Here is a 56335-nt window from a genome sequence, read left to right as displayed (position 1 = left end):
GTCCTGCGCCATCGCCTTCTGCTCGGGCGTGCCCTGCGCCATCTTCATCACGAGGTCGTAGCCCTGACGCTGATGGAAGCTTTCTTCCTTGCAGATGCGGATCATCGCGCGGCTGTAAGGACCGTACGAGGTTTTCTGCAACTGCACCTGGTTCATGATGGCCGCGCCATCGACCAGCCAGCCAACGGTGCCGATATCGGCCCAGTTCAGCGTCGGATAATTGAAGATCGACGAATATTTCATCTTGCCGGCATGAAGCAGGTCAAGAAGATCGTCGCGGCTGACGCCCAGCGTTTCGACGGCCGAATAGAGGTAAAGGCCGTGGCCCGCCTCGTCCTGCACCTTGGCAAGAAGGATCGCCTTGCGCTCAAGCGTTGGCGCGCGCGTGATCCAGTTGCCTTCGGGAAGCTGGCCGACGATTTCGGAATGCGCATGCTGGCCGATCTGGCGGATCAGCGTCTTGCGATAGCTTTCCGGCATCCATTCCTTCGGCTCGATCTTTTCACCACGATCGATACGGGCCTGAAAGGCCAGCTCTTCGGGGGTCATTTGGTCCGCAGATTTCGCGTTTTCAGATTTTAGCACCTGTGCATACATGATTGCCTCCTCTCCTACCCGATCAAATACGTTCGATAATCATTGCAATGCCCTGACCGACGCCGATGCACATGGTGCAAAGCGCATAGCGTCCGCCCGTGCGCTGCAACTGGTACAAGGCCGTGGTGACCAGACGCGCGCCGGACATGCCGAGCGGATGACCGAGCGCAATTGCGCCGCCGTTCGGATTCACATGCGCGGCATTATCGGGCAAACCAAGCTCGCGCAGAACCGCCAGCGACTGGGCGGCGAAAGCTTCGTTGAGCTCGATAACATCCATCTGATCGAGCGAAAGACCCGCCTTGGCGAGCACCTTGCGCACGGCCGGAACCGGGCCGATGCCCATGATGCGCGGCTCGACACCGGCAGCGGCCATGGCCACGACGCGGGCCTTTGGCGAAAAGCCGTGCTTTTTGGCGGCATCGCCGGAGCAGATGGCAAGCGCTGCTGCGCCATCATTGACGCCCGACGCATTGCCCGCCGTCACGGAAAGATCCGGGCCGTTGACGCCCTTGAGGCGCGCCAGCATATCAGCCGTCGTGCCCGGACGCGGATGTTCGTCAACCGAGACGACCACCGGATCGCCCTTGCGCTGCGGAATGGTCACAGGCACGATCTCGTCGGCAAACAGACCGGCGGCCTGCGCCTTTTCCCAGCGCGCCTGGCTCTCGGCGGCAAATGCATCCTGATCGGCGCGGCTGATGTTGAAATCGGCAGCCACATTGTCCGCCGTCTGCGGCATGGTATCGACGCCGAACTGCTTCTTCATCAGCGGATTGACGAAGCGCCAGCCAATCGTCGTGTCATAAACGGCATTGCTGCGGGAGAATGCGCTTTCGGCCTTGGGCATTACGAAAGGCGCGCGGCTCATGCTTTCAACGCCACCGGCGATCATGAAATCGCAATCACCGGCGCGGATGGCGCGTGCGGCCATGCCAATTGCATCCATGCCGGAACCGCAAAGGCGGTTGACCGTGGTGGCCGGGACGCAAACCGGAAGACCTGCGAGCAGGACGGCCATGCGTCCGACATTGCGATTGTCTTCGCCTGCCTGGTTGGCGCAGCCATAAATCACGTCATCGACAGCCGACCAGTCTGCTGACGGGGTACGCTCGCTCAGCGCCCGGATCGGCAAGGCTGCCAGATCGTCGGCGCGAACCGATGCAAGGGCACCGCCATAGCGCCCGGCCGGCGTACGAACCGCATCAACAATAAAGGCATCGGACATAAATCATTCCTCCCCGACATTTCCTCTCGGCCGGTCCCGGGATGGGTTCATTGGCCGACCGATCGGTTAATGTATAATCCATCATGTCACAGTTTTCAATATTTATTCTAAAAACTGTGCTGCTTTTACGCTAAGAAAAATTGCCGCGACGGTAACCGGCGAACACATTGGAATTATTATTATTTTAAGAATACGTCGATTTTCCGGTCGGTCCGACGCGGTATTTCCCGTCAGGAAAATGTGGACAGGCGCAATTCTGTCGCAGGTGTTTTTTGCGGCAGGAACCCTTCGGCATTCTCATAATGCGCCGCAATATGTGTATCCGCCTTCAGCGTCAGTTCGCGATAAAGACGCACAAACAACGCCCGCGCTTTCGCCGCTGGCCAGTCCGATGGTAGCGCTTCGACGGGCAAGCGCGGATCGCGCAGCAGCACGGCGCGATAGAGATGCACCAGCAACAGACGCACCGCCACGGCGCTGCGTGGATCAAGGCCCGCCTGCGGCAGCTTTTCGATTGCCGCAAAATGATCGATGAAACGACGATAGCCGCTGGCCAGACTGTCGAGATCCCACAATGTGGCGACATAATCGGGCAGCAAATCCAGCCCCGCCGTCACATCGGCGGTAAAGCACAGGCCGGGAATGGCAATCGTCTCATCGCGATGGCGCGGGCGCAGGTAAAGATCCGGGCCTATCCGCGCCATGGCCGATTTTAAAATGATATCGGTCGGTAATTCGCAGCGATGGATAGCCCAGCCATCCGCCGGTTGCTCGCGCCCGTAAAGCAGCTCCGCCGCTTCGGCAAATTCCGCTACCGCAGAGTCGGCAAGCTGATAATAGCTGCGCCGACCTTCACGGACCCCGCTCAGCTGACCGGCTGCGACCAGACGCGAGACAGCGGTGCGAACCAGCGTTTCGCTCAATCCCAGATCGGCGCAGATCTGGATCAGCGTTCCCATCCACAGCGTGCCGCCACGCGGAACGACAATATCACCATATATTGTCACGATTACCGAGGTCGCGCGCAGCGTCAGCCCGTCAAGGAGCCGCTTCAGGACAATGGATTCTTCGCGCACGCTTTACTTCCTTGCTGGTCGATACCGGCACGGGGCCAGACAAAGCGGCATGGATAGGACGGAATCAATGTCAATTCAACTCCATCGCAATGATGGTGAAGTATGCGCGCAGAGCCATGCTTGCGGTTAAGACATCCCCACCAGCGCACGCACTCATAAAGCGGCAGGCAACGAAAAATGGTAATGTCGGGTAGTGGAACGCATGAAATTGCCATTTATACCAAGGTGCTGAGATGATAACGCATCACGCCTTGCAATGCTCAATCGCCGCATGGGTTTAACCAAAGCTTGATGAGTTCTAATCATTGAGCTTTGGTATTACAGACCGGAATGGCAACTTTCGGGACAGACATCAGGAAGACCCCGGGCCTCAACAATGGAAACAATTGAACTTTTCGAACGTCTGGGGCTCGCAATCGCAATCGGCGCGATTGTTGGCGTTGAACGCCACTGGCGTGAACGTGATGAAAAACCGGGGAGGCGTACGGCGGGTCTTCGAACCTTTACCTTGTGCGGTATGCTTGGCGGGCTTTCCGGCGCCATTGAATCATATTTGGGAACCTCGGGAATTCACGTTGGTCTGGTCATTACCGGCTTCTTCGCAGTCTTTTCCGTGGTCTTTGCACTTTTTGAATTCAGGGAGGCCGTATCATTCAATCAGTATAGCGTGACGTCCGTGATCGCGGCCATGGCCACTTTCGCGCTCGGCGTGCTGGCCGTTCTGGGCAACCAGACATTTGCTGCCGCGGGTGGGGTCGCGCTGGTTTCACTGCTGGCGAGCCGACACGTGCTACATGCGTTCATGCGGGCCCTGACATGGGAAGAACTGCGTTCGGCGATTATTTTCCTCGCCATGATATATGTTGTCTGGCCCGTTATTCCCGCGCAGAAGCTGAACTATTTTGGCGGATTGTCTCTTTCGGACATCTGGACACTGGTGATGCTGCTTGCCGGGATTTCCTTTGCAGGTTATGTGGCCCTGCGGTTATTGGGAGGGAAGCTGGGGCAGATTCTGGCTGGCGGCCTTGGCGGTCTGGTTTCTTCGACAGCGGTCACATTGACGAATGCTCGCCTTAGCGGAAAATCCTCGGCACCCGATGCATTGGTCGCCGGTGCCCTCGCGGCCAATAGCGTCTCATTGCTGAAAACCCTGTTATTATCGGCGCTTCTCTCCAACTCTTTGGCACTACGCCTCGCGCCCGCCCTTCTTGTCACGATTTTGGTGCTGGCAGCCGGTGCCTGGCTAATGGTTCGCAACGCTGGCGAGGAACCTGCATTTCAATTGAAACGCAACCCTTTCCAACTCACCGAAGTCCTTAAATTGGCTGCACTGATCACTGTGGTGACGGTTGCGGCACGCATTGCATCCGACTGGTTCGGCCATGTCGGTCTGGTCAGTGTCTCGGCATTGTCCGGAATAGCGGATACGGACGCCGTGATCGTAAGTATCGCCGGTCTCATCCACCAGATCACTCCCGATCTGGCCGCGACCAGCATTGGTGGCGCATTGGTCACGAACACTATTGCCAAAAGCAGTTATGCCGTCCTTCTGGGATCAAGGATGTTCAGCCGACGCTTCCTGCTCTTCAGCATAATCAGCCTGATGGCCGGGGTGTCCATTTTCTATGCCGTGCCCATCGGCGGCGGAGCCGCTACGCAGTAGGGTCTAAACCCTAGAGCTGTTCCAGTTAAAACGGAGCCATGGGAACCGCTCTAACTATTTGTTTTCACGCACGTCTTATCCGAAAAACGCTTCGCGCTTTTCGGGACGTTCTCCAAAATCCCGACCTATCGATGCTGAATACGCATCGATTCCGCCATCTTCCGTGAACGACTTCTTAAGGCGATGCTTCCGGGCAGAACGTGGCATGGAGCGCACCAACGACAGTCAGAACTTCCGGTCGGACAATTGAATAATAAACCGTCGTACCGTCACGCCGCGCTTCGACAAGTCCGTCCGCTCTCAGCCGCATGAGCTGCTGAGACATCGGCACCTGCTCAATGTCGAGTTCCTCGCGTAATTCCGCTACCGATTTTTCACCATCCACGAGACAGCACATCACCAGCAGCCGCTGCGGGTGCGAGAGGCTGCGCATCAGCTCAGCCGCTGCCTTGGCGGCAGGAATCATATTTGAAACATTCATAGTATTGAATTTATAATTTTTGAATGTTATATGCAAGTCCAGAGAACAGGAAAGATTCTGAAATTGGATTCGGGGCCTTGCTTGGAGCGATTCGATCCGGGCTGCGGGAAAAAGCGAATAACCACTCACCTCGCAGAGCGGGAAGCATTACGGAGGGAATGCCATGTCTCACATCGTTATTATCGGAGCAGGCCTCGGTGGCATCATCATGGCTTACGAGATGCAAGCCAAATTGGGGCGTGAAGACCGTCTCACCATCATCAATCATGGATCGACCTATTCATTCGTGCCGTCCAACCCCTGGGTTGCTGTCGGCTGGCGGCAACCCGAGGATATAACCGTCGATCTCATCCCGGTGTTGAAGGAGCGAGGCATCGATCTGCGCCCGGAAGGCGCGGAACGCGTCGAGCCGGCCTCGAACCAGATACGGCTTAACGGTGGTGACGTTCTGGACTACGACTATCTGATCATCGCAACCGGACCGGACCTCGCCTTCGACGAAGTGCCTGGACTCGGACCCGAGGCTTACACTCAATCCGTCTGCCAGACCGATCATGCGGTACAGGCGAAAGCCGCCTTCGACAAGCTCGTCAAGGCGCCCGGGCCAGTCGTCATCGGCGCGGTTCAGGGCGCCTCCTGTTACGGCCCGGCCTATGAATTCGCCTTTATCCTCGACACAGCCCTTCGTAATGCGCGTGTTCGCGATCAGGTGCCGATGACCTTCGTGACGCCGGAGCCTTATATCGGCCATTTGGGGCTGGATGGCGTCGGCGACACCAAGGGGCTGATCGAAAAGGCCATGCGCGAGCGCCACATCAAGTGGATCACAAATGCGCGTACGTCGAAGGTGGATTCAGACACGCTTTTTGTCGAAGAGGTCAATGACGACGGTTCGGTCAAGACAACGCACGAACTGCCTTTTGCCTTCTCCATGCTTCTGCCAGCCTTCCGGGGAGTCCCGGCGGTTTATGGTATCGAAGGACTTACCAATCCACGCGGTTTCATCGCTATCGACAAATATCAGCGCAGTCCGGTCTTCCAGAATATCTTCGCGGTCGGCGTCTGTGTTGCCATTCCCCCGGTCGGCAAGACCCCGCTTGCGGTCGGCGTCCCGAAGACGGGTTTCATGATCGAATCCATGGTGACGGCCGCTGCCGAAAATATCGCCGCGCTGCTCAGGGGGCAGGAGCCAAAGGCCGTCGCAAGCGGGAACGCGGTCTGTCTTGCCGATTTCGGCGACGAAGGCATCGCTTTCATCGCACAACCGCAAATTCCGCCGCGCAATGTGAACTGGTCCTCGCAAGGCAAATGGGTTCATACCGCCAAGATCGGGTTCGAAAAGTATTTTTTGCGCAAGGTCCGGCAGGGCAAGGCGGAAACCTCTTACGAGAGCTTTGTTCTCGACATGCTCGGCATCAAAAAACTGAAGGAAATCCAAACCGAGGACGCCGATTAACGGCAGCCCAAACAGGAAAAGGAATAAAAGAATGACAATCGATCGCGCCGTAATGATGTTCGCCGGCCTGATGGTTCTGCTTTCGCTGGCGCTCGGCTTCTACGTGTCGCCCTGGTGGTATCTGCTGAACGCCTTCGTTGGATTGAATCTTATGCAGGCTTCGGTAACCGGTTTCTGCCCGGCGGCCATTTTCTTCCGCAAACTGGGCTGCAAGGCGGGATGCGCCTTCAAATAACCGATACGCATCCGGCCGCCTCTCATTTGTCTTCAACGCAACAGGTCAAAGTTGCCGTCTGAAAGAGCCTGTAATCCATGCCTCGACCTGCCTTACGTCTTATTGCCATCGTCCTTGCCGTATCGACCGCGTTCGCCGCCCCCCAATCGCGGGCGGCCGAATTCGTCGTGCAGCCTCTGACGATTCCTGAAATGAAGGCCGTTTTCGGCCAGGTCGAAAGCCGTATCGTCCTGCCTGCGCGCGCGCGCATCGGCGGTTCGATCAGCGAACTGCGCGTCAGTCAGGGCGATGGCGTCAAGGAAGGCGACATCATCGCCACCATCGTCGATGACAAGCTCGCGCTTCAGCTCCGCGCCGCTGACGCCAGGATCGAGGCCCTTAATTCGCAGCTTGAGAATGCGCGTGTGCAGCTTGAGCGCGCGCAGCGGCTCAGAACCTCGGGGACGGGTTCCCAGGCCAGCCTCGACACGGCCCGGACGCAGTTCGAAATAGCCACCAATCAGGTCGCCGCCGCCGTCGCGGAAAAATCCGTTATCGAACAGAGTGCAAGGGAGGGCGATGTGCTCGCCCCCGCGACGGGCCGTGTACTGACCGTGCCGGTCACGCCCGGCTCCGTAATTCTTGCAGGCGAGGAAATCGCACGCATTGCGCCGGGTCCGTATTATCTGCGGCTTTCTTTGCCGGAGCGCCACGCCGCCGAAATTACGCAGGGCGCGCAGGTTCTTGTTGGAAAACGCGGCCTGAGCCAGACACAGGGCGACCTCGTCTCGGCCCATCAGGGGAAGATCGTCAAGGTCTATCCCGAAATCACCGACGGTCGGGTGATCGCGGATGTCGAAGTCGCCGACATTGGAGATTATTTCGTCAACGAACGGACATTGGTGTCGATCCCGGTCGGCAAGCGCACGGTTCTCGCCGTGCCCGCCGAGGCGATCAAGACGATCCACGGCATCGATTATGTAAGGGTCGCCATTGCGGACGGCGGACAGGACGTTGCGGTCATCCTAGGCGAATCCATCGAATATGACGGAAAATCCTTGGTCGAAGTCCTGACGGGCCTGCATGAGGGAGACCGGGTGATACTACCATGAAGCTTGGAATCGCAGGCGGTCTCACCCGCACCTTCATCACTTCGCCACTCACCCCGCTGTTCCTGCTGGCCGCGCTCGCGCTCGGGCTAATCGCGCTGGTTACGCTACCGCGTGAAGAGGAACCGCAAATATCGGTGCCAATGGTTGACATCCGCGTCGCCGCCAACGGGTTGAAGGCGGAAGAAGCAGTCAAGCTCGTCACCGAGCCGCTTGAGACCATCGTCAAGAGCATCGATGGCGTCGAACATATTTATTCCCAGACCGAAGATGACGGCACTCTCATTACGGCGCGCTTCGACGTCGGCACCGACTTCGATACGGCGGTTCTGCGCGTTCATGAAAAGATCCGCGCCAATATGGACCGCATTCCCATAGGGATTCCCGAACCGCTCATCGTCGGGCGCGGTATCGACGATGTGGCTATCGTCGTTGTCACATTGCGGCCAACGCCCGAAGCGGCGTCCCGATGGACGGCGAACGGGCTAACGCGGCTGGCGCGCGAACTTCAGGTCGAAGTCTCCAAACTGTCCAACATCGGCCTCACCTATATCGTCGGCGAACAGCCGGAGCAGTTCCGCGTCGAACCCGATCCCGAAAAGCTCTCGCTTTATGGCATCACCCTGCAACAGCTTGCCGCCAAGATCGAGGGCGCCAACCGGTCGTTCCGCATCGGCACCGTGCGCGAAGACACGCAACAGCGCGCCATCGTCGCCGGCCAGACGCTTCAGTCCCTGCCCGAGATCGGCAATATCCTGCTCACCGCCCGCGACGGTCGCCCCGTTTATGTGCGCGACGTCGCAAAAGTCGTGCTCGCGACGGCGCCATCGGAGAACCGGGTTACCGATATCCGCAAGACTGCCGAGGGACTCCAGCGCGCGCCTGCCGTTTCGCTGGCCATCGCCAAGCGTCCGGGTACCAATGCCGTCGTCATCGCGGAGGAGATCGTCCAACGCCTCGAACAGGTGCAGGGGCAGATTTTCCCGACCGATGTCGAAATGACGGTCACCCGCAATTACGGCGAGACCGCCAACGAAAAGGCGAACGAGCTTCTGCTCCACCTCGGTCTGGCGACGGTCTCCATCGTGGTGCTGGTGGCTGTCGCCATCGGCTGGCGCGAGGCGCTCGTCGTGGCAGTCGTCATTCCGACGACCATCCTGCTCACGCTGTTCGCCTCATGGATCATGGGCTATACGCTCAACCGCGTTTCCCTGTTCGCGCTCATCTTCTCAATCGGCATTCTGGTCGATGACGCCATTGTCGTTATCGAGAACATTGCCCGCCATTGGGGCATGCACGACGGCCGCTCGCGCATTCAGGGCGCTGTCGATGCGGTTGCGGAGGTCGGCAATCCCACGATTGTCGCCACGCTGACCGTGGTGGCGGCCCTGCTCCCCATGCTGTTCGTCTCTGGCATGATGGGACCCTATATGAGCCCTATTCCGGCAAACGCGTCTGCCGCGATGCTGTTTTCCTTCTTCGTCGCCGTTGTGCTAACGCCCTGGCTGATGATGAAGACCGGCGGCTCTCACGACGGTTCCCGGAATGGCGGCAATCATGGGGAGGATGCGAGCGGCGGGCGGCTCGGTCGCCTGTATGTCGCCGTTGCGCGCCCTATCCTGAAAACCCGTGCGCGTGCCTGGGCTTTCCTCCTCCTTGTCGGCGTTGCCACACTGGCCTCGCTCAGCCTGTTTTATACCCAGCACGTTACCGTCAAGCTGTTGCCTTTCGATAACAAAGCCAACCTTCAGGTCGTCGTCGATCTGCCGAAGGGCGCTTCGGTAGAGGACACTGATCGGGCGTTGCAGGCAATGGTTGACCGTCTGGACCCCGTACCGGAGATTGTCTCGTTCCAGACCTATGCGGGCACTGCCGCTCCCTTCGATTTCAACGGTCTGGTGCGCCATTATGGCCAGCGTTCCGGCCCCGAACAGGGCGATATCGCCGTCAACCTGCTAGGCAAGGGAGATCGGGACCGGGCGAGCCATGCAATCGCTCTCGACATCCGCGAGCGCCTGAAAGACATCGGGTTGCCGAAGGGCTCCATCGTGAAAGTGGTTGAACCGCCGCCAGGCCCGCCGGTCATGGGCACATTGCTTGCCGAAATCTACGGCCCCGACGCCGATGCCCGACGCGCCGTGGCGCAAAAGGTGCGGCAGGCTTTTGAAAGCGTCCCGTTCATTGTTGACGTCGATGACAGCTATCACAATCAGGCCGAACGCGTGCGCGTGGCTATCGATCAGGACAATCTCGAATACTACAAGGTCGAACAGTCCGACGTTTACGATACGCTGAGCTATCTTTATGGTGGCAAGACTGTCGGCTATTCGCACCGCGGTGGCGGACGCCAACCCATTGCCATCCGCCTCGCGCTTCCCAAGGCCGATGCCGTGGTGGATGAGCGGGCGCTCACCACACCGGTCCCGGCCAACGCCGTTCCGGGCGGACGCGGCGTTGTCGAGCTCGGCGATATGGTTTCGGTTTCGCGCGAACCCGCATCCTATCCGATATTCCGTCATAATGGCCGGGCTGCGGAAATGGTGATGGCCGAGCTTGCCGGGGCCTACGAAGCGCCAATCTACGGCATGCTCGCAGTGAATGACGCCATAAGCAAAGCGGATTGGGGCAATCTGCCCAAGCCGGAGATTTCGCTGCATGGCCAGCCGGAAGACGAGGCTCATCCGACACTTCTATGGGACGGAGAATGGGAAGTGACCTGGGTGACTTTCCGCGACATGGGCGCCGCCTTCATGGTCGCGATCCTGGGCATCTATATTCTGGTTGTCGCCCAGTTTGGCTCCTTCAAGCTGCCACTGGTCATCCTCACGCCAATTCCGCTCACTTTCATCGGGATATTGGGAGGACACTGGCTGTTCGATGCCCCCTTCACGGCAACATCAATGATCGGCTTTATCGCGCTCGCTGGCATCATCGTGCGCAACTCGATCCTGCTTGTCGATTTCGTTCGCCATGCCCGCCGCCCCGACAGGCCCCTCCTCGATGTTCTGCTGGAAGCCGGCGCGATCCGGTTCAAGCCTATCCTGCTCACAGCCTTAGCGGCAATGATCGGGGCCGCAGTCATCCTCACCGATCCCATTTTCCAGGGATTGGCGATCTCGCTACTCTTTGGGCTTGCCTCTTCCACGGTGCTTACGGTGCTTGTTATTCCGGCCATCTACGTCGTTTTAAGAGGACGCCGAAACCTTACATCGAAGCGCTGAAATACCAACCCGGTGAAAGCTCAATGCGTTCCGCGCATCGCGCTTTCACCGCGATAACGATCAATATGGCTGGCGGAACACGATGATGGAGGCCAGTATTGCCAACAGCAGGCTCCAGACAACGACACTGACGAGCACGGACTGTCTTGCTGCGCGCTGTTCGAGCCATGTGCGTGGTTTGATACCGCTGGTCTGGAACACCACGACTGCGGCGAGATTGACGCTGGCAATATTCACCACAAGCAAAAGCAGGGCGCCCGAAGCCTCCACAAAATGATATGCGCCGAACATCAGGCCCGCCGTTGCGGTTGGCGGCAGCAGCGCCACGGCGACCATCACCCCCACAAGCGCCGTCGGCAGACCGGTAGTGATCGACAGAGCTGCCGCCGCGCCGGACGCCAAAGCCAGGGCAATACCGTCGAGGCCGACGCCGGTTCGTGCGAGGAGTTCGGGGCCATCCAGAGGGAAAGCCCCGGTCATCCCGATCGCGCTGCCCAACACGACAGCGGTGGTGATCCCTGCCAGCCCGGTTTTCAGGGCGCGCAGCATCAGTCGCCCATCACCCAGAGCCACCCCGAAGGCGAAGGCAAGGTTCGGTCCCAACAATGGCGCGATCACCATGGCGCCAATGACGACGGCAACATTGTTCTCGATTAACCCGATCGCGGCCACCACGGTCGATAGAACGGTTTGCAGCAAATAGGTTCTGTCGAGATCGGCGCCATGCTGCACCTGATTGTATATCTCTTCACGGGTGGCGTTGAGCGTCTTGCGCCAGCGTTCGGCGGCTTCCTCCTCACTCTCCGTCTCCTCGGACGGGATCGTCGCCTCGACCTCCATCACAACGATGCGCGCATCGGCATCGCCGCCCAATATGGTTTGCAACGTATCGAGCAATTCCTGTCGCTTGCCTCGCCCGATCAGGAGTTGATATAGGTGCCGACCGTCTTCAGCCAACGGCCAGGCCCGATAGTCGAGAGCGTCAAACTCCCGGGCAATCGCTTGAATGCGGTCGGCATAGCGCTCGTCGGCCACAACCTCGATGCGGCGCAAGGACATCGGCGTCCTCCTCCTTCATTTTGTGCTGACTCAAGTTGATAACTGACTCGGCGGTTCATTCGGAATGCCTTCCGACGACTTCAACTTTCATCCGCGGCATGGATCAGTTCCGTCGCCAGTTCGCGCGCAGCTTCGGAAATGTCGGGATTGAACACCAGCCAATAACCCTTGTCGCTGCTCAGCGCCATATCGCACGCCGGGACAAGTTGCCCGCGCCACACCGCCCCGTCAATCAGACCGTCCCAGCCGAGTGCCACCCCCTGATCGGCGATGGCCGCCTCGATCACCAGATTGTAGGTGTTGAACACAAGGCCATGATTGCCCTCCTCAATATCTTCTCCGATCTGATCGAGCCAGGAGCGCCAGGTAAACCAGCGATCCCCCTGCAAGGCGTCGAGATGCAGAAGCGAGGTTGAGCCCAGCCCCTTACCTTCGGGAAACGGCCCATGCGCGGCCAGAAAGGCTGAAGAACAGACCGGTGTCACCTTTTCCCCGATGAACAGAGCCGCATCTTTCGGAAAATCCTCCCGGCCACCGAACAGGATCGAAATATCGGCCTCGCGACGATCCAGCGGCTGGAGCATCGAGGATGCGGTGATGCGGACGTCCACTTCCGGGTATTTCGAGCGGAACCGCGCCACTCGCGGCATGAGCCAGAAAGCGGCAAAACCGTAATCCGTCGCCACACGCAACCCCGGCGCCCGTTGCAGCCGCCTGATTTGCTGCATGGCCTCCTCGATTCCGTCGAGCCCCGAACGCACAGCACGACAGAGAATCTGACCTTCCGGCAATATTTCGACACCTCGGGCGCGGCGCGCAAAAAGTGCGACGCCCAGTCGATCTTCAATACGTTTTATCTGGTAACTCACGGCTGGCTGGGTCATGCCCAGTTCGCGCGCTGCAAGGGTCAGATTTTCCAATCGCCCCACAGCTTCGAGAACGCCTAGACTGCCAAGATCCCAAGATGGAGAAGCCATAAATATTCTCTATCATACCGATAAAAAATGAATGGGTTTTTCCATAGCGTAAATGATGTTTTTCTGAAACACCAAATCCAAGGTATAATATATTTTGATCGAAGAGGTGCGAAACGCATCCACTACAGAGGGGTCTCGAAATGCGCCACGTGAAGATTGCAGCATTGTTTTTTACGACTTTCACCGGATTTGCGGGCACGGCCCTGGCCGCCGATCCCGCCTCTTGCGAGACTGTCCGCCTGTCCGATCCCGGCTGGACCGACATTACATCCACGAATTCCATTGCAAGCGTATTGCTGGAAGGGCTGGGCTACAAGCCGGACGTGAAGACCATGTCCGTGCCGATCGGTTATGAAGCTTTGAAAACCGGCAATCTGGATGTCTTTCTCGGCAACTGGATGCCCGCGCAGCAAAAATTCCGCGACGATCTCGACAAGGCCAAGGCTGCTGAAGTGATCGTGGAAAATCTGGAGGGAGCGAAATTCACGCTGGCCGTTCCGGATTACGTGGCGAATGAAGGCGTGAAGGATTTTGCCGATCTGTCGGCCCATGCAGACAAATTCAGCAAGGAAATCTACGGTATCGAACCCGGTGCGCCCGCCAATCAGAATATTCAGAAAATCATTGGAGACAGCAAGTTCAAGCTGGATGGCTGGAAGCTTGTGGAATCCAGCGAGCAGGCGATGCTTGCCCAGGTGGACCGCAAGAACAAGGATAAGGCCTGGGTCGTATTCCTTGCCTGGGCGCCGCATCCGATGAATACCAAACTCAATATCGAATATCTGTCGGGTGGCGACGATTACTTCGGCCCGAATTTCGGCGGCGCGGAAGTCTATACGCTTGGGCGGACCGGCTGGGCGGCGCAGTGCCCCAACGCGGCGACCTTCTTCAAGAATCTCGTCTTCACCGTGGATATCGAGAACGAACTGATGGGCAAGATTCTGGACGAAGGCGCCGAAGGTCCCGCCGCGGCCAAGGACTGGCTGAAGGCGCATCCCGAGCAGATCGACGAATGGCTGGACGGCGTCACCACCTTGAAGGGGGAACCGGGAGCGGAAGCGGTCAAGGCCAGCCTCGACCTTTAAGCATCGGGAAAACAAACCCTAGACAGCGGGCATATCAGCGCCCGCTATTTGCGCTTCTCACACTCCGATAGCGATCCAGCAAATGAAAAAGCCGAATATCCTCATTCTCATGGTCGACCAGTTGAACGGCACGTTCTTCCCTGACGGTCCCGCACCATTTCTGCATGTCCCCCATTTGCGCAAACTTGCCGAACGTTCCACACGGTTTGCCAATTGCTACACCGCGAGCCCGCTTTGCGCTCCGGCCCGCGCTTCGTTCATGTCCGGGCAACTACCATTCCGGACGGGCGTTTTCGACAATGCCGCAGAGTTCTCGTCGGAAATTCCGACCTATGCGCATCATCTGCGCAATGCAGGCTACCAGACCACTCTTTCCGGCAAGATGCACTTCGTCGGACCCGATCAGCTGCACGGCTTCGAACAGCGCCTCACGACCGACATCTATCCCGCCGATTTCGGCTGGACGCCCGACTACCGCAAGCCCGGTGAGCGCATCGACTGGTGGTATCACAATCTCGGTTCGATTACCGACGCAGGTTCCGCCGAGATCACCAACCAGCTCGAATATGACGACGAGGTTGCCTATCAGGCGGAGGCGAAGCTTTACGATCTGGCGCGCGGTCATGACGACCGTCCATGGTGCCTGACTGTCAGCTTTACCCATCCGCACGATCCCTATGTGGCGCGTAAACGCTTTTTCGATCTCTATGCCGATATTCCCGAACTCGATCCCACGGTCGGAGAATTGTCCGAGGAGGAAATCGATCCGCATACGAAACGCCTGCTTCATGCCTGCAAAGCCGAAGATTACAATCTCTCCCCCGCGCAGATCAGGACAGCGCGTCAGGCCTACTTCGCCAATATTTCCTATATCGACGAAAAGATCGGCAAACTACTCGATGTAATCGAGCGTTGCGGGATGACGGAAGACACGATCATTGTCTTTACGTCCGACCACGGCGACATGCTGGGCGAACGAGGCTTGTGGTTCAAGATGAGCTTCTTTGAAGGATCCGCACGCGTCCCGTTGATGATCTCCGCTCCTCGATTGGCTCCTATGCTGATAGAACAACCGGTATCGACCCTCGACGTGTTGCCAACATTGGCGGACCTCGCGGGTATCGATCTGAACGGCATCATGCCGTGGACCGATGGCGTATCGCTCATAGGCCTGGTGTCAGGAACAACGATACGTGGTCCCGTGCCTGTCGAATACGCCGCCGAAGGTACCGTTTCGCCCATGGTTTCGCTGCGTGACGGTATGTGGAAACTGAACCTCTGCCGAGCCGACCCACCGCAACTGTTCAATCTTGCCGACGATCCGCACGAGTTGCGCAATCTGGCTGATGCGCCGGACTGCAAAACTGTTTTCGCGGAACTTCTTGGGAAAGCGCAAGCGCGCTGGGATTTCGAACATTACGACGCGACGGTTCGCGCAAGTCAGGCGCGAAGGCATGTCGTCTATCCGGCTTTGCGTAATGGCGCTTATTATCCCTGGGATTATCAACCCCTGCAAAAGGCCTCGGAACGGTACATGCGCAATCACATGGACCTGAACGTGCTGGAAGAAAACCAACGCTTCCCCTGAATAGCCCCGATTTTCGGCTGGAGGCGTTTGACTCAACACCAGAAACGTTTGGTATGGACAACCCTATCATACGCCTTTGCAGCATCGTGCAGAAGCCTCGTCTTGTCGCCTGCGCCGACGAGATCTTCCGCCCCCGCCACGTCCAGAAGTTCGAGCGCCGATAACCTGTCGAGAGCGGTGGCAAGATCATTCAGGACACCGAGCTGATCCTGAAGCCCCGCCACCGCCGTAATGAAACGGCGGTGGCGTTTGGCTTCCGCCTTGCTCTTGAAGAGCGGCTCGAAGAACTCCGCCGCATAACGCAGCTTCTTTGCGGCTATTCGCAGCCTGTGCCGGGTCCCGTCGTCGGCATCGACAAGATTGCTGCCACTCTTCGCGACTTTCTTCCAGAGTTTGTCGAGCACTGTAGTGGCGAAATCTCTTGACGGTTGCCCGCATAAAGCCTCTTGAGATCCGCCACTTCGCCGCTCGTCGGATATGAATTCCGCGACATCGATCACCAGCGAACGGGTGCGAGCGGAGGAAAGAGATATCTGAAGCGTCGCGTAGGCACCGTCGCGCGCCCTCTGTAAGCGCTCGGAGAGGTCTTCGTTCGTTACACGCGCAATCATGACGTCGATATTGCGCACCTGCCCCGTTTCGCCAGCAAGCCAGCGCAATTCCTCGCGAAGCTGGTCGAACCGGCTGTCCTCGAACAGCGACTTGCAGATCGAGAACAACGAGCGCAGGCGCCGCAGCGCCACGCGAAGCTGATGCACGGCATCCGGGTCGCGGGACCAGTCCAATGCCATTTGATTGAGACGGAACTGCCTGAGACAGCCAGACGCGATGCGCGCGAAGGCCGACGCGGCGTTCATCTCGACCGAGAGTGGCACCGTACCAGCCTTCACAGGACCGGGCACTGCACCGAGCAGGCGATAGCCGCGTTCCGCCTTGCTCAGGACGCCGAGACGGACCGGTACGATCCGGCCGATTCTTCGCGCGAGGTCAAACAGCGCCATTGCAGAACCGGCCTTCATTTCCAGCTCGACCTCGCAGAACGGCGTTTCGCGGTCGGCAGCGACAACCCTTCCTACATCCAGGACGACTTCCACCGTGCTGTCGCCTTCCGTCACATTCCAGCGGTGCCGTTTGACGTGAACCTCGAACAGGGGCGCCAGGCCGGGACCGACCCCGACAAGCAGCGCCTGGACCTGTGGATCGTCCAGCTCCGGCTCATCACCTGCGACCGCCCGTTCCCATTCTTCACGGTCGAAAAGCCCGGCCATGACGCCGCTGCCGGCTTTGACCGTCTGTATCCGTTCATTTCCCGATTGCCGGATGCGCAACGACACGCCGCGCTTGGACAAATCCCGGCGGGGCGTGTCGAAATAGATGGATTTCAGCTGCAAGACCGTGGGGGCGGATTCGAACGGATTTTTCTTCAGGAGCGCCACCGCACCCGCTTGTGACAGCTCAAGCTTCAGTTCAGTTTCCTGCATGGTATCGTCGCTACAGTTCGCCTGATGGCAAGCGGGAAGGTTGAAACCATCATAAACAAGCCGATGCAATTATAAAACCATATTGCAGGCTCATGCTTCGGCTGGCTTTTGAACCGCCCTCGTTTCGCCCCAAAATTCAAAGACCGCCATTTTGATAAACCATGGTCCTCATATGGCCTTGCTGAATTGCCTTGGGGCGTCATCGATATAGGCGTCGAAACTTGCCGCGACCGAGCGGATCAGGAAGCGATGTTCGCGGTCGACTTCGACCTTGTTGTCGTTCAGCGCTACGATGCCGTCATCCAGAAGCTGTTTCAGCCTTCTGTTGTCGCTCAAGAGCGGCTCCGCATCCAGACCGTAGAGATTTGCGATCTCACCGAGATTGACGCGAAAATCACACATGATCCGCTCGATGATATGCGCGCGCGCACGATCCTCGACCGTCATCTGATAGCCCTTGACTGTCGCAAGCGACCCTGCGGCGATGCGCTGGGCATATTGGCCCGGAGCGACTTCATTCTGGATATAGCCTTGCCTGACGCGACCGATGGAAGACGCGCCAAGACCGATCAGCGTATCGCAGCTATCCGTGGTGTAGCCCTGAAAATTGCGCCGCAACCGGCCATTTTTCGATGCAATCGCCATGTCGTCTTCCGGCAGCGCATAATGGTCAAGCCCGATGCGCACATAACCGGCCGTGCATAACACACCGGATATTGCCTCGGCCTGTTCGTTGCGGGCCGCAGTATCAGGCAGGGTATTCGCATCGATCATCCTCTGGTGCTTCTTGAATGTCGGAATATGGGCATATCCGAATACGGAGAAGCGCTGCGGATGCATCGTGATAGCCGCTTTTGCGGTATCGATGCAGGACTGTACCGTCTGGCGCGGCAGACCGTAGATGAGATCGAAATTGATATCCCGGACACCGGCATCGCGCAGTTCGGCCACGGCCTTTGCCGTCTGTTCTTCGGTCTGAATGCGATTGATCGCTCTCTGCACCACGGGATCAAAGCTCTGGACGCCCAGACTGGCGCGTGTAACCCCCGCCTCTCCCAAGGCCAGCGCCATATCGGCCTTGAGCGTGCGCGGATCGATTTCCACCGCAATCGCGGCATCGGCCAGAAAATCGAACCGCTGCCGGAGAAGCCAGATCAGATCTCGGAATTCCTGCGGCTGCATGATGGTGGGTGTACCGCCGCCGAAATGGAGATGCCGGATTTTTAATTTTCCTGACGTTCTGGCGGAAACGAGTTCGATCTCGCGGCGCAGAATATCGATATAGTCATGGATCGGCTCGTCGCGCTTGGTGATCGTGGTGTGGCAACCGCAATACCAGCACATGGAACGGCAGAACGGGATATGGGCATAAATCGACGCTTCCATTCCCGGTTCGATGTCGTCCAGCCACTGACCATAGGTGTCGGCGGTGACGGCAGGGGAAAATTTCGGAGCAGTTGGATAGCTCGTATAGCGCGGCAACCGTGCTTCGCCGTATTTTTCGATTAAAAGCTCATTCATCGCTCGTTCCTTACCTATACCGACCGGCACAGGATAAGCGTTCGTGAAAGCGGCTTCTTTGCGAAAGATTAAATATAAAAAGGCAACGAACCGAAATATCGGATCAGACTTCCCCCTCGGCAAGCTTTTTAATGCCCCGGCTATCGATGACCGTCAGTTTCTGGCGTCCGCCCAGAACCATGCCTTTTGCTTCCCAACTGCTCAGAATGCGCGAAACCGTGTGAAGCGTGGTGCCGGTCATCTCGGCGATATCCTGCCGGGTGATCGGGAAATCGATGCGAATGCCGCTCTCGTCTTTCTTTCCTGCCTTGTGCGCCAGACGCAGCACGACATGCGCGACGCGGCGTTCGACTTCCTCGGTCGACATTTCCCGGATGCGCGTATGCGCTTCCTCCAGCCGCTGGCCGATGGTCTGGATCGCGTTCATCGCGAGGCCCGGATTCTGCTCGACAAAATAATCCCACAGTTCCGTCGGCCAGCCGAACACGATGCTTTCGGTGAGCGCAGTCGCCGTTCCGGGATAATCCTTGCGTTGAAGCGCGCGCGCGAAACCGAACAGGTCGCCCGGATGCACCATGCGCACGATGATCTGCTGGCCGTCCGGCGTCACCTGATTGACCTTCAGACGTCCATGCACCAGAAGATAAAAGGAAACGGCTTCATCGCCCTGCCCAAAGACGGATTCGCCTTGCAGGATACGTCGCAACGTCGCGTAGGAGATGAGCTTGTCCAGCTCATCGTCACGCATCTTGGCGAACAGCGACAGCTTTCTGACCATTCCACGATCTATCATCGCCATCGCGCTTCCCCTGTTCCGAAATCCTGCGATTGCTTTAGCATGATCTTACAGGATCGGAACAGTTTTTGCGCATCGAGCATTCAAGCAAAACCCCTCATGCAATGAAATCCTTCAGCTGTTTGACCATGGGCGCATACCAGCCCTTGTCGCGAACCAGTCGAAATCCGAGATTGTCCGGTGGAAGGCCGACACTGCAACCACCCGATTTCGGGTCACGGATAAAGGAACTCATCGCCGCGCGGTGCTTGCCATTGGTTACATAGACACCGCAAACCGGCGTTTCGTTCATGATCCTGCCCTCGTCATCCACATTGACCCGACGATGGCATGTCTGGGTCCATTCCCACACATTGCCGCCAATATCGGCAACGCCCAACTCGTTTTCGCCGAAAGCCCCCGACTGCCTCACCGCCGGTTCGCTGCTCCTTTTGCGCGCGCTCTGTTGTTCATAATCCCGCAGCCAGCGCAGGGCCGGATTGGAACCATCGTCACCGGTAAGCCCCAACTGATCGTCCGCGAAACGCGAACCCGCCGCAAAGGCCCATTGCTCGTCAGTCGGCAAAGACCATCTTTCGCCGGTCTTTCGCGACAACCACACCGCATAATCCTGCGCATCCGTATAGCTGACGCCGACAATCGGCTGTTCTTGTTCCGGCGCGTGCTCACTACGGGCTTCTGCCGGCTGACAGCCTCCTTCATCGATGCAGCGCTGATAATCACCGGCCGTGACCTGATATTTCATGATATCGAACGGCCGCGCGAGCACCCGCTCGATCATGGGGGCATCGACTGGATAATTGTTGTTCTGGAAATCGCCATCTGCGCGATAAGTCATGCTGCGCGGCTCGATGCGAACGGTCTGCGGACCGTCAATCGCATCGCCCGTTGCAGGACCGTTTATTCTGCCAGCGGCATCAACGACCGCCAGCCCGGCCACCACCGCCAGAAACACCGCCGGAACGGCTACCGCCAGATCACGTAATCGGTTTTTTCCTGTGCTCTTTGCCATTTCGCTTCAGTGCGTTGCCAGATCGTGAGCGATCGGCAAGACACAGCCCTTCCATGGTTCGAAGACCGTTTTTCCGTTGCGCGGGAGCATTTCGCATTTGCGAAATGCTCCTCGCCCACCGCCCGAATGCCTATGCTCCCGAAGGTTGCAGCACCGAGGTCATCAGGTCGTCGTTCCAGTCCCCCGTCACCTTGAAGTGGGCCGCCGCGCCCAGTTCGAAGGCTTCGATGAGGTTGTGGTTCACATAAGCGTAGATGCCCGGTTGCTGGAATGTGTAGTAAGCCGCAGCCGCAGCCCCACCCGGAATGAACCAGGTTTCCTGATCGACATCGGGCGGCGTGTTGAACTTGCCGCCGGCCCAGACATAGTCGCCATGGCCGCCGATCAGATGGGGTCTGGTATCCCGGTTAGCCTGCGAGTGGACGATCAGCACATGCTCGCCAACCTCCGCAGTCATGGCCTTGTCGCCGGTCAGGGCACCCACCGCGCCGTTGAAGACCACATGGGTCGGCGTCAGGGTCCGCATCACCTGCACGGTATCCGCATAGGCGTCGCCGGGCGCATCATACTTCTTGTACTTGCCGGTTTCGTCGCGCGGAACGTAGAAGTCCTGTTCGCCGACATAGTAAATCTTGTCATAGGTCAGGCGCTTGCCCTTGCCGTCGGTCAGCCCCTCACGCGGCAGCACCATCACGGCGCCGTTCATGCCCGAGACTACATGCCATGGAACCATTCCGGGAGGCGCGCAGTGATAAACGAACACGCCTGGCTTGGTGGCCTTGAAGCGCAGGATCGTCTTTTCCCCGGGATTGATCTCGGTCAGCGCACCGCCACCCAGGGCGCCGGTCGCGGCATGGAAATCGATATTATGCGAAAGCGTATTGGTTTCGCGATTGATCAGCGTCAGTTCGAGGTAATCGTCCTGATGCACTACCATCAACGGGCCGGGAACCGTGCCGTTGAAGGTCATCGCCTGAACTTCGGTGCCCTCGTCATCAATGACGATCTTCTTCTCTTCGATCTCCATGGTGAACTCGACCACCTTGGGACCGCCTTCCGCGACCTGGGCGTGAGCATGGACGAAGGGAGGATCGACCAGCTTCACTTTCTGTCGCGGCAACGCTGCAATTTCCGCAGCGCTTGCCTTTCTGACAGCCCCCTGCCCCAGAGCCGACGTTGCCGATAAAATCGGCCCCAGAGCCCCAGCCAAGGCTGCGCCCGCCAGCATTGTGCGGCGGCTGATCTGCATCTGGTCTACCATCATTCTCTCCTATGCGATAGGACCGAGCGCCTTTCGCTCTGTCGCTATATTTATAGGAGAGGCCGCATCCGCCTTCATTGTTCGCGGTCAATGTCCGGGCAATAATGCAAGAAAAATAACCATTTTATTTCAATTGCTTATAGCTAAGTTTCGGATCTCATCGAAGCTATTTGCGGCAGAACAACCAATACCGGAGAATGCCTACGGCTATCTGAAATCTGGCGCTGCAAAAAGTGCCTGCGCTTCCGGTATCGCCATTTCCGGCTTCCATGCCGGTTCATAAGTCAGGTCCACGACGGCCTGACTGACGCCCGGCACACTCTCTACACAGGCCTGAACGGCCTGCGTCAGGAATCCGGCCGCGGGGCAGCCCCGCACGGTCGTTGTCATCTCGATATGAACATGACCGCCATCGCTGACCTCGACGGCATAGATCATGCCCAGATCGACCACATTGACGGAAAGTTCCGGATCCAGAATGACGCGCAATGCTTCGCGGATTGCAGCTTCAATCCGGCTTGCCTGTTCGTTCTCCATGACCATTCACCTCTACCCGGCTTCCCCGACGCGGATCATGATGCGATAGGTCTTGCCGGTATCATCGAAATTCCCGACCCATTGATGCCCGCGCTTTTCCAGCTCCGGGAACAGAAACAGCGGCTCACGATGCAGGAGCGCAAAAAGAACCTCACCAACCTGCATGTCTTCGACTTCAGCCAGAATGCGAACCATCGGTTCGGGAGGCAGCATGTCGGTGCAATCGATATAGTTGGAAGGTTCGGGCCAGATATCGGGAAATCCGGCATTGTCCGAAACCTGCACGACGGGCGACGAACTATCGATCGGCGAAAAGAGAACCTGCCAGTCACCGCCGCCGATCTCTTCCGCATTGGCGGCAAAGCCCTTTTTCTCCATTACGGAGAAAAGCGGCACCGGTTTGAACGGGGCGATCAGCAGCAGGCTTTGTCCAGGTAGAAGGCTCTCTACTGCGGTCATGATGGCCTGAAAAGGCTCTTGTCCCTTTGCCAGAAGCGGACGTACATCGAGCTCACTGGGAGTAATTTGTTGTTGAGACGCGGTCATTTCGATCTCCTGAGTGCCGGTCCTCCGGCATAGATCAGATGGGGTATAACAGTGCCCTTGGGCAGGCGTACGGCCAGTGGAACATCCATCAGTCGCCGCGCGCGGAAGAGATAGAAGGCGATAGCCAGAATTGCACATAGATTTACGGCTGATGCCAACTGAAAAACAATCGGATATCCGGTGCCGAGCGCCAGTGTGGCTATCGCGACGCCGGTAAAATAGATGGAGAACCAGCGCCGGGCCTGTTTTTCGCTGACAATATCCTGCACGCGCGGGGTTGGCACCCGCCCCATCACCGGGCCATAGCATTCAAGCCAGGTCAGGAATGGCACGATCTTGTAGAGCTGCGCCAGGCTGAGGCCGGTTAGCCAGCCGAATGTAAAAAGATAAACTAACGCGGCAACGATTCCATCTGTCGTTCCAATCCACGGCAGGATCAGCGCAAGAACGATTGCCAGCGTCATGGATGCGAAGGCGGGAATGCTGGCAGCGCTGTTGAGTTCGATCGCCTTGCGTCTGCGTTGCCGATAAATCGCACGCATGTCATAGACATAAAGAGCGACGGCAACCGCGCCCGGTATGAGGGCGGCCAGAAGCACAACGCCCATCTGGCCGCGACCGAAAGCGAAGAGCACAACCCCGGCTCCGAGAACCGTCAGCGCCAAAGTGCCTGCCCACCAGAGAATACGGGTCGATTTACGCGCGTCATCCGGCGAAAGCAGAAACATGGTGAGAAGGCGATAGCTCACGCCCATGGCCGTGAAACTCATCCAGCCCCCAAGCCCCAGAGCACCGTGAAGCGGCGTGGACATGCCGGCTATATTCAAAAGGACGTCGTTGTCGGTCAGCCCCGAGAATACGAAAGCGAAGATACCGCCCAGAACCGCGACCACCATCAGGCTGGCGAGACCTACCGCGACAAAGCGGGCGGGAAGCGTTATCGGTCGCGCCTGCCAGATGGTCATGGCAAGCATCAGCACGATAACGGCAAAACCGGAGATAAGCAGGAGAGCGGATGCCGGCAACAACCAGACTGGTGTTTCCATGAGTCCCGCCATACCCGCAAAGCCGCACAGGAGACCGAGAAGTCCTGCCAGCAACAGGACAAGAGTGGGCAAGCTCGCCTCACTTTTCCAAAGCGGACCGGCAACCAACACCGGCACGAATTGCAGAAGCGCGCCGCACATGAGCAAAGCAAGCCAGCCGATCGCGATGACATGCACCACGATCAGGGTTTCGGGCGCGCGGATATCGTGAAAGGGATAACCGTAGCCATCCACCATCAAGCCAACGCCGACAATCAGAAAAATGAGGGAGGCGGCAAAATAGGACAGGGTCCAACGGGAAAGCGCAGCACCGATCATTGCAGCCTCCTCAAGAGAAAGCGACGACAGAAGCTGTCAGTGATTGCCGCAGGTGCATTGATGGCCTGCATTGTGAACCTTGCGCCGACCGATTTCCACGCGCCAGACGGGACCGGTTTCTTTATAGACCCAGGAAAAGGCGCCCGGATTGCGCTGATCGAGCTGATGGTGCAGCGGCGCCGGGTCGTGGTCGTTGACGATCTCCAGCACATCGCCCGGCTCCAGCGTATCGATCATGGAAAAGATCGTCGCATGCCGTGCAATGGGCGGGATGGTGCGAACATCAATGACAGGGGTAGTTGAAACGGGTTCTACAGACATTTTATCTTCCTGGGGCCATCGGGTATCGAGTGATGATGACGACAGCCTGCATCATCATGAGAACCATTCTAGAGCGACCCGAAGGAAGGCGCTTTGATGCATCTCAAACAAGAGTCCCGTTTGAGATGCAAAGAAGCGGATCACGATTTTTTTATCCGGCCAGCATGCGGTAGATTGCCGGCAGGGCAGCCGGGAGCTTGGCGAGTTTGCCGATCAGCGCATAGCCGCCGTGACCGAACAAGGCCGGAAGATAGGCATTGGCTTCGCGATCGACCGTGACCGCAAAGACGTTGACGCCCTTGGCGCGCGCTTCGCTGACGGCGCGGCGCGTATCTTCCAGCGCAAAACGCCCTTCATAATGATCGACGTCGTTCGGCTTGCCGTCGGTCAGAAGAAGCAGGAGTTTTTTGCGGTTGGGCTGGTCTGCGAGCTTCGACGCGCCATGGCGGATGGCGGCTCCCATGCGGGTATAAAAACCGGGTTTGAGAGCGGCGATACGACGCTCAACGGAGGGACCGAAAGATTCGTCAAAATCTTTCAGCGTTTCCACCCGTACCCACGAACGGCAGCGCGACGTGAATGTGAGGATGGAACAGCGGTCGCCGCAGGCCGCAATACCGTTGCCCAGAACCAGCAGCGCTTCTTTTTCCACGTCCAGCACGCGGCGGTTATCCACCCAGGCATCGGTTGAAAGCGAGACATCGACCAGAATGGTAACGGCCAGATCGTTGGCCTGCGGACGGCTCATCAGATGCACGCGCTCGCTGCCCTGCCCGCCCGCCGCGAAATCGCAGCGCGACCGCACGACGGCATCGAGATCGAGATCGTTGCCATCGAGTTGCGCCCGCATCATTTCGCGTCCCGGCCGCAGAATTTCAAACTGACGCCGCACACGACGGATAAGGCTTTTTGCCTCGTCGTCCAGTTCGGGCGCTTCCTCGCTATCGGACGCAGGCGTTGCAATGACGCTGCAATGATCCCGCAGGTAAGTGGCCTTCCGGTAATCCCATTCCGGATAGGTCAGCTTCGCGGACAGCATCGTCTCATCCACCGCTTCGGGCGGCAGGTCGAGATCGAACCGAAATCGCGCGGCAGGCCGGCCCTTGCGTTCGCCGAGCGTCAGGTCGTCCAGCTCGTCGGCGGATTTTGCGTTCTGCTCGTCGCTGTCATCCGAAGGACGGTCCACGCTCACCATCTCCGCCATAGCGAGAATTTTCTCGAAACGGTTGAGAATGAAAGGGCTGCGTTCCGTCTGTCGCGGATCCTGCTTTTCGCGCTGCGCAATCTGGCGTTTCGTCTCCATGCCTTGCGCCTGACTGTTGCGGGCGGGTTCATCCTCGCCTTCACGCGGAGCGGTTTCCTCGCGCCGGATGAAGCCTGGCCACAGCGGCACCGGCAATGCAGGCAGATAGCCCGCAGGCGCACGATGCGGGAATATCGCCGCAAGACCGGAATCGGGTAGTCCCGCTCCCTGTGTCAGTTGGGACAGGATCCGGCTCTCGACCAGCTGTTCCACACGATTGAGCGGGCGTTTCGGACGCGCCTTCAACACGGCCTCGCAAAGCCGCGCATAGCGCTTCTGCAAGCCCGGCAACGCTGCGCAGGCTTTCGCGGCGGTCTGCGCTGCGATCTCAAGTGCCGCAATATCGCGCCGCAGCGGATCGTCGGCCAACACCTGCTCGCCGGGCTGCATCGCGGCCATATAGCCCGCCAGCCAGACATAAAGATCGTAATTGAGGGCACGATCCGGGAAAAGCGCGATTTCGACCGGCAGCATCAGGGTTGCTTCATCGCGAAGCGGCTGGGCCAGTTTTTCCTCGCCCAAGGCCATGCGCTGGCGCAATCCCAATCTGTGTGCCGAACTACGCGCACGCGCTGGCGCGATCTGGACGGTGACATCGCCGCCAAAGCCGCGGAAGCAGATGGCAAGCCTCTGGCGAATATCGGCAAGCTTTACCGCCTGTTCGGGATATTGCGGCCACGATCCGGTCCTGCCGATCAGGCGGTGCCAGGCGCGGCCAACCGTTTCCTCAAGCTCAAGAAAATCCAACATGACATGGGCCTATTTCAGCATCGCATCGGCAATTTCAAGCAAGGCGGCCTTCACGTCCGGCTCGTCCGTCAAAGGCTCGATCATCGCGGCCCGTGCAGCCTCGCGCTGCGACATGCCCGCATCGATCAGCGAGGCGCAATAGACCAGAAGACGCGTCGAGACGCCCTCCTCAAGATCATGGCCTTTAAGACCACGCAGGCGATGGGCCAGCGCCACCAGCGGCGCGACCTTGTGCGCCTCAAGCCCGCTTTCCGAAGCGACCACCGCGATTTCCGCTTCCTTCGGCAGGAAGTCGAATTCGATGGCAACGAAGCGCTGACGCGTGCTGGGCTTCAGCGATTTCAGGAGATTTTGATAGCCCGGATTATAGGACACGACGAGCATGAACCCGTCCGGCGCTTCCAGAAGCTCGCCGGTTCGCTCTAGCGGCAGAACCCGGCGGTCGTCGGTCAGCGGATGCAAAACCACTGCCACGTCCTTACGCGCCTCGACAATCTCATCGAGATAGCAGATGCCGCCGTCGCGCACCGCGCGCGTCAGGGGGCCATCCACCCATACCGTATCGCCGCCCTTGAGCAGATAGCGTCCGGTCAGATCGGCGGCGGCCAGATCGTCATGGCAGGAGACGGTTGACAACGGCAGGCCGAGCTTTGCCGCCATATGGCTGACAAAACGCGTCTTGCCGCAGCCGGTCGGCCCTTTGAGTAGCAAAGGCAATTTGCGTGTCCATGCCATTTCAAACAGGGCGCATTCATGCCCCGAGGGACTGTAAGCAGGGATGGATGGTTCGATCGTCCCGATATTTCTCAAGACTGAATTCATGTCGTTCATGGCCGTCTTCCTTTTCATTGGAGGATAAAGCCCCGCCCTGCGGCGGGGCTTGTCTGGCAATTGTCATTCGGCGGGCTGAATGAGACCGGATGCCTTTTCGCTGCGTTCCTTGCCCGGAACGAACACGGCCCAGATGAACATGCAGGCCGAGATCACCACCACGATGCCGGAGCCGAGACGGATCCAGTAGAACAAGGCAAGCTGATCCTGCACTTCCATGAAGCTCTCGCCGAGCACACGCTGGAGATGGGTCTGAACCACACCGGCAAAAGTCAGTGCGAAGGTCATCACCGACATAGCCGTGCACATACCCCAGAAGCTCACCATGGACAGCATCTGGTTATAGGGCGCGCGCCTGCGCATTTCCGGTATCGCATAGGCCATCATGGCAAGGTTGAGCATGACGTAGGCGCCGAAGAAAGCGAGGTGACCATGCGCTGCCGTCAGCTGGGTACCATGGGTGTAGTAGTTGACCGAGGAGAGTGTATGCAGGAACCCCCAGACGCCCGCGCCGAAGAACGCCATCACCGAGCACCCGATGGACCAGAGCAGTGCGGCGCGGTTCGGATGCTTGCGCCCTGCCTTCCAGGTCATCGTGAAGGTGAAAATGACCATGGTGAAGAACGGAGCCACTTCCAGCGTCGAGAAGAGCGAGCCGATCCACTGCCAGTAACCGGGAGCGCCGATCCAGTAATAGTGGTGACCAGTGCCCAGAATGCCGGAGAACAGCGCCAGCCCAACGATCACATAAAGCCATTTTTCAACGACCTCACGGTCGATGCCGTTCAGCTTGATCATCAGGAAGGCGAGGATCGAAGCCATGATTAGTTCCCATACGCCTTCAACCCACAGATGGATGACATACCACCAGTAAAGCTTGTCCAGCGCCAGATTGATCGGGTTGTAGAACGCGAAGAGGAAGAACAGCGCCAGTCCCCAGAGACCGAACAGCAGGATATTGGTCACGGTCGTCTTGCGGCCCTTGAGGGCCGTCAACGTGATGTTGAAGAGGAACATCAGGCAGACGACGACAATGCCGACCTTGATTATGAAGGGCTGTTCGAGGAATTCGCGTCCCTCATGGATCTTGAACAGATAACCCACCACGGCAATGCCTGCCGCCACAAAGAACATCCAGAATTGAATGACGGCAAGCCTGGTGCTGTAGAGTTCCGTTTCCGTTTCTTCCGGAAGCAGATAGTAGGTGGACCCCATGAAACCCATCAGCAGCCAGACCACCAATGCGTTGGTATGGATCATGCGAACAATGTTGAAGGGCAACAGTTCGGATAGTGTATTGGGCAGGACGTAGATCGTTCCGGCGAGAACGCCGAACGCAACCTGCGCGAGAAACAGGACAAGCGCTCCCTGGAAATAGAGCATTGCCACTTTTTGGCTTTCATATTTCATATCTTATAACTCCATTTCATCCGCGCTCAGCCTGCATCGTTCGGCGGCCAGTTCTGCGTCTTGATGTGGCTCGTCCATTCGAGGAAATCCGCCAGATCGTTAAGCTCCTGATCGTTCAGATGAAATTGCGGCATCTGCCGCCGCCCCTCGATGCCCGACGGTTGCGCGGCCATCCATGCTTTCAATGTTTCGCGCGCGCTTTCGGGATCGGCATCGCCGCCCCAGCGTTTCCACACATTGCCGAGTTCCGGCGCGTAATAAGCGCCTTCGCCCAGAAGCGTGTGGCAATTGATGCAGGCATTCTTTTCCCAGACATGCTTGCCGCGTGCGACCGCTTCCGTCAGCTTCGTTTCATCCGTGGAGGTCGTTCGCATGTAGTAGTGACTGTGCGCCGTCAGACCCACGAAGATCGCAAAAAAGAAAATAGATCCACCATAGAAAACGTTGCGGGCACCGGTCTTGGTTAGACGTTCCGCCATCCCTTCGTCCTTTCACTGGCCGGAGACAGAGCCCGGCATCGCATCCCCCGTCGATGTTGAGGCCGGTCGATCCCCTCGCCAGCATCACGGGTCGGAACTGTTCTATCTGGAGAACGAAACTCTTCTTTGCGATTAGGCAAAGACCGAAGCGGTTACCCGCCGTTCAAAGGAAGATGTGCGCCACGACGGAGCGCGCGAACGCGAGCGAGAGGAGAATGGCGAGCCAAACCAGCAGTGCCGGCTTGAGCGGTCCCCTCGTCCCGCGCATTTCCATGAAATCAAGAATGACAAACCATCCCTTCGCAAAGGCGAAGACCAGAATCACCGCAACCGCCACAGGCAAGCCGCCGCTGAAACCCGCAATGGCCGCGCTGCCCAGTGCGAGAGCAAGCAGGAGGACGAGCGTTCGGGTGAGCGGGGTATGGGAGCAGGGAAGCATCTAAACACTCACGCCAGATAGAGAATGGGAAACATCACCAGCCAGACGAGATCGATCGCGTGCCACAGGGTCGTGATCAGCACGACATTCGACCGCGAAGGTCGCCATGCGACCAATGCCAGAACGATGGAGCCGAAAAAGACATGCAGGAGATGGAAGCCGGTAACGAGGAAATAGAGTTCGAAGAACGAACCGATCGTTTCGTCGCTGGCGAATGACACTTCCCGCGAATATTCGACAAGTTTGACAAGCACGAAGCCGAGACCGAACAGGGCTGCAAACAGAAGCGGCCTGCGGGCCTTGCTCATATCATGGCGCTCGCGCACCGCGATTGCCGCCTGCCAGCCGCTCATCAGCAGGATAATCGTATTGGCTGCCGCCAGACCCGGACTTAGATGCGCGCGCAACTGGGCCACGCCTGCGGAATCAACTGTCGCCATCACCATGAAGGCAATCAACAGAGCCGCAAAGGTGACAAGTTCGCTCCAGACGAGAATCCAGAGCAGGAGATTGTCCTCCTGCTCGCCTTCCGTAATCGTCGCCGCAAAGGCGGTATCTTCCGTTCCAAGCATGACCGATGCTTAGCCCTGGCGAGCTTCGTCTTCTTTGCGTTTTGGCAAAGAAAAATCATGCCCGCCTGTGCATTGTCGTCCATGGCAAAGGAAGATTTCAATGACAGACGCACAGGTCGGGCTGGCAATTGTCACGCCTGCAATTATCGGTTTTTCGCTGGTTCTCTATCGTATGGGTGCACTGCATCGCGCAGGCACGCTGTCGGCGGTCGCCGCATCGATTGCGATTGCCGTCATACTGTTCTGGAATCAGTAAAAAAGGAATCGTACGGGCGACCGGAGCCGCCCACTTCCATGTCTATGATCACAAGAGCATTGGCTCAATTGAACGCGCCGCCATCACTTTTACTTTGCGGGCGCTCTTTCGCAACCCTGTCGCGGTAACCGCTGGCCCTGTACCCGGAAGCTTGCCTATTTCGGACAAGGCTATGTGTTCTGGGTGATTTCGTTCGAATTCGCGCTTTTCGCCCCGTTTGCCGTATTGTTCGGCGTCCTGCTACATGCGACCAGCTTCGAACACAGCATATGCCGCCTACCGGGCAAAATGGATGAAAGCTATAGCCACCTGAATTAACAAACAAATCCTGACCGGTGCATTTTCCTTGCGATAGAAGGCCAGGAACCGTCGCACCTTTGGCGGATGACCATGAGGCCGGACAGGGTGGAGCCAACCTTCAACTTCCGGCCCCGTCTGTGCCGCAAGCACACTCTTTATTTTTCGACGCCGCATCGACCGCCCTCAAACAACTGACGCTCGCGCGCCAGTCCCTCGCCGACGAGATCAAAGAAGGCCCTCACCCGCGCTGTCCCTTTGAGGTCGGCGTGGGTGACGATCCAGAGTTCTCCTTCCAATTCAGCGATCGGCTCCGGCAAGGCTCTTGTCACGCCCGCTTCGGTGTCGCCGAGGTAGCACGGCAGAAGCGCCAGCCCAATGCCTGACTTTGTTGCGACGAGCTGATTGATCAGGCTGTTCGTTCGATAGACGAACCCCTTCGAGGGGGCTGTCCTCATTAGCCAGTCCGCGGCCCTGATGTCCGAGGTCGTTTCCTCCCAGCCGATGAGCGCGTGGCGATCCACATCGACGGAACTCGATAACGGGCCGCCATTCGCTTCGAGATAGGCCGGGGCTGCGTAGAGCGCCCAGGCGACGCTCGACAGCTTGCGCCCCCAAAGATCGCCTTCTTTCGGACGAACAGGCCGCAGCGCGATGTCAGCCTCTCGACGCGAAAGGCTGAGCACCCGGTTGTCGATCACCAGTTCCACCACAATGCCGGGATGAGCTTGCCGGAAGGCGGCAAGAAACGTCGTGAGCCGGCTATAGGCAAGCGTCTCCGAAGAGGTGACCCTGAGACCGCCGCACAGGCGATGATCGCGACCGGATATGTCACGGTCGAGCGCGAGCGCTTCGTCCTCCATGCGCTCCGCGCCCACCGCTATCCGGGCACCCGCCTCCGTTGCCACGTAGAGGCCTCCCGGAAGCCGCTCGAACAGCCGCACACCAAGCCGCGCCTCCAACGCCTTCAGGCGACGAAAAGCGGTGGAATGATCGACACCGAGAGCAACCGCCGCCGCCGTCAGGCTACCGGCGCGCTGGATGGCAAGTACAAGCCGAAGTTCGTTCCAATCGTCCATACCAACAGGATAGCATTGTCAACGCTTGCAGTCATGCAAGTCATGCTGGCAAAATGCCAATGAGCATTGCGAACGCACCATCGATAGGCTGCCTGCAGACACACAACCTGCTGAAAGGATCGATCATGAAGTTCTATTATGCAACCGGCACCTGCTCGCTCTCACCACACATCGTCGCGCGCGCCAGGATCGATCTGTCGGGTTTTCCGCATCTCGGCGACTTCATGAAAAATGTGGGGGTTCGTCCTGCCGTGCGTGAGGCGATGAAGGCGGAAGGCCTGAAGGTGCCGGCATGATGAACGGGAATCCAGAAGGGGCGACACTGACGCTGGTTAGTCACCATCTCTGCCCCTATGTGCAGCGCGCGGCAATCACGCTTGCCGAAAAAGGCGTAACCTTCGAGCGGCAATATGTCGATCTCGCGGACAAGCCCATGTGGTTCCGCGCGATCTCGCCACTCGGCAAGGTCCCACTGCTGGTCGTTCGTGAAACGAGTGGCGAGGCCGTGCTTTTCGAAAGTTCGGTCATCTGCGAGTATCTGGAGGAGACACAGCCTGGTCGGCGCCTTCATCCCGCCGATCCGCTCGAACGCGCACGCCATCGCGGCTGGATCGAATTTGGCTCGTCGATCCTCGCCGACCTGTGGGGATTTGAGACGGCGACAGACGCGGCTGGCTTCGAGGCGAAACAGAAGGTGCTGGTGGACAAGTTCCGCCGCGTCGAGGAAGCGCTGACGGTCTCGCCCCTCTTCGCGGGGCAGCATTTCAGCATCGTTGACGCAACTTACGCCCCGATCTTTCGCTATTTCGATGTCTTCGATGCTATCGCGGACACGGGAGTTTTCGCGAAAGCCCCAAAGGTTCAGGCATGGCGTTCGGCGCTTCGCAAGCATCCGAGCGTGGCTGGCGCAGTCACCACCGACTACGCCGACCGACTGCGCGCATTCCTTGAAGGCCATGACGCCTACCTTTTGAAAATTGCGGGGTGAGGATACCATGAGTCAGGGTATGGCATGGCTTCTGCTGATCGTCTCAGGTCTCCTCGATGTGGCTTGGGCGATCGCGATGAAATACGCTGAAGGCTACACCCGGACGGGCTGGACAGTCCTGTCCGTCGTCCTGCTCATCGCATTCGTCTATCTGCTCGGCCGGGTCCTGGAAATTCTTCCGGTCGGGACCGCCTATGCCGTGTGGACGGGAATTGGAGCAGCCGGGACGGTGCTTCTGGGCATCGTTCTGTTCGGCGAGGCGATCAATCCGATGCGACTTGGCGGCGTCACGCTGATCGTCATCGGCATTGTGGCGCTAAAGTTCGCCCCGGCGTGATCTGTCCATGCAGCACGGCGGCTTCAAGCATTGAAGAGGCTCTATCGCCATAAGGGTTCAACCAAGGCTCGATGAGTTTCATCGAGCCTTGGTATCCGACCTACCGCCCAACGGGGACGGTTGCGGATACATAAATATCCCCTTCCTCACGGAATCTGTCCGCCATTTTCGCCATACCCTCTTTCTGCGCCTCGGCGCGGATATCATGGGATATTCGCATCGAACAGAACTTCGGCCCGCACATGGAGCAGAAATGCACGACCTTGTGTGCGTCTTTGGGTAAAGTCTCGTCATGAAACGAGCGCGCCGTATCAGGGTCCAGCGATAGATTGAACTGATCTTCCCAGCGGAATTCGAACCTCGCGCGTGACAGCGCGTCGTCGCGCACCCTTGCCGCCGGGTGCCCCTTGGCAAGATCGGCGGCATGGGCGGCGATCTTGTATGTTATGACGCCAACTTTTACGTCGTCGCGATCCGGTAAACCGAGATGTTCCTTCGGCGTGACGTAACACAACATTGCCGTGCCGAACCAACCGATCATAGCGGCTCCAATACCGGAGGTGATATGATCGTAACCGGGTGCGATATCCGTTGTGAGCGGCCCAAGCGTATAGAAGGGAGCTTCGCCGCAACTCGCCAATTGCTTGTCCATGTTCTCCTTGATCTTGTGCATCGGCACGTGACCCGGTCCTTCAATCATCACCTGGCAGTCCTTCGCCCAGGCAATCCGTGTGAGTTCGCCAAGGGTCTCCAACTCCGCGAATTGCGCAGCATCATTGGCGTCGGCAATCGAGCCGGGCCGCAGGCCGTCACCGAGCGAGAAAGAAACATCGTACGCGCGGCATATGTCGCAAATCTCCTCGAAATGCTCGTAGAGAAAACTTTCCTTGTGATGATGCAGGCACCATTTGGCCATGATCGCCCCGCCGCGCGAAACGATACCGGTTACACGATTGATCGTTAGCGGAATGTAATGCAGCCGGACACCGGCATGGATAGTGAAATAATCCACCCCCTGCTCCGCCTGTTCGATCAGAGTGTCCCGGAATATCTCCCAATTCAGATCTTCGGCTACGCCGTTAACCTTTTCGAGCGCCTGATAAAGCGGCACCGTCCCGATAGGCACCGGTGAATTGCGGATAATCCATTCGCGGATATTGTGAATGTTACGCCCGGTCGAAAGATCCATGACGGTATCGGCCCCCCAGCGGATTGCCCAGACCATCTTCTCCACCTCTTCCGCCATTGAGGAGGAGACAGCGGAATTGCCGATATTAGCGTTGATCTTCACCAGAAAGTTGCGGCCGATAATCATTGGCTCAAGTTCTGGATGATTGATATTGGCAGGAATGATGGCCCGCCCCTCCGCGACCTCCTGACGGACGAATTCCGCCGTCACATAGTCGGGTATTTGCGCGCCGAAGCTTTCTCCATCGCGCGTCAATTGTTCCTTCGCTTCCTCGCGCCCCAGATTCTCGCGAATGGCAATGAATTCCATTTCGGGCGTGATGATACCCGCCCGCGCATAGGCGAGCTGGGTTACAGCCCTGCCCGTCGCCGCCCTGAGAGGCCTGTGACGAACGGTAAATTCGGGCACTTGATGCGTGCCGGCTGCAAAGCCGTTATCCGCAGGTTTGACGTCCCGCCCGTCATAGGCCTCAACATCGCCGCGCCCCAATACCCAGTCCTGACGAAGACGAGGCAATCCCGTTTCAATGTGAACCGTATGGGAAGGATCGGTATAGGGACCCGAGGAATCATAAACCGTGACGGGAGGTTCACCTGCCGTCGGATGAACGGCGATCTGGCGCATGGGCACGTGAAGATATGGATACAATCGACCCGGCTTATGGATTTTCGTCGAGGCGGCCTGTGGTCCGGTCGTGACTGCAAATTTCGTGGTCCCGGCAGTAATATTCATCATGAGGCTCCAAAGTCTGACAAAGGAGACCCAGTTCGAGCCGGAATGGTGGAAGATACCGAGCTATTCGACAGGAGGCCGCAATAAGCAAGCCGTCCTTCGGTCTTTACACCGTCCCTACGCCAGTATGAACTGGATCAGGTTCAACGGGTCACTGCGCCGAATAGCAGAATCTCAGCCCCTTGACGGGACACCCCTGGTGACAGTCAGGTTGCAATTGGAGCCGCGAAAAGTCAACCTCATCCGCTTGAGAGCCTGAAACAAAACGCACTCTCGCTCAAACGGCAAATCCTTGGGATCGCAGCATGGTTGCGCCCGCGATAAGCCGGGGTCCGTCCTAGACAAATTTTGCAACACAACTCTTCTGCGAACACGCCAAACGGTGTATATTTCTCCTTTGAGGCAGACCACGGCCAAGCAGCATGGGGGGGCCAATAACCGCTAATACCGGTTTGAGAGGGCACCATGATCGAGTGGCGAATTGACGCTCTGGCGTTCAGCAGTTGCAATTGCGCGTATAACTGCCCCTGCCAGTTCGAACTGCGCCCCACCCACGGCGACTGCCGCGGTTTCGAGGTGGGCCGGATCAAGCGCGGGCACTTCGGTGACATCAATCTCGACGGGCTTCATTGGGGGCTCCTCTACGAATGGCCGGGAGCCATCTTCGAGGGGAACGGAACGATGCAAGTCATCATCGAGGAGCGCGCCGACGAGCGGCAGCGCCGGGCGCTGGTGACGGTGCTTCATGGCGGAGAGACCCATGAAGCCATGACCCACTGGTGGGTCTTTCATGCAATGTCGAACACGATCCACGAACCGATTTTCCGACCGATCGAATTCGAGGCCGATCTCGATGCCAGAACCGCGCGGGTAGCGATCCCCGAGGTGCTGAGGTCCGTCGCGCGGCCGATTATCAGTCCCGCGACGGGAGAGCCGCATCGCATACGCATCGATCTTCCGTCAGGGATAGAGTTCGCCGTTGCGGAAATCGCCAGCGCATCGACGACGGCGTCCGATCCGATCCTGCTGGATCTCAACGACACATATGGCCAGTTCAACGCCATACACCATACCGAGAGGGGCGCGGTTCACCAGGGCATGTAAATCGAAAAATGGGAGGAGACAATGACCGAGACAAAATGGGCCATCAAAGGTCGCGAATTCATCCACTGCAACTGTGCCTACGGGTGTCCGTGCCAGTTCAATGCCCGTCCCACCAAAGGCGGCTGCGACGCCGTCGGCTTTGTCGATATCGAAGAGGGATATCACGGAGATACGAAGCTCGATGGGCTGACGATCGGCATCATCGCCTCCTGGCCAGGCGCTATTCACGAGGGCGGAGGGCAGGTGGTGCCAATCGTCGACGAGCGTGCAACGCCCGAACAGCGTGAATCGTTGTTGCGCATCATGAGCGGTCTGGACACCGAGCCCGGCGCCACCTTTTTCCAGGTCTTTTCGGCAACCTTCGACAAGGTGCACGAACCGGTTTTCGCGAAGATCGATTTCCAGATCGATGTCGACGGTCGCAGCGCGAGAGTGGCCGTTCCGGGTTGGGTCGAGGCGCGCGGAGAACCGATCCGCAACCCTATCACCGGTGACGCGCATCGTGCGCGGATCAACCTGCCGCAGGGCTTCGAGTACGATGTTTGCGAGGTTGGGCGAGGCTGGGGCGAGACACAGGGAGCCATAGCGCTTTCGCTGAATGACTCGCACGCGCACTTCTCCCGGCTGAACATGACCGAAAGCGGCGTCGTCCATTGAACAGGACGACGGATACACCGCTTGAGGCCGTGCTGCGGCGCGATGGACTGATCGTCGCAACGTCCATCGCCGCCCTTACCATGCTTGCATGGGCCTATGTCCTGCGGCTTGCCGCCGGCATGAACATGGGCGGGATGGACATGATGGGCTATCGCATGATCTCGAACGGCTTCGAGATGGCGATGGCGCCAGCGCAGCAGGCGTGGACGGTCGGCGATTTCGTTTTGATGTTCGTCATGTGGACGGTGATGATGATCGGCATGATGACGCCGTCGGCGGCGCCGATGATCCTCATCTACGCACGAACGGGCAGAATGGCCGCCGCGTCTGCCAGGCCATTTGCCGCAACAGGTTGGTTCGTGACCGGATATCTGGGGGGTTGGAGCGGGTTTGCTCTCGCGGCAACGACGGCCCAATGGGCGCTTGAAAGGCTGGCTCTGCTCAACCCGGACATGGCGAGCACGAACAACGTTCTGGGAGGCGCGATACTGATCGCAGCCGGGCTTTATCAGTGGCTGCCGCTGAAGCACGCCTGCCTGTCGCAATGCCAGTCGCCGCTCCTGTTCATTCAACGTTTCGGCGGCTTTCGCCGCGACGCGACCGGAGCCTGCAAGATGGGAGCCATGCACGGGGTCTACTGCCTCGGCTGCTGCTGGGCGCTGATGGCCCTCCTCTTCGTCGGCGGCGTGATGAATGTTCTCTGGATCGCTGCGCTCGCCATCTTCGCCCTCGCGGAAAAGCTCATGCCGACGGGACGCCTGCTCTCGCGGGTGGCGGGGATCGGCTTGCTGGCGGCAGGCCTGCGCCTGCTCGTGATGTGAGCTGGCGATCCTCGGCACATGCGAGACCGAGCCACCGTCGCCCAGGCAGATGCACCGCCGAATTTTCGGAGATGGCAGTTCCATGATCGGCGCGGTTGATTGTGGTTATGCTACACCGTCAGATGACTTCTTGCCTTTGGTGTATCAAGCACTTCGGCAGGGCCGTCCAGAACGATCTCGCCGCGATCCATGATGTAAACATGGTCTGCCAGTTCGCGGCAGAAGTCCAGATATTGCTCGACAAGCAAAATGGCCATGCCGGTGGTATCGCGTAAATAACGGATGGCACGACCGATATCCTTGATAATGGAAGGCTGGATGCCTTCCGTCGGCTCGTCGAGCACCAGGATACGCGGTTTCAGCACCATGGCCCGACCGATTGCCAGTTGCTGCTGCTGGCCGCCGGACAGATCGCCGCCGCGACGTGGCAGCATATCCTTCAGCACCGGAAAAAGATTGAATATCTCGTCGGGAATAGAGCGCTCCGAGCGCTTCAGCAAAGCATAGCCGGTCTCGAGATTTTCCTTCACCGTCAAAAGCGGAAAAATCTCGCGTCCCTGCGGAACATAGCCCATGCCGCGGCTGGCGCGCGCATAGGGCGGCAGGCCCTTCAAGTCTTCATTGCCGAACACGACATGCCCGCCGCTCAGCGCCTGCTGACCGGTAATGGCGCGCAGCAGGCTGGTCTTGCCGACGCCGTTGCGGCCCAGGACACAGGTGATGCGTCCTGCCTCCGCCGTCAACGATACCCCGCGCAAGGCCTGAGCTGCCCCGTAATGCAGGCTCACATTTTCAACGCTCAACATTCGTAAGCCTCTCTATTTTTTCATTTTACGCATTATCCTGTGCAAAACCATTTCGCGCTTTTGCTGGTAATGCTCTAACGCCCAAGGTAATTCTCGATCACCTTCGGATCCGAGCTGACGAAATCGATCGATCCTTCGGCAAGGACGCTGCCTTCGGCGAGACAGGTCACCTTGACGCCCAGTTCGCGGATAAAACCCATATCGTGCTCCACCACCACAACCGAACGCGTCCTGGCGATTTCCTTCAGGAGAATAGCCGTCTCGGCCGTTTCGGCATCCGTCATGCCCGCCACAGGCTCGTCAACCAGCAGGAGCCTGGGTTCCTGCGCCAGCAACATGCCGATTTCGAGCCATTGCTTCTGCCCATGCGAAAGATTGGCGGCAAGTTCATCGCGCCGCGTCCACAATCGCACCGTCTTCAATATCTCTTCTATGCGTTCACGATCGGCCTTGTCCTGCCGGTAGAACAATGTCGCCCACACTCCCCGCCTGCGGTCGAGCGCAAGCTCGATATTGTCCCAGATACTGTGGCTCTCGAACACGGTCGGCTTCTGGAATTTGCGGCCGATGCCGATCCGGGCGATGTCGGCCTCGTCCTTCCTGGTCAGATCGATATCTCCCTCGAAGAAGACCTCGCCCTCATCCGGCTTCGTCTTGCCGGTAATGATATCCATCATGGTTGTCTTGCCCGCGCCGTTCGGGCCGATAATGGCGCGCAGCTCGCCGGGCTCGATGACGAAGGACAGCGAATTCAGTGCCTTGAACCCATCGAAGGAGACGGACACACCGTTGAGATAGAGCAGGCTATTGGTGCTTTCGGTCATGATCCATCTCACTCCGCAGCCGTTGCTTGCAGTTTGGCCTCATCAACGGATGGGGTTGTTGTCGGTTTGCGCGAAGCCATGAAGGCGCGGAACGTGCCGACAATCCCTTTCGGCAGGAACAGGGTAACGGCCACGAACGGCGCGCCCAGCACGAACAGCCACATTTCCGGGAAAGCGGTCGTGAAGACGCTCTTGCCGAAATTGACCAGCACGGCCCCGATCACCGGCCCCACCAGAGTGGCCCGACCGCCCACGGCAGTCCAGATGACGACCTCGATGGAGTTCGCCGGTGTGAATTCACCCGGATTGATGATGCCGACCTGCGGCACATAGAGCGCGCCCGCCACCGCCGCCATCATCGCCGAAACCGTGAAGATGAAGAGCTTGTAGTTTTCAGGACGATATCCCAGAAAGCGCGTGCGGCTTTCCGCATCGCGCACACTGATGAGGACCTTGCCGAATTTCGACTTGACGACAGCCGAACTGAATATCAGTGCGACGGCCAGCACGATTGCGGAAGCCGCGAAGAGCGCGGCGCGCGTACCGTCCGCCTGAATGTTGAAGCCCAGAATATCCTTGAAATCGGTCAGACCGTTATTGCCGCCAAACCCCATCTCGTTGCGGAAAAATGCCAGCATCAAGGCATAGGTCATCGCCTGGGTGATGATCGAGAGATAAACGCCGGTCACGCGGGAGCGGAAGGCGAACCAGCCGAAGACGAAAGCCAGCAGGCCCGGAACCAGGAGCACCATCAGGAAAGCGAACCAGAAATGGTCGAAGCCGAACCAATACCACGGCAATTCCTTCCAGTTGAGAAACACCGTGAAATCCGGCAGGTCGGGATTGCCATAGACGCCGCGCGCGCCGATCTGGCGCACCAGATACATGCCCATGGCATAGCCGCCGAGCGCAAAGAACGCGGCATGGCCGAGCGAGAGAATACCGCAGAAGCCCCAGACAAGATCGAGCGACAGCGCCAGCATGGCATAGGTCAGATATTTGCCGAGCAGCGACACCATATAGGTCGGCACATGCAGCGAATGATCCGGCGCAGTCAGCAGATTGAGCGTCGGAACGGCCAATGCGGCGGCAATCAGGATGGCAGCGGCAATAAAGACACCGCGGTCGAGTTTTCGGAACAGGAATGCCGTAATCATGCTTCCACCGCCCTGCCCTTGAGAGCGAACAAACCGCGCGGACGTTTCTGGATAAAGAGGATGATGAGCACAAGCACCAGGATCTTGCCGAGCACCGCACCGGCATAGGGTTCGAGGAACTTGTTCAGGATGCCGAGCGAGAAGGCGCCGACCAGCGTGCCCCACAAATTGCCGACACCGCCGAACACCACCACCATGAAGCTGTCGATGATGTAGCCCTGTCCGAGATTGGGCGACACATTATCGATCTGCGACAGGGCCACGCCCGCCATGCCGGCAATGCCGGACCCCAGCGCGAAGGTAAACGCATCGACATAGGGCGTGCGAATGCCCATCGATGACGCCATGCGCCGGTTTTGCGTGACGGCGCGCATTTGCAGACCGAAATTCGACCGCTTCAATACCGCGAGCAGCGTGAGGAACACAGCCAGCGAAAACAGGATGATCCACAGGCGGTTCCAGGTAATGGTCATGCCGCCGAGTTCGAAAGCGCCCGACATCCACGATGGATTGCCGACCTCGCGATTGGTCGGGCCGAACACCGTGCGCACAGCCTGTTGCAGGATCAGCGAAATGCCCCAGGTCGCCAGCAATGTTTCCAGCGGACGCCCATAGAGAAACCGGATGACGCCGCGTTCGATCACCAGACCGACCAGAGCGGTAAAGAGGAACGCCAATGGCAAGGCAATGACCAGCGACCAGTCGAACAAGCCGGGATAGCCGGTACGGATAACATCCTGCACCACGAAGGTGACATAGGCGCCCAGCATGACCATTTCGCCATGCGCCATGTTGATAATGCCCATGACGCCAAACGTGATGGCAAGGCCTATGGCCGCGAGCAGCAGGACGGAACCGAGCGACAGCCCGTACCAGACATTCTGCCCGGCATCCCAGAACGCCTGCCTTTGCTCGATATGGCCGATGGCCGTGTCGAGAGCCTGCGCAAGCTCAGGCTGTGCATGGGCGCGTGCGGCATTCAAAACCGCCAGGGTGGAACGATTGCCATTGTCCTGAAGAAACTGCGTCGCGTTGAGCTTGTCTGCAAGCGGCCGGTCCGACGCCAGCAGCGCCGCAGCCTGAGCCTTTTCCAGAAGGGCGCGGATCGCGCTATCCTGTTCCTTGCCCAGTGCTGTTTCTATCGGTTCGAGCGCATCCGCATCGGGACTTGCGGCTACGATCTCCGCGGCCTTCAACCGTTCGGCCCGGTTCGGGCTCATCAGCGTCAGCCCGCCCAGGGCCGTGCGAACCGCGCGACGGACGGAATTGTTGACCTTGACCTTTTCCATCGCGGCTTTGGGCGCTTCTCCCGCCGCTTCACTGCTGACAGGGTCTGTAAGTAGGAAATTCGTGCTGGATGCCTTTGTGATGAATACACGACCGTCCGACTTGCGTTTGTAAAGATCGCCATCGCCAAGCGCGTTCAGCACAGGCACGGCGCGCGCGTCACCCGTGCCTGCGAGAGCGGAAATCCGTTTTTGCATCTGGGCAAAATTCGCCTTGCCCAAAGCATCCACAAGCCCCTGAAATTCATCCGCTCTGGCTGTCGTCGCTATCGCGACCGACAGGATGGACAGGACGAGCAAGACGGCCCGCATCCAACGCTCCATGGCTCACTTCCCTAACTGTAACCGCATTCTCTATGATCTCGGAACCGCTAGTGGTCCGTTTCCCGCCCTCTGCATCCCCTGCTATCAGGATCCGCCCTGACCGCCGCACTTGCCGGTTTCGACGTTGAAATTGCCGCAGGACATCGGCTTGCGCCAATCGGAGATCAGGTTTTTGGAATCCGGCAGATAATCGGACCATTCGTCGCCGACGATCAGTCCCGGCGTCTGGCTGACGATCTCAAACTGGCCGTCCGACTGGATTTCACCGATGAGCACCGGCTTGGTGATGTGATGGTTCGGCATCATGGTCGAATAGCCGCCCGAAAGGTTCGGTACGGAAACGCCGACCAGAGCGTCGATCACGGCATCCTGATCGGTGGTGCCAGCCTTTTCGACAGCCTTCAGCCACATATTGAAACCGATGAACGACGCTTCCATCGGATCGTTGGTGACACGCTTGTCGTCCTTGGTGAAGGCGTGCCAGGTTTCGATGAACCTGGCGTTCGTCGGATTATCGACGGATTCAAAATAATTCCAGGCCGCGAGATGGCCGACCAGCGGCGCAGTGTCGATACCGGCCAGTTCTTCCTCACCGACCGAGAAGGCCACAACCGGAATATCTTCCGCCTTCACGCCCTGATTGGCGAGTTCCTTATAGAACGGGACATTGGCATCGCCATTGACGGTCGAAACCACGGCGGTCTTCTTGCCCGCCGCACCAAAACCCTTGATCGCCGCCACTTCCGTCTGCCAGTCGGAGAAGCCGAACGGCGTGTAGTTGACACGGATATCTTCCGGCTTCACACCCTTGGAGACGAGATAGGCTTCAAGAATCTTGTTGGTCGTGCGCGGATAGACATAGTCAGTGCCTTCCAGAACCCAGCGTTCGACACCTTCGTTCTCCATCAGGTAATCGACGGCGGGAATGGCCTGCTGGTTCGGCGCGGCGCCGGTATAGAACACGTTGCGCTCGGATTCCTCACCTTCATACTGCACCGGATAGAACAGGATATTGTTCAGCTCCTTGAAGACCGGCAGGACCGATTTGCGCGACACCGAGGTCCAGCAGCCGAACACGGCCGCAACCTTGTCCTGCGAAATGAGCTGGCGGGCCTTTTCCGCGAAAAGCGGCCAATCCGAAGCCGGATCGACAACGACAGCCTCAAGCTTCTTGCCCAGAAGGCCGCCCTTCTTGTTCTGCTCATCGATGAGCATCAGCATGGCGTCCTTGAGCGTCGTTTCCGAGATCGCCATCGTGCCCGACAGCGAATGGAGAATACCGACCTTGATCGTGTCTTCTTCAGCCAGCGCAGCGGAAAGGCTTGGGATGGTAAGCGCGCTTGCAAAAAGTGCGGCAAGCATTTGCGACCGGAATGTCATTGCATGTCCCTCTCTGTTGGTCTTCCCGGTTCTCCGGGTTATCGCCAACTATTGGGGAGAGGCCGCCGTTTCCTTATACGTTAAATGACGTAGTTACCGGGGTGAAATATGCATTCATAAAATTACCTGCTATCTCTCTTTGAAACGGCACAACAAGGAGCCGGAGGGGAAATGGAGCAGCATGGCAGCGCGGCAACGCATCATCCCGGTCAGACGGGAATATAACCGCTGGGTCGCGGATGAAACGCTGGAAGACTACGCGCTGCGCTTCACCGCCAAAAGCGCGCGCCGCTTCTCATCCAATCGCATCGCCCACACCGCCATCGGCGCGATCTCCTTTCTCGCGCTCGAAGCTATCGGCGGGGCGATCACGCTGTCCTACGGCACCAGCAACGCCATAGCCGCCATCATTGTCGCAAGCCTCGTCATGCTGGCGGTCGGCCTGCCGATCAGCCGCTACGCCATACGCCACGGCGTTGACATCGACCTTCTGACGCGCGGCGCGAGCTTCGGCTATATCGGATCGACCGTCACCTCGCTCATCTACGCGACCTTCACTTTTCTGCTTTTCGCCATCGAAGCCTCGATCATGTCGGGCGCCCTGGAACTGGTCTTCGGCATCCCGATGTGGATCGGCTATGTCATCAGCGCCGTCGTGGTCATACCGCTCGTCACCTATGGCGTGCGCATGATCAGCCGCTTTCAGATCGTCACCCAGCCCTTCTGGATCGCGCTCAACGTTCTTCCCTTTCTTTTCATCGCATCGGTCGATTGGGGAAAGTTCGACCTCTGGCTCACCTTTTCCGGCATCCGGGCAGGCTTTACCGGTGGCGACAGCGCGCCCTTCGTTCTGGCGCAGTTCGGTGCCGCCTCGGCGGTCATTCTGGCGCTGATGGCGCAGATCGGCGAACAGGTCGATTTCCTGCGCTTTCTTCCACCGGAAGGCCAGCGCAAATGGCGGCACAAGATCGCGGTTTTTCTCGCCGGTCCAGGCTGGGTCGTGTTAGGCGTACCTAAATTGCTGGCCGGATCGTTTCTGGTGGTGCTGACGCTCAGCGCCGGTATCCCCGCCGACGTCGCCGCCGATCCGGCGCATATGTATCTGACTGCTTTCGGCTACATGCTCCCGTCTCATACGGCAGCTTTGCTGTTGACCGTCGCTTTCGTCGTGGTCTCGCAACTGAAGATCAATGTCATGAATGCCTATGCCGGTTCGCTGGCCTGGTCGAACTTCTTTTCCCGCCTGACCCACAGCCATCCCGGTCGCGTGGTCTGGCTGATCTTCAATGTCAGCATTGGCCTGCTTTTGATGCAACTCGGCATTTACAAGGTGCTGGAACAAACACTTGGTGTCTTCTCCATCATTGCCATGGCCTGGCTCTGCACGATTTCCGTCGATCTTTTTGTCAATAAGCGCCTCGGTCTCTCGCCACCCGGCATCGAATTCAAGCGCGCCCATCTCTACGACATCAACCCGGTCGGCACCGGCACGATGGCCATAGCTTCCATGGCAGCGCTGGCCGCTCATTTCGGTGCATTCGGCGCCATGGCCGAGGCGCTGGCACCGTTCATCGCGCTTTTGGTGGCATTCGTCGTCTCGCCGCTGATCGCGTGGAAGACAGATGGCAAATATTACCTTGCGCGCAAACCGCGGCGAGCCTGGCAGAACCAGCTCGCCATCGCTTGTTCTGTCTGCGAGCATGATTTCGAGCCGGAGGACATGGCCTGGTGTCCGGCCTATGCCGCTCCGATCTGCTCACTGTGCTGTTCGCTCGACAGCCGCTGTCACGACCTCTGCAAACCGAAGGCGCATCTGCGGGCGCAGGGTGCCGCAGTAGCCCATGCGACGCTGCCTGCCGCCGTCATTGAAAAGCTTTCGACGCGTCTCGGGCGCTATGCCGTGACGGTTGCGATTTCCGTGGCATCTCTCGCCACCATCCTCGCGCTGGTGGCCTATCATGCTGGCGCGGCATCGCCGGAAACAGCACAAGTTGTCAACCGCACGATCCTGATCGTGTTCCTTGTTCTGGCGCTGATCGCCGTCATCGTGTGCTGGTTCTATGTGCTGGCACATGACAGCCGCATCGTGGCCGAGGAGGAATCCTCACGGCAGACCACCCTTCTGTTGAAGGAAATCTCCGCGCACAAGAAGACCGACGCGGCGCTGCAACAGGCCAAGGACAATGCCGAAGCCGCCAATCGCGCCAAGAGCCGCTATGTCGTCGGCCTCAGCCACGAATTGCGGACACCGCTCAATGCGGTTCTGGGTTACGCACAGATATTGGAGCGCGACGACACCATTCCGGCGGCCCGGCAGCCTTCGATCAAGCTGATCCGGCGCAGCGCCGATCATCTGTCGGGACTGATCGACGGGCTTCTCGATATTTCCAAGATCGAAACCGGCCATCTCCAGGTCTATTCCAACGAAATCAATCTGCACGATTTTCTCGACCAGATCATCGATATGCTGAAGCCGCAGGCGGAAGCCAAGGGCGTCATGTTCCGCTACGGCAAGGCCGAAACACTGCCGCGATATGTGCGCACGGACGAAAAGCGTCTGCGCCAGATTCTGGTCAACCTGCTGACCAATGCGATCAAATTCACCGAGAAGGGGGAAGTCGCCCTGGAGATCGGCTATCGCAATCAGGTCGCCACCTTCAAGATCGTGGATACGGGGCGCGGCATCGCGGACGGAGATATCGAGCGCGTCTTCGAACCCTTCCAGCGTGGCGAGGCCGAGCATACCCGTCATCTGCCGGGCCTCGGTCTCGGCCTGACGATCACCAGGCTTCTGACCAACACGCTCGGTGGCGAGCTATCTGTCACCAGCACCTATGGCAAAGGCTCGACATTTCAGGTTCGCCTGATGCTGGGCGCCATTGATCGTCCCATCAATCTGGCCGCGCCAACGCGAAAAATACGGAACTATACCGGCCCGCGACGTACTCTCATCGTGGTCGACGACAATGACGATCATTGCGCGCTGATGCGCGAAATCCTGTCGCCGCTCGATTTCATCGTGCTGACCGCCAAAAGCGGACCGGAATGTCTGACCCTGATCGAAGGCATTCGCCCGGATCTCTATTTCATCGATATCCGAATGCCGCAAATGAACGGCTGGGAACTGGTGGGACGGCTGCGTGAAAGAGGCGAGGCCGCTCCCATCATCATGCTTTCGGCCAATATTGGCGACGGCACCCGGCCCGACAGCCTGCCGGACAATGCGCATAACGACACACTGGCCAAACCATTCGACATCCGCCAGATTCACGCCAAGCTTGCCGTGCATCTGGATCTCAACTGGATTTACGAAGAAAGCGAGCAAGGCAAAGCACCGCCGCGACCGGCAATCATGGACAGCCCCCGAACAGCAGATTTACAGGACCTGATCCGCCTGGGCGAAATCGGCTTTGTGCGCGGGATCGAGGCCAAGCTCAACCTTCTTGCGCAGGATGACAACCTCATCCCTTTCGTTGAAAATGCGCGCGAATATATTCGTGCCTTCAATATGTCGGGCTACAATATGTTCTTGCGTGATCTGGAACAGAGAATGGACAGTCAGCCATGAGCGTTCTTCCCCGCGACACGGTTCTTATCGTCGACGATTCCCCGCAGACGCTCGGCTTTCTCACTGAAGCACTGGAACGGGCGGGCTATTCCGTGCTGATTGCCACATCGGGCAGCGCCGCACTCGGCATCGCCGAGCGCATCACGCCCGACATGATCCTGATGGATGCCATCATGCCCGGAATGGACGGCTTCGAAACCTGCCGCCAGCTCAAGGCAAATCCGGCCATCTCGCAGGTGCCGATCGTTTTCATGACCGGCCTCACGGAAACCGAACACATCGTTCACGCGCTCGAAGCGGGCGGCGTGGACTATCTGACCAAGCCCATCAATATCGATGAGCTGCGGGCCCGTATAAAGGTGCATCTGACCAACGCCCGCTCCGTCCAAAGTGCGCGCGTCGCGCTTGACGCAAGCGGCAGGCATCTGTTTGCAGTGGATCAGGACGGCGCCCTTCTCTGGTCTACCCCCCAGGCGATGCGCCTGATGGATAGCGTCGGCGAAAGCGGCAAGGGACAGTTGATGTTGCAGGAAAAATGCGCTGAACGCTTGCGGATGCGTGGCGAGCACCTGAATTCAGCCACGCCCTCGGAAACCCTTGCCGCAACCGAGGAGATTTCGCTGCAACTCACCTATCTTGGCTCAACCGGGGCAAACGAATTTCTGTTCCGTCTGACTGCAACCGATCAGAGTGAGGAACAGAACATGCTTCGCCTGCATTTCGGACTGACAAATCGTGAGGGCGATGTGTTGCTTTGGATCGCGCGCGGAAAAACCAACCGGGATATCGGCACTATTCTCAACCTGAGCGCCAGAACCGTGAACAAGCATCTTGAACAGATATATATCAAACTGGGCGTTGAAAATCGTGCGGCGGCGGCCGTGAAGGCGACTATGCTTGTTCACAGGTAAGATAAGGAAATCCCGAGCGGGATACCGTCCATCCATTGCGCAATCGGAATATCTGGCTCCATCCCGGTGCGGCCACCCGGTTTCCCCTCATGATCGGCAAGGCTTCAGCCGCAGACGACTATAGCGCTATGGCGAGAAGCTATTTCTCGCCGTAAACTCAATATCTTATCTGACTGGCTAATTAATGGTACGGTCGGTTGGTATAAAACCGTTTCCTTAGATATTGTTTTTATTATAGTATTTTCATTGCGGATCCGAAAATGTAGCACAGTTTGTTACACAGTTAGTGGCACCAATTGTTGCACGTTGATGTACGCCATTATAGCGCCTTGACTGCAATCAAAAATGAGAACAAAATAGGAACATATGATTTAGCAGGAGAAAATTATGAACGCTCTTGTCCAAAGCTATGATACCGAAATCGAGGAAGTTCTCGCTTATCACGGCGGAGATGTGCACGCAGCCATAGAGGCGCTTTTAAAGGATAGGGAATTTCTAATGCGTGAGGTCGAACTCGCCCGCATGGCGATGAGCCATGGATACACGCGCGGGTGGAAGCCGGAGATCGCTCGATGAACCAGTCCTATCAAGTCGCCCTGCCCGAAGCTTATGCTTTGAAGTTTGCCCGTCGCGAGGTCCACCGCGACGCTGATCGTCTTGGCGCCAGATTGCCTCACCGTATGGCCCGCAAGTCTGGAATTGGTTTCTGCGTTTTCAGTTTTCCTACTGAAAAGTGCATGAGCGCTTTCATGCGTAGGCACGGAGGCAAACCGTTTGGAGCGACAGACGATGGGTGGGAGCGTATAGTGGTGCGATAATGAATGAGCCTGCGCCTGTTAACGGCGTGGCTCGCTTCGGCAGGCGCATACCCCGCGCGGTTTTCGCTGCGGGGTTCTTTTTTAATTTCGCAACATCAAATTTTAATAAAACGAGAGTGATACTCTTGTAAAAATCTTCGATTAACTCTAAATGATGTCTATCGACTTTGTTATCGAATGACGTGGCTAAAATTAGAAGCCCGTCTTTTTCTCTCAAATCGTAAAACTCGCAGCGAATTAATTTTCGTTATTATTTAACCGTTCGATTTGAAGGATATTCAATATGACCAACGGAACAGTAAAATTCTTTAACGGCACAAAGGGTTTTGGATTTATTCAGCCTGATGATGGCTCTCCAGATGTTTTCGTTCATGTTTCGGCTGTTGAGCGCGCAGGTTTGCATTCACTAAACGAAGGACAGAAAGTGAGCTTCGAACTAGTAGCGGATCGGCGCTCAGGCAAGAAGGCTGCTGATAACCTTCAGGCTCTTTGATGGGTTTCGAAATATTGTCTCCGGTCTTTGACCACGGATGTACTGGCACTGCTCGTTGAGGCAATTGAAAGGTCGGGGCTGCCCGACCTTTTTTATTCGGCCCCATTTTCAGATCCAAATGCGAAACCAATAACTGTAAGGTCAGTACAATATGCGTGAACTAACAAAAGAAACGCTATTCAAGCACCCTCTCACGCGGATCGAAACAAAAAGCGCGATTACCGACAAGAAGGCCAAAGTTATTCTCGAGAACGAAAGGTCGGCAGTAGACGCAAAAACCGCACGGCTCAGATCTGCGCGATTGGAGCGCGATCACACCGATTCACTAAAGAGTAGGATAGAAATTGCAGGTACTCGTAAGAGATAACAATGTTGACCAGGCGCTCCGTGTACTAAAAAAGAAGCTGCAACGCGAAGGTGTCTTTCGTGAAATGAAAGCACGGCGCTCTTACGAGAAGCAGTCAGAAAAGCGCATCCGAGAAAAGGACGAAGCAATCCGTCGCGCTCGCAAAGACGCAAAAAAGAGAGCTCAGCGGGAAGGACTGCTGCCCAAACCAAAACGCAAAGCGCCGACGCGACCGAGGAAAACCCAATCCCCATCAAGCGCGTCGTGAATCTTCCCCGCAGCGATGCGGGGTTCTTTTTTAGGCTGCCCGCCTCTCCTCCACTTTCTTTAGTCTCTCCGCAAAATAGATGATCTTATTCAGATCATACATCCGGCTGGCCGCGTCCTTCTCCCCAAACCTGTAGCAAGCCTTGAAGATGTTGCCGAGCGCGAAGGACATGGCTTTATGCTCGATCAGGTCGTTCAGTTCGGTCGCCCCTTGGGGCAGTTCGTAATAGCTCGTGCTGCCGCCGTCGGATGAGATTGGAGCGCCGGGTTTGGTGCAGTCTGGCATGGAATGCGGAGGTGGTGATGTAAAGCGCACATTGCGCGCGCCTATGTATCTGCCCTTTGGATCAATAACGCTCATACCTCTTCCCTCACCTCCCCCTTCGGCTCTTCGAACTTCTCAGACACAGGCCCGCCCGCAAGCAGACCACGTAGCGAAGACAGCTTATCGAGAACAAGCGGCCGAAACCGACGTGCTGCGAACGGCGGATTGTCATATCCGAACTGTGGGCAGATGCCTCGATCGACGCCCTTCAGGCGAACGCCGATGTAGCTGCCCTGCGTGTAATGCTCGAATGGACCGATCCATGCGATTTCATAAACTTCGCCTTCCTTAATCTCGATGAACTGTTCGAAACCGACAGCGCTATCGATGCAGACGACCTGCTGGCCCACATGGAAGTTGGTCATGATGCTTCTCCTGAAAGGATGGCGGCATAGATCATTTCGCTGGCAGATTGTTGATTGCTGTTGTATTCATCGCCTCGAAAATATTGAATGGCGACATTGGCACATCGATCACGCTCGGCAAGGATGGCACGGGCGATGACGTCAACTCCTGTGAGGCTGGTGATTGCTGCTGCGTCGTCCCCTGTTTTTTCCGTCTCATATGCCGCAGCTTTAGCTGCTTTTAAAACATCGTCAGGAATCTCGCTCACGCCGCTACCCTCCATGCTGCTAGCCGTCGATATTCGACCTGCACTCCATGGCTACGCGCTCGCGCCACCCCTTCGGCCATGCCCCGGCTCATCCCCAGATCAACATAAACCACGCATTTCTCCGCCACGCGATACCATGCAAGGCCGGCCTCGATGCCGAGTTCACGTTCATCAGGCCGCAAGTCGTCCAGCACCTGCGTATGCAGCAAGTGGCTTGCAATCGGCGCTTCACCCCGGCGCAAACTGTCCAGCAGGCACGCTCGCGCGTATTCGCTGTTGCGCGCCACGTCGCCGCTGTAAGGGCTTTCGATGATGACGAGCGGCCCGCGGCTGTCGTTATAAGGTTTTGGCGAACCACTTATAACCTTTCCGCCTACCCTCGCCTGCCATCCTTCAACAGCCGCTCGCGCAGCGCGGTCTTCTTCCTGCCATTCGTCGCCCGGCTGATGTACGTCGTAAAGCTGGTGTAGCTCCATATTTCTCTCCTCGTGTTTTGGTGAAAGCACCGCCTGGTGGGCGGCGCGGTGGTTGTATTTGCCGAATCAGAAGAACTGTTGTAATATACGTTTCAAAATAAACTATTCAGGATAAACAACTCACAATGATACGAAAATATTGTAGCCCTTGCTTCAAAGATATTTATTTCTCAGATAACCCATCTATAGTTCCCGACGGTTATGAGGATAGCGGTTTGACTGAATCTGATTATTCAGAAAGAGATTTTATTTCCAGTTTGGTGGCCATGGACGGGATCTGTCACTGCTACGACCACCATTTGCATCTTAGGGGCTCATTGAAATGCAGCGTCCAATGGTTCAGACATGAATCTGAAATCGTGGTTTCGGTGAATGAAAGGTGGCCTTAAGCCACCCTCCTCTCGCTTGCTACGTTATCATTCGCGGCCTGATACTTCGTCTGCGCGCCATCCATCATCGCGACACGGACGCGGCTGATCTCGCCGAACAGTCTGTGATATGAAATCGCCTGCATTGAGCGCCCCGATAGGAATCCAGAGCCGAAATGCCATGCATCTTGCGGCGTCGGGGTCTGGTGCGATTCTGAAATCACCCCGTTTCCTTCCGTGGCGAACTTGCTCGAATGGTGAATGTGGAAGCCGTGAATATATCGGTGCTTTGTCGCGCCCCAGTCTTCGGCTCGACGATGCGCCATAATGCTGGCCATGTCCTTTAACTTGACCGTATGGCCATGAGTTGCACCGAGAAGGACGGCACCGAAGCGGAACCAGAAGAACAGCGAAGGATCAACATCGACCGTGACGCGATGTTCGTTGCGATACCAGGCCAGCAGGAAATATGCGACGGCCACAGAGGCGTGCTCGTCATGATTACCGGGCAGGATGCGGACAGTAACGCGCGAATGCCGGCGAAGGTTGGCATCCACCGCTTTCACGATTAGACGGCACGCGGCCATGAGGACTTTCTGATAGCGTCCGTCAACCTGAAGAACGTTGCCAGAGCGGGCCGTCTTGTTCTCATTATTATCGCTGTGTAGCAGATCGCCTCCGCCAAGCACGATGGCCTCGCCGCTCGGCGGCGTTCTGGCTACAAGATCCTCGATCGCGTCACCAATGACCTTCTCGCCGATTTCAAGATCCCAGTTGATGCCGGTCTCTTTGCCCCAAGAGAAAAGGCCGAGATGCAAATCAGCTAACGGTGTCAGAGTCAGGAGGTCAGTATTTGCAACGGTCGGCGCGGGCTGCGGCTTTGCTACTGGCTGCCAGCCTTCGAATGCGGCTTTGAGGGTTTCGGCGATATCAACCGCCGACGGCTCCTCGCGGGTTTTAACCCACTGCTGCACAAGCCGGCCTTGAGCATCGACAAGAGCGGAGACACCTTTGACCGAATGCCCATCCGGAACATTGAATTGATCGCCAAGGTCGGGACGCTGCTGGATGAAGTCGCCGTGCGGCGTATTGCTAACCTTGGCAATACGAAAACCCGGCAAAACAGGGCTCGTGCCCAACATCCCAATCTCTGCCGCCCGCTTAATGCTGTCGTGAAATGCCGACTTCTTTATGCCAAGCGCCGCCGCAGCCTTAACCAGCGTGCCGTGCTCGCGGTAAGCCTCCGCTCGGCGCAAGAGTTCTTCGTGTGAAAGGCGCGCACCCGCGCCCTGTCTGTCATGGGACATACAGTCTCCTCGTGTTTGTTTTGGTGGCCGTGGTGAGCGGCGCAAGAGGAAGGATGGAATGTCTCGATAAACGTGGTGTTAATGGGAAAGTCACAAAGTCAAAAAATTGAAATTACTCGGAAAACTCCTATATAGAATACAACAGTGGAGTTTATTAAAGAATGGCTAGTGATATCGTAGAGAAAAAAGAGACGCCGATGGAGCGCGCAGATCGTATTTCGCGTGAGCTTATTTCTGCCGAACAAACAGACCGTGAGAAGAAAACTGCACGTCTTCGTAAAAAGCGTTTAGAATTAGAGCGCATTGCTGCGCACTAATCGAGATATAAAAAGAGCGGCCCGAATGCCGCCTATATTCTTGTGCGCGTCGTCCTCGTCGCCATGATGTTATCAATCCGCTCGGTGAGCCCGTCGATCCGGTGCGCCACACTTTCGATGGCCCGCATGATCTGGGACGTCTGTTCTTGCATGCCTGCCTTCGTGGCGAACGTCTCAGCCGCCCGCAGCTTGTAGTCGGAAAGCTCCTGCCGCGTCAGGCTGGCAAGCGCCATAGCAGCGTCCGCTTTCGTCGCATTGCGGGCCTCAGCTTTCGCGATCTGGCTTTCGACGTATTTCCAAAGCCCAAACAGAAAGCCCATCAGCATCACGATAAAGCCGACAACGGCCATGATTTCAGCGCCGGTCATCCGATAATCCCCCTTGCTGCCACGCCCAGCCACAGGCAGGCCAGCCACATTCGCGCCCTCATGGCCGCACCCCGCACAACTTTTCCAGTTTTGTGTTCTCCGCGAGGATCTGGCGCTTCGTGCCGTCGGTCAGGCTGTCCTCGACGCTCGGGCGGACAGGCCGGGCTACGTCGCAGTAGCTACCGGCTGTCACGCATCCACCGAGACAAAGCAGCGTCAACATCACCGCCGCCAAGCTTGCTGGTTTCATCTTCGATCTTCCTTGCTTTATTGGCGGCTTTCAGCCGGTCGGCGGTGGCGCTCGTCGCGTTGTCAGCCCTGCCTTTAAGGTAAGCACCCGCCAGAATCGCAAGGGCCGCAGCGATAGCCACGGCCCAGCCTGTGATTTTGGAGCGCAGGGATAAGAGCCAGGTCATGTAGTGATCCCCGTCAGCAGCATAGAGACAGTGCCGTCGCGTTCGCGGCGGATCAGATAACCATCTCGTGTCTCGGTGATTCCTTGGGCAAAGGTCAGTTTGGCGTCGCGCCATTCCTGTGTCTTGCCGCCGTACTGGACCTGCGCGACTGCAGCGTCGGTGTCGTATTCGATCACCACCGTTATCTTGCTCACGCCGCCACCCTCTTCAGTTCGAGCCTGCCACTTTTCCAGAGCCAGAAGCCCGCGCCTGCTGCGACCAGCAGAAGCGCGACCGTCGCGAACGCCCAAGGGTTGGAAACCGCACCGATAAGGCCAGTGACGAGCGTGCCGCCCGTGCCGGCAACGATCGTCTGGACGGTCTTATCCTGTAGCAGCGGCACGTCGTCAGGCTTGGCGTCTTCCGCCTTGGCAGGTTTCTTTTCGCGAGCTGCCACGAGGCTGTCGAGGAAGTTGCGATAATAACCGGCGATGAGGCTGGCCTTATCGCTGCCGTTGACGATAGCGCGGGCTCCTAAAGGGTCTTCCTTGCCGCCGCCGAAAAAGTCAGCCAGCCTCTTGCCAGTGAACTTGCCGTTGATCATCCCGTCGAACAGGATGCGGACAGCCGTGGCCATCTCCAGCGCGGCGTCGGGGTTATCGCCAAGGCCGTACTTCTTATAGTTGTCTTTGCCGGTGATCTGCGCCAAGGCGCGGCCACGATATATCCAGCCGTCGTTGGCGCCGGTATTGCCCATGCGCCCGCCATAGACCTTGTTTGCCAGGGCCTGCGGATTGCGCACATAAGGCTGGGCGCTCTGCACAGTGGAAAAGCGCGACGGCCAGACCTGTCTGATGCGTGCTGCACTGGTGTAATTCAGGTTTTCCTCGACCGGCTGCATCTTGCCGCCGGTTTCGTGGAATGCCGTCGCGAGCACGTAGGCGGTATATGTGTCGGGGAATCCGCGGCGCTTGGCTTCCGCCAAGATGGCTTCCGTACCTTCCACCTGCTTGGTGGATAATCGCCCGCCAAAAGGCGCGCGCCTCGCATACGCGAAGAACGTTGTTTTGTTCATTGGGATGTCCTGAAATTTAACGATAAGAGGTTCTTGAAACCGCCGACGCGATCACTAAATCGAAGCCGTCATTCCAACACACTTCGTTCGATCAAATGGAGGTTTCGATGAGCGACCGTTTGTTTGACAGTCCAATTTTTGTGAAGGACGGAAAATTTCTGATAAGGGAGATTGCAGGCCCGATTGACGCAATCGATTTTCTTTATGAATGGCCAAAGGATGATCGTGACATCATCTATGAAGTGGCATGGAGCGCCTGTTGTGACGCTCACAGCGGGCAGAAACCGCTAATCGTGGCGCAAAACGCCTTCGAAGGCTTCGCTCGAAAACGCAACATTCTCGAAAAACCTGAAGCTGCTATGCCGTGGATGACGTCTCACACCTCGGGCGGCGGACGCGTTCAGGCATGAGGCAGGACCATGCACTGGTACTTTATAATTGAGGGCACGATCCTCGTTGCTTTGCTCTGTGTCATAACTGTGCTTTTCTGGGACACCAGACGGCGGCAATAGTTTTAAACCCCGGCTCGTTCCGGGGTTTTCTTAAGCGTCGACATCTTTATACTGGCATTGCGCAACGTTCTTACTAGCCATGTGCGAAGTTGCGTAGAGCCCCGGTAGCCGCACGTTGCCGGGGTTTTCCACGTCTCTGGAAGACAATATTAACAGTTAGCGATCTACACGGAGGCTGGGCGCATATCATAGCTTTCAGCGTGGTTTCCCAATGCGCCCGCCCCGGTTAGTGAAACCTTGCCGGGGCTTTTCATTCCATTGAGTGAACTTTCTCAGCCTTCCAACGTTTGTGCGTTGGGAGGAGTTCATGGGATCACTGGTCTACTCACATTTTGAATGGATTTTCTGGTCTTTCATGGCGATAGCAGCCGCTATCGTAACAGCTTATTTCTTCTACGATGGAAGCGGAAACTCGCAATGAAAAGCCGCCACAGGGGCGGGCTCGCGGGGATTGGGCTCCGGCTCTAAGCTGCAAATGCAGCGTCGATCTGTTCGACGGTCGTAATGGCTCCGGCCTCGACACCGGCCAGAACCTGCGCCTCGGTGGCGAAGCAATTCGATA

57 protein-coding genes, 4 pseudogenes and 1 riboswitch (2 of these 62 running past the window's edge) are annotated in these 56335 nt (G+C 57.8%); of the genes and pseudogenes, 23 read left to right on the top strand and 38 right to left on the bottom strand.

Annotated features, from left to right (window positions below; all coding sequences use genetic code 11):
- The 3 genes from paaA to FHS76_RS02860 all read right to left on the bottom strand — a co-directional run.
- Window positions 1–597 carry the 5' portion of a 1,2-phenylacetyl-CoA epoxidase subunit PaaA gene (gene paaA / locus FHS76_RS02870; RefSeq protein WP_183647813.1) on the bottom strand. Its footprint begins 402 nt before the window's first position, so only the first 597 of its 999 coding nucleotides appear in the window; its start codon is at window positions 595–597; the stop codon falls past the left edge of the window.
- Window positions 598–619: 22 nt separating this feature from the next.
- Window positions 620–1825, bottom strand: coding sequence for a 3-oxoadipyl-CoA thiolase (pcaF, locus tag FHS76_RS02865; protein WP_183647810.1), 1206 nt, complete (start codon window positions 1823–1825; stop codon window positions 620–622).
- Between the two features lie 230 nt (window positions 1826–2055).
- The gene (locus tag FHS76_RS02860) at window positions 2056–2901 is read right to left on the bottom strand and encodes a PaaX family transcriptional regulator C-terminal domain-containing protein (RefSeq protein WP_210305985.1); all 846 of its coding nucleotides are present in this window, start codon (window positions 2899–2901) and stop codon (window positions 2056–2058) included.
- Window positions 2902–3277: 376 nt separating this feature from the next.
- On the opposite strand from FHS76_RS02860, the gene FHS76_RS02855 reads away from it, so the two are divergent.
- Complete coding sequence (locus FHS76_RS02855) at window positions 3278–4564, top strand: MgtC/SapB family protein (RefSeq protein WP_183647807.1); 1287 nt, start codon at window positions 3278–3280, stop codon at window positions 4562–4564.
- A gap of 175 nt (window positions 4565–4739) precedes the next feature.
- Here FHS76_RS02855 and FHS76_RS02850 read toward each other — a convergent pair whose 3' ends face one another.
- Window positions 4740–5030 (bottom strand): ArsR/SmtB family transcription factor, encoded by a 291-nt coding sequence (locus FHS76_RS02850; protein WP_235992546.1) that lies wholly within the window; start codon window positions 5028–5030, stop codon window positions 4740–4742.
- 178 nt (window positions 5031–5208) lie between these two features.
- Between FHS76_RS02850 and FHS76_RS02845 the strand changes: the two genes are divergently transcribed.
- The 4 genes from FHS76_RS02845 (at window position 5209) to FHS76_RS02830 (ending at window position 11045) form a co-directional block, all read left to right on the top strand.
- Window positions 5209–6501, top strand: coding sequence for an NAD(P)/FAD-dependent oxidoreductase (locus tag FHS76_RS02845; RefSeq protein ID WP_183647802.1), 1293 nt, complete (start codon window positions 5209–5211; stop codon window positions 6499–6501).
- A 31-nt stretch (window positions 6502–6532) separates the two neighbouring features.
- Window positions 6533–6736, top strand: a complete 204-nt coding sequence (locus tag FHS76_RS02840) for a YgaP family membrane protein (RefSeq protein WP_183647799.1) — start codon at window positions 6533–6535, stop codon at window positions 6734–6736.
- Window positions 6737–6813: 77 nt separating this feature from the next.
- Window positions 6814–7827 (top strand): efflux RND transporter periplasmic adaptor subunit, encoded by a 1014-nt coding sequence (locus tag FHS76_RS02835; RefSeq protein ID WP_183647796.1) that lies wholly within the window; start codon window positions 6814–6816, stop codon window positions 7825–7827.
- Window positions 7824–11045, top strand: coding sequence for an efflux RND transporter permease subunit (locus FHS76_RS02830; RefSeq protein WP_183647793.1), 3222 nt, complete (start codon window positions 7824–7826; stop codon window positions 11043–11045). The genes FHS76_RS02835 and FHS76_RS02830 overlap by 4 nt, the downstream gene beginning before the upstream one ends.
- A 60-nt stretch (window positions 11046–11105) precedes the next feature.
- Here the strand turns inward: FHS76_RS02830 and FHS76_RS02825 are convergent, their stop codons facing one another.
- The gene (locus FHS76_RS02825) at window positions 11106–12104 is read right to left on the bottom strand and encodes a TIGR00341 family protein (protein WP_210305984.1); all 999 of its coding nucleotides are present in this window, start codon (window positions 12102–12104) and stop codon (window positions 11106–11108) included.
- Window positions 12105–12184: 80 nt separating this feature from the next.
- Window positions 12185–13081 (bottom strand): LysR substrate-binding domain-containing protein, encoded by an 897-nt coding sequence (locus tag FHS76_RS02820; protein ID WP_183647790.1) that lies wholly within the window; start codon window positions 13079–13081, stop codon window positions 12185–12187.
- 140 nt (window positions 13082–13221) lie between these two features.
- On the opposite strand from FHS76_RS02820, the gene choX reads away from it, so the two are divergent.
- Both choX and betC read left to right on the top strand, forming a co-directional pair.
- On the top strand, window positions 13222–14166 hold the full coding sequence (choX, locus tag FHS76_RS02815; protein WP_183647787.1) for a choline ABC transporter substrate-binding protein: 945 nt from the start codon (window positions 13222–13224) through the stop codon (window positions 14164–14166).
- Between the two features lie 82 nt (window positions 14167–14248).
- Window positions 14249–15754, top strand: coding sequence for a choline-sulfatase (gene betC, locus FHS76_RS02810; protein WP_183647784.1), 1506 nt, complete (start codon window positions 14249–14251; stop codon window positions 15752–15754).
- Window positions 15755–15786: 32 nt separating this feature from the next.
- Here betC and FHS76_RS02805 read toward each other — a convergent pair whose 3' ends face one another.
- From FHS76_RS02805 to FHS76_RS02735, 15 genes are all read right to left on the bottom strand, one after another.
- Window positions 15787–17235, bottom strand: coding sequence for a CYTH and CHAD domain-containing protein (locus FHS76_RS02805; protein WP_183647781.1), 1449 nt, complete (start codon window positions 17233–17235; stop codon window positions 15787–15789).
- A gap of 168 nt (window positions 17236–17403) precedes the next feature.
- Window positions 17404–18756, bottom strand: a complete 1353-nt coding sequence (gene hemN, locus FHS76_RS02800) for an oxygen-independent coproporphyrinogen III oxidase (RefSeq protein ID WP_183647778.1) — start codon at window positions 18754–18756, stop codon at window positions 17404–17406.
- A 103-nt stretch (window positions 18757–18859) separates the two neighbouring features.
- Entirely contained in the window at window positions 18860–19555 is a 696-nt protein-coding gene (locus tag FHS76_RS02795; protein WP_183647775.1) for a Crp/Fnr family transcriptional regulator, read from the bottom strand.
- 94 nt (window positions 19556–19649) lie between these two features.
- Window positions 19650–20564: an SUMF1/EgtB/PvdO family nonheme iron enzyme gene (locus tag FHS76_RS02790; protein WP_183647772.1), complete on the bottom strand. Its 915-nt coding sequence runs from the start codon at window positions 20562–20564 to the stop codon at window positions 19650–19652.
- Window positions 20565–20694: 130 nt separating this feature from the next.
- Window positions 20695–21825 carry a copper-containing nitrite reductase gene (gene nirK, locus FHS76_RS02785; RefSeq protein WP_183647769.1) on the bottom strand — a complete coding sequence of 377 codons (1131 nt, stop codon included), beginning with the start codon at window positions 21823–21825 and terminating at the stop codon, window positions 20695–20697.
- Window positions 21826–22032: 207 nt separating this feature from the next.
- The gene (locus tag FHS76_RS02780) at window positions 22033–22362 is read right to left on the bottom strand and encodes a metal-sulfur cluster assembly factor (protein WP_183647766.1); all 330 of its coding nucleotides are present in this window, start codon (window positions 22360–22362) and stop codon (window positions 22033–22035) included.
- A gap of 12 nt (window positions 22363–22374) precedes the next feature.
- On the bottom strand, window positions 22375–22908 hold the full coding sequence (locus tag FHS76_RS02775) for a DUF2249 domain-containing protein (protein ID WP_183647764.1): 534 nt from the start codon (window positions 22906–22908) through the stop codon (window positions 22375–22377).
- Window positions 22905–24272 carry a hypothetical protein gene (locus FHS76_RS02770; protein WP_183647761.1) on the bottom strand — a complete coding sequence of 456 codons (1368 nt, stop codon included), beginning with the start codon at window positions 24270–24272 and terminating at the stop codon, window positions 22905–22907. Before FHS76_RS02770 ends, FHS76_RS02775 begins: the two co-directional genes overlap by 4 nt.
- Window positions 24273–24308: 36 nt before the next feature.
- Window positions 24309–24593: a DUF2249 domain-containing protein gene (locus tag FHS76_RS02765; RefSeq protein WP_183647758.1), complete on the bottom strand. Its 285-nt coding sequence runs from the start codon at window positions 24591–24593 to the stop codon at window positions 24309–24311.
- 151 nt (window positions 24594–24744) lie between these two features.
- Window positions 24745–26646 (bottom strand): nitric oxide reductase activation protein NorD, encoded by a 1902-nt coding sequence (locus FHS76_RS02760; RefSeq protein ID WP_183647755.1) that lies wholly within the window; start codon window positions 26644–26646, stop codon window positions 24745–24747.
- A gap of 9 nt (window positions 26647–26655) precedes the next feature.
- Window positions 26656–27468 carry a CbbQ/NirQ/NorQ/GpvN family protein gene (locus tag FHS76_RS02755; protein WP_183648425.1) on the bottom strand — a complete coding sequence of 271 codons (813 nt, stop codon included), beginning with the start codon at window positions 27466–27468 and terminating at the stop codon, window positions 26656–26658.
- Between the two features lie 72 nt (window positions 27469–27540).
- Window positions 27541–28887 carry a nitric-oxide reductase large subunit gene (locus FHS76_RS02750; protein ID WP_183647752.1) on the bottom strand — a complete coding sequence of 449 codons (1347 nt, stop codon included), beginning with the start codon at window positions 28885–28887 and terminating at the stop codon, window positions 27541–27543.
- 26 nt (window positions 28888–28913) lie between these two features.
- Entirely contained in the window at window positions 28914–29366 is a 453-nt protein-coding gene (locus FHS76_RS02745) for a c-type cytochrome (protein ID WP_183647749.1), read from the bottom strand.
- Window positions 29367–29529: 163 nt separating this feature from the next.
- Complete coding sequence (locus tag FHS76_RS02740; RefSeq protein WP_183647747.1) at window positions 29530–29805, bottom strand: cytochrome C oxidase subunit IV family protein; 276 nt, start codon at window positions 29803–29805, stop codon at window positions 29530–29532.
- Window positions 29806–29813: 8 nt separating this feature from the next.
- Complete coding sequence (locus FHS76_RS02735; RefSeq protein WP_183647744.1) at window positions 29814–30377, bottom strand: cytochrome c oxidase subunit 3; 564 nt, start codon at window positions 30375–30377, stop codon at window positions 29814–29816.
- Between the two features lie 100 nt (window positions 30378–30477).
- On the opposite strand from FHS76_RS02735, the gene FHS76_RS02730 reads away from it, so the two are divergent.
- Entirely contained in the window at window positions 30478–30633 is a 156-nt protein-coding gene (locus tag FHS76_RS02730; protein WP_183647741.1) for a hypothetical protein, read from the top strand.
- A gap of 153 nt (window positions 30634–30786) precedes the next feature.
- Window positions 30787–30903: pseudogene (locus tag FHS76_RS22440) on the top strand (ABC transporter permease); the annotation flags it as partial.
- Between the two features lie 185 nt (window positions 30904–31088).
- Here FHS76_RS22440 and FHS76_RS02725 read toward each other — a convergent pair.
- Complete coding sequence (locus tag FHS76_RS02725) at window positions 31089–32009, bottom strand: LysR family transcriptional regulator (protein WP_183647738.1); 921 nt, start codon at window positions 32007–32009, stop codon at window positions 31089–31091.
- Between the two features lie 125 nt (window positions 32010–32134).
- Here FHS76_RS02725 and FHS76_RS02720 point away from each other — a divergent pair, with 125 nt between their 5' ends.
- The 3 genes from FHS76_RS02720 to FHS76_RS02710 are packed head-to-tail and all read left to right on the top strand — an operon-like array spanning window position 32135 to window position 33334.
- The gene (locus FHS76_RS02720; protein ID WP_183647735.1) at window positions 32135–32305 is read left to right on the top strand and encodes a hypothetical protein; all 171 of its coding nucleotides are present in this window, start codon (window positions 32135–32137) and stop codon (window positions 32303–32305) included.
- Window positions 32305–32997, top strand: a complete 693-nt coding sequence (locus tag FHS76_RS02715) for a glutathione S-transferase family protein (protein ID WP_183647732.1) — start codon at window positions 32305–32307, stop codon at window positions 32995–32997. Before FHS76_RS02720 ends, FHS76_RS02715 begins: the two co-directional genes overlap by 1 nt.
- Before the next feature lie 7 nt (window positions 32998–33004).
- A complete protein-coding gene (locus FHS76_RS02710) occupies window positions 33005–33334 on the top strand; it encodes a DMT family transporter (protein WP_183647729.1) in 330 nt (109 codons plus the stop codon).
- A 100-nt stretch (window positions 33335–33434) separates the two neighbouring features.
- Here FHS76_RS02710 and thiC read toward each other — a convergent pair whose 3' ends face one another.
- Window positions 33435–35255, bottom strand: coding sequence for a phosphomethylpyrimidine synthase ThiC (gene thiC / locus FHS76_RS02705; protein ID WP_183647726.1), 1821 nt, complete (start codon window positions 35253–35255; stop codon window positions 33435–33437).
- Between the two features lie 96 nt (window positions 35256–35351).
- Window positions 35352–35463, bottom strand: a riboswitch (TPP riboswitch).
- Between the two features lie 257 nt (window positions 35464–35720).
- On the opposite strand from thiC, the gene FHS76_RS02700 reads away from it, so the two are divergent.
- The 3 genes from FHS76_RS02700 to FHS76_RS02690 are packed head-to-tail and all read left to right on the top strand — an operon-like array spanning window position 35721 to window position 37837.
- Window positions 35721–36359: a DUF1326 domain-containing protein gene (locus FHS76_RS02700; protein WP_183647723.1), complete on the top strand. Its 639-nt coding sequence runs from the start codon at window positions 35721–35723 to the stop codon at window positions 36357–36359.
- 21 nt (window positions 36360–36380) lie between these two features.
- Window positions 36381–37016 (top strand): DUF1326 domain-containing protein, encoded by a 636-nt coding sequence (locus tag FHS76_RS02695; protein ID WP_183647720.1) that lies wholly within the window; start codon window positions 36381–36383, stop codon window positions 37014–37016.
- Window positions 37013–37837, top strand: a complete 825-nt coding sequence (locus FHS76_RS02690; RefSeq protein ID WP_235992544.1) for a DUF2182 domain-containing protein — start codon at window positions 37013–37015, stop codon at window positions 37835–37837. Before FHS76_RS02695 ends, FHS76_RS02690 begins: the two co-directional genes overlap by 4 nt.
- 110 nt (window positions 37838–37947) lie before the next feature.
- Here the strand turns inward: FHS76_RS02690 and urtE are convergent, their stop codons facing one another.
- The 5 genes and pseudogenes from urtE to urtA form a co-directional block, all read right to left on the bottom strand.
- Complete coding sequence (gene urtE / locus FHS76_RS02685) at window positions 37948–38643, bottom strand: urea ABC transporter ATP-binding subunit UrtE (protein WP_183647717.1); 696 nt, start codon at window positions 38641–38643, stop codon at window positions 37948–37950.
- A 74-nt stretch (window positions 38644–38717) separates the two neighbouring features.
- The gene (urtD, locus tag FHS76_RS02680) at window positions 38718–39467 is read right to left on the bottom strand and encodes an urea ABC transporter ATP-binding protein UrtD (protein ID WP_183647714.1); all 750 of its coding nucleotides are present in this window, start codon (window positions 39465–39467) and stop codon (window positions 38718–38720) included.
- Window positions 39468–39532: 65 nt separating this feature from the next.
- A pseudogene (gene urtC / locus FHS76_RS02675) lies at window positions 39533–40624 on the bottom strand (urea ABC transporter permease subunit UrtC); the annotation flags it as partial.
- Window positions 40621–42234, bottom strand: coding sequence for an urea ABC transporter permease subunit UrtB (urtB, locus tag FHS76_RS02670; protein WP_183647708.1), 1614 nt, complete (start codon window positions 42232–42234; stop codon window positions 40621–40623). The gene urtB and the pseudogene urtC, both read right to left, overlap by 4 nt.
- An 84-nt stretch (window positions 42235–42318) precedes the next feature.
- A complete protein-coding gene (gene urtA / locus FHS76_RS02665; protein ID WP_374828565.1) occupies window positions 42319–43596 on the bottom strand; it encodes an urea ABC transporter substrate-binding protein in 1278 nt (425 codons plus the stop codon).
- 199 nt (window positions 43597–43795) lie between these two features.
- Here urtA and FHS76_RS02660 point away from each other — a divergent pair, with 199 nt between their 5' ends.
- The 6 genes and pseudogenes from FHS76_RS02660 (at window position 43796) to rpsU (ending at window position 50018) form a co-directional block, all read left to right on the top strand.
- The gene (locus FHS76_RS02660; protein WP_183647702.1) at window positions 43796–47182 is read left to right on the top strand and encodes a hybrid sensor histidine kinase/response regulator; all 3387 of its coding nucleotides are present in this window, start codon (window positions 43796–43798) and stop codon (window positions 47180–47182) included.
- A pseudogene (locus FHS76_RS22850) lies at window positions 47179–47668 on the top strand (response regulator); the annotation flags it as partial. The gene FHS76_RS02660 and the pseudogene FHS76_RS22850, both read left to right, overlap by 4 nt.
- A gap of 134 nt (window positions 47669–47802) precedes the next feature.
- A pseudogene (locus FHS76_RS22845) lies at window positions 47803–48093 on the top strand (response regulator transcription factor); the annotation flags it as partial.
- A 387-nt stretch (window positions 48094–48480) separates the two neighbouring features.
- The gene (locus FHS76_RS02650; protein WP_183647696.1) at window positions 48481–48669 is read left to right on the top strand and encodes a CUE domain-containing protein; all 189 of its coding nucleotides are present in this window, start codon (window positions 48481–48483) and stop codon (window positions 48667–48669) included.
- A gap of 525 nt (window positions 48670–49194) precedes the next feature.
- On the top strand, window positions 49195–49404 hold the full coding sequence (locus FHS76_RS02645; RefSeq protein ID WP_166942095.1) for a cold-shock protein: 210 nt from the start codon (window positions 49195–49197) through the stop codon (window positions 49402–49404).
- Window positions 49405–49748: 344 nt separating this feature from the next.
- The gene (gene rpsU, locus FHS76_RS02635) at window positions 49749–50018 is read left to right on the top strand and encodes a 30S ribosomal protein S21 (RefSeq protein ID WP_183647690.1); all 270 of its coding nucleotides are present in this window, start codon (window positions 49749–49751) and stop codon (window positions 50016–50018) included.
- A gap of 30 nt (window positions 50019–50048) precedes the next feature.
- On the opposite strand, the gene FHS76_RS02630 is transcribed toward rpsU, so the two are convergent.
- From FHS76_RS02630 to FHS76_RS02610, 5 genes are all read right to left on the bottom strand, one after another.
- Window positions 50049–50378, bottom strand: a complete 330-nt coding sequence (locus FHS76_RS02630; RefSeq protein ID WP_235992543.1) for a hypothetical protein — start codon at window positions 50376–50378, stop codon at window positions 50049–50051.
- A complete protein-coding gene (locus tag FHS76_RS02625; RefSeq protein WP_183647687.1) occupies window positions 50375–50707 on the bottom strand; it encodes a hypothetical protein in 333 nt (110 codons plus the stop codon). Before FHS76_RS02625 ends, FHS76_RS02630 begins: the two co-directional genes overlap by 4 nt.
- Window positions 50704–50955, bottom strand: a complete 252-nt coding sequence (locus tag FHS76_RS02620; protein WP_183647685.1) for a hypothetical protein — start codon at window positions 50953–50955, stop codon at window positions 50704–50706. Before FHS76_RS02620 ends, FHS76_RS02625 begins: the two co-directional genes overlap by 4 nt.
- Entirely contained in the window at window positions 50952–51431 is a 480-nt protein-coding gene (locus tag FHS76_RS02615; RefSeq protein ID WP_183647683.1) for a DUF7768 domain-containing protein, read from the bottom strand. Before FHS76_RS02615 ends, FHS76_RS02620 begins: the two co-directional genes overlap by 4 nt.
- A gap of 385 nt (window positions 51432–51816) precedes the next feature.
- Window positions 51817–53106 carry a hypothetical protein gene (locus FHS76_RS02610; RefSeq protein WP_183647681.1) on the bottom strand — a complete coding sequence of 430 codons (1290 nt, stop codon included), beginning with the start codon at window positions 53104–53106 and terminating at the stop codon, window positions 51817–51819.
- 161 nt (window positions 53107–53267) lie between these two features.
- Between FHS76_RS02610 and FHS76_RS02605 the strand changes: the two genes are divergently transcribed.
- A complete protein-coding gene (locus tag FHS76_RS02605) occupies window positions 53268–53423 on the top strand; it encodes a hypothetical protein (RefSeq protein WP_183647679.1) in 156 nt (51 codons plus the stop codon).
- 32 nt (window positions 53424–53455) lie between these two features.
- Here FHS76_RS02605 and FHS76_RS02600 read toward each other — a convergent pair whose 3' ends face one another.
- From FHS76_RS02600 to FHS76_RS02585, 4 genes are all read right to left on the bottom strand, one after another.
- The gene (locus FHS76_RS02600; protein ID WP_183647677.1) at window positions 53456–53791 is read right to left on the bottom strand and encodes a hypothetical protein; all 336 of its coding nucleotides are present in this window, start codon (window positions 53789–53791) and stop codon (window positions 53456–53458) included.
- 179 nt (window positions 53792–53970) lie between these two features.
- Entirely contained in the window at window positions 53971–54207 is a 237-nt protein-coding gene (locus FHS76_RS02595) for a hypothetical protein (RefSeq protein ID WP_183647674.1), read from the bottom strand.
- Window positions 54204–54401 (bottom strand): hypothetical protein, encoded by a 198-nt coding sequence (locus tag FHS76_RS02590; RefSeq protein WP_025089954.1) that lies wholly within the window; start codon window positions 54399–54401, stop codon window positions 54204–54206. Before FHS76_RS02590 ends, FHS76_RS02595 begins: the two co-directional genes overlap by 4 nt.
- On the bottom strand, window positions 54398–55261 hold the full coding sequence (locus tag FHS76_RS02585; RefSeq protein ID WP_183647670.1) for a chitinase: 864 nt from the start codon (window positions 55259–55261) through the stop codon (window positions 54398–54400). The genes FHS76_RS02590 and FHS76_RS02585 overlap by 4 nt, the downstream gene beginning before the upstream one ends.
- A gap of 107 nt (window positions 55262–55368) precedes the next feature.
- Here FHS76_RS02585 and FHS76_RS02580 point away from each other — a divergent pair, with 107 nt between their 5' ends.
- Window positions 55369–55671, top strand: coding sequence for a DUF982 domain-containing protein (locus tag FHS76_RS02580; RefSeq protein ID WP_183647667.1), 303 nt, complete (start codon window positions 55369–55371; stop codon window positions 55669–55671).
- 566 nt (window positions 55672–56237) lie between these two features.
- On the opposite strand, the gene FHS76_RS02575 is transcribed toward FHS76_RS02580, so the two are convergent.
- Window positions 56238–56335: the end of a DUF4376 domain-containing protein gene (locus FHS76_RS02575; protein ID WP_183647665.1), read on the bottom strand. 292 nt of this gene lie beyond the right edge of the window; 98 of the gene's 390 nt are visible here — the last part of the coding sequence; the start codon falls outside the window, past its right edge — the gene reads right to left on this strand; its stop codon occupies window positions 56238–56240.

The sequence above is a fragment of the Brucella daejeonensis genome (genome assembly GCF_014199265.1).
Lineage (GTDB): Bacteria > Pseudomonadota > Alphaproteobacteria > Rhizobiales > Rhizobiaceae > Brucella > Brucella daejeonensis.
This window is presented reverse-complemented; position numbering and strand designations above follow the sequence as displayed.

Excerpts from the sequence above, each read along its gene's own strand:
- pcaF (WP_183647810.1), bottom strand. The coding sequence starts at position 1,825 with ATGTCCGATGCCTTTATTGTTGATGCGGTTCGTACGCCGGCCGGGCGC.
- FHS76_RS02855 (WP_183647807.1), top strand. The coding sequence starts at position 3,278 with ATGGAAACAATTGAACTTTTCGAACGTCTGGGGCTCGCAATCGCAATC.
- FHS76_RS02850 (WP_235992546.1), bottom strand. The coding sequence starts at position 5,030 with ATGATTCCTGCCGCCAAGGCAGCGGCTGAGCTGATGCGCAGCCTCTCG.
- FHS76_RS02845 (WP_183647802.1), top strand. The coding sequence starts at position 5,209 with ATGTCTCACATCGTTATTATCGGAGCAGGCCTCGGTGGCATCATCATG.
- FHS76_RS02840 (WP_183647799.1), top strand. The coding sequence starts at position 6,533 with ATGACAATCGATCGCGCCGTAATGATGTTCGCCGGCCTGATGGTTCTG.
- FHS76_RS02835 (WP_183647796.1), top strand. The coding sequence starts at position 6,814 with ATGCCTCGACCTGCCTTACGTCTTATTGCCATCGTCCTTGCCGTATCG.
- FHS76_RS02830 (WP_183647793.1), top strand. The coding sequence starts at position 7,824 with ATGAAGCTTGGAATCGCAGGCGGTCTCACCCGCACCTTCATCACTTCG.
- FHS76_RS02825 (WP_210305984.1), bottom strand. The coding sequence starts at position 12,104 with ATGTCCTTGCGCCGCATCGAGGTTGTGGCCGACGAGCGCTATGCCGAC.
- FHS76_RS02820 (WP_183647790.1), bottom strand. The coding sequence starts at position 13,081 with ATGGCTTCTCCATCTTGGGATCTTGGCAGTCTAGGCGTTCTCGAAGCT.
- choX (WP_183647787.1), top strand. The coding sequence starts at position 13,222 with ATGCGCCACGTGAAGATTGCAGCATTGTTTTTTACGACTTTCACCGGA.
- betC (WP_183647784.1), top strand. The coding sequence starts at position 14,249 with ATGAAAAAGCCGAATATCCTCATTCTCATGGTCGACCAGTTGAACGGC.
- FHS76_RS02805 (WP_183647781.1), bottom strand. The coding sequence starts at position 17,235 with ATGCAGGAAACTGAACTGAAGCTTGAGCTGTCACAAGCGGGTGCGGTG.
- hemN (WP_183647778.1), bottom strand. The coding sequence starts at position 18,756 with ATGAATGAGCTTTTAATCGAAAAATACGGCGAAGCACGGTTGCCGCGC.
- FHS76_RS02795 (WP_183647775.1), bottom strand. The coding sequence starts at position 19,555 with ATGGCGATGATAGATCGTGGAATGGTCAGAAAGCTGTCGCTGTTCGCC.
- FHS76_RS02790 (WP_183647772.1), bottom strand. The coding sequence starts at position 20,564 with ATGGCAAAGAGCACAGGAAAAAACCGATTACGTGATCTGGCGGTAGCC.
- nirK (WP_183647769.1), bottom strand. The coding sequence starts at position 21,825 with ATGGTAGACCAGATGCAGATCAGCCGCCGCACAATGCTGGCGGGCGCA.
- FHS76_RS02780 (WP_183647766.1), bottom strand. The coding sequence starts at position 22,362 with ATGGAGAACGAACAGGCAAGCCGGATTGAAGCTGCAATCCGCGAAGCA.
- FHS76_RS02775 (WP_183647764.1), bottom strand. The coding sequence starts at position 22,908 with ATGACCGCGTCTCAACAACAAATTACTCCCAGTGAGCTCGATGTACGT.
- FHS76_RS02770 (WP_183647761.1), bottom strand. The coding sequence starts at position 24,272 with ATGATCGGTGCTGCGCTTTCCCGTTGGACCCTGTCCTATTTTGCCGCC.
- FHS76_RS02765 (WP_183647758.1), bottom strand. The coding sequence starts at position 24,593 with ATGTCTGTAGAACCCGTTTCAACTACCCCTGTCATTGATGTTCGCACC.
- FHS76_RS02760 (WP_183647755.1), bottom strand. The coding sequence starts at position 26,646 with ATGTTGGATTTTCTTGAGCTTGAGGAAACGGTTGGCCGCGCCTGGCAC.
- FHS76_RS02755 (WP_183648425.1), bottom strand. The coding sequence starts at position 27,468 with ATGAATTCAGTCTTGAGAAATATCGGGACGATCGAACCATCCATCCCT.
- FHS76_RS02750 (WP_183647752.1), bottom strand. The coding sequence starts at position 28,887 with ATGAAATATGAAAGCCAAAAAGTGGCAATGCTCTATTTCCAGGGAGCG.
- FHS76_RS02745 (WP_183647749.1), bottom strand. The coding sequence starts at position 29,366 with ATGGCGGAACGTCTAACCAAGACCGGTGCCCGCAACGTTTTCTATGGT.
- FHS76_RS02740 (WP_183647747.1), bottom strand. The coding sequence starts at position 29,805 with ATGCTTCCCTGCTCCCATACCCCGCTCACCCGAACGCTCGTCCTCCTG.
- FHS76_RS02735 (WP_183647744.1), bottom strand. The coding sequence starts at position 30,377 with ATGCTTGGAACGGAAGATACCGCCTTTGCGGCGACGATTACGGAAGGC.
- FHS76_RS02730 (WP_183647741.1), top strand. The coding sequence starts at position 30,478 with ATGACAGACGCACAGGTCGGGCTGGCAATTGTCACGCCTGCAATTATC.
- FHS76_RS02725 (WP_183647738.1), bottom strand. The coding sequence starts at position 32,009 with ATGGACGATTGGAACGAACTTCGGCTTGTACTTGCCATCCAGCGCGCC.
- FHS76_RS02720 (WP_183647735.1), top strand. The coding sequence starts at position 32,135 with ATGAAGTTCTATTATGCAACCGGCACCTGCTCGCTCTCACCACACATC.
- FHS76_RS02715 (WP_183647732.1), top strand. The coding sequence starts at position 32,305 with ATGAACGGGAATCCAGAAGGGGCGACACTGACGCTGGTTAGTCACCAT.
- FHS76_RS02710 (WP_183647729.1), top strand. The coding sequence starts at position 33,005 with ATGAGTCAGGGTATGGCATGGCTTCTGCTGATCGTCTCAGGTCTCCTC.
- thiC (WP_183647726.1), bottom strand. The coding sequence starts at position 35,255 with ATGAATATTACTGCCGGGACCACGAAATTTGCAGTCACGACCGGACCA.
- FHS76_RS02700 (WP_183647723.1), top strand. The coding sequence starts at position 35,721 with ATGATCGAGTGGCGAATTGACGCTCTGGCGTTCAGCAGTTGCAATTGC.
- FHS76_RS02695 (WP_183647720.1), top strand. The coding sequence starts at position 36,381 with ATGACCGAGACAAAATGGGCCATCAAAGGTCGCGAATTCATCCACTGC.
- urtE (WP_183647717.1), bottom strand. The coding sequence starts at position 38,643 with ATGTTGAGCGTTGAAAATGTGAGCCTGCATTACGGGGCAGCTCAGGCC.
- urtD (WP_183647714.1), bottom strand. The coding sequence starts at position 39,467 with ATGACCGAAAGCACCAATAGCCTGCTCTATCTCAACGGTGTGTCCGTC.
- urtB (WP_183647708.1), bottom strand. The coding sequence starts at position 42,234 with ATGGAGCGTTGGATGCGGGCCGTCTTGCTCGTCCTGTCCATCCTGTCG.
- urtA (WP_374828565.1), bottom strand. The coding sequence starts at position 43,596 with ATGCTTGCCGCACTTTTTGCAAGCGCGCTTACCATCCCAAGCCTTTCC.
- FHS76_RS02660 (WP_183647702.1), top strand. The coding sequence starts at position 43,796 with ATGGCAGCGCGGCAACGCATCATCCCGGTCAGACGGGAATATAACCGC.
- FHS76_RS02650 (WP_183647696.1), top strand. The coding sequence starts at position 48,481 with ATGAACGCTCTTGTCCAAAGCTATGATACCGAAATCGAGGAAGTTCTC.
- FHS76_RS02645 (WP_166942095.1), top strand. The coding sequence starts at position 49,195 with ATGACCAACGGAACAGTAAAATTCTTTAACGGCACAAAGGGTTTTGGA.
- FHS76_RS02630 (WP_235992543.1), bottom strand. The coding sequence starts at position 50,378 with ATGAGCGTTATTGATCCAAAGGGCAGATACATAGGCGCGCGCAATGTG.
- FHS76_RS02625 (WP_183647687.1), bottom strand. The coding sequence starts at position 50,707 with ATGACCAACTTCCATGTGGGCCAGCAGGTCGTCTGCATCGATAGCGCT.
- FHS76_RS02615 (WP_183647683.1), bottom strand. The coding sequence starts at position 51,431 with ATGGAGCTACACCAGCTTTACGACGTACATCAGCCGGGCGACGAATGG.
- FHS76_RS02610 (WP_183647681.1), bottom strand. The coding sequence starts at position 53,106 with ATGTCCCATGACAGACAGGGCGCGGGTGCGCGCCTTTCACACGAAGAA.
- FHS76_RS02605 (WP_183647679.1), top strand. The coding sequence starts at position 53,268 with ATGGCTAGTGATATCGTAGAGAAAAAAGAGACGCCGATGGAGCGCGCA.
- FHS76_RS02600 (WP_183647677.1), bottom strand. The coding sequence starts at position 53,791 with ATGACCGGCGCTGAAATCATGGCCGTTGTCGGCTTTATCGTGATGCTG.
- FHS76_RS02595 (WP_183647674.1), bottom strand. The coding sequence starts at position 54,207 with ATGACCTGGCTCTTATCCCTGCGCTCCAAAATCACAGGCTGGGCCGTG.
- FHS76_RS02585 (WP_183647670.1), bottom strand. The coding sequence starts at position 55,261 with ATGAACAAAACAACGTTCTTCGCGTATGCGAGGCGCGCGCCTTTTGGC.
- FHS76_RS02580 (WP_183647667.1), top strand. The coding sequence starts at position 55,369 with ATGAGCGACCGTTTGTTTGACAGTCCAATTTTTGTGAAGGACGGAAAA.